The sequence below is a fragment of the Streptomyces sp. NPDC029151 genome, from assembly GCF_055564315.1.
Map to the genome: position 1 here is coordinate 449515 of NZ_JBVHWQ010000001.1, position 56385 is coordinate 505899.

General features: G+C 72.3%; 48 protein-coding genes and 1 pseudogene (2 of these 49 cut by a window edge). 21 read left to right on the forward strand and 28 right to left on the reverse strand.

Translation table 11 applies throughout. The features are described from left to right. Positions 1-379, reverse strand: partial view of a phosphatase domain-containing protein gene (locus ACZ4VF_RS01805; RefSeq protein WP_467923744.1) — the 5' portion only. Its footprint begins 113 nt before the window's first position; only the first 379 of its 492 coding nucleotides appear in the window; it begins with the start codon at positions 377-379; its stop codon lies beyond the left edge, outside the window. A gap of 158 nt (positions 380-537) precedes the next feature. Here ACZ4VF_RS01805 and ACZ4VF_RS01810 point away from each other — a divergent pair, with 158 nt between their 5' ends. The 3 genes from ACZ4VF_RS01810 to ACZ4VF_RS01820 all read left to right on the forward strand — a co-directional run bounded on the left by ACZ4VF_RS01810 (position 538) and on the right by ACZ4VF_RS01820 (position 4169). Next, a complete protein-coding gene (locus ACZ4VF_RS01810) occupies positions 538-1539 on the forward strand; it encodes an LLM class flavin-dependent oxidoreductase (RefSeq protein ID WP_467922503.1) in 1002 nt (333 codons plus the stop codon). 75 nt (positions 1540-1614) lie between these two features. Continuing rightward, entirely contained in the window at positions 1615-1809 is a 195-nt protein-coding gene (locus ACZ4VF_RS01815) for an antitoxin (protein ID WP_467922504.1), read from the forward strand. 29 nt (positions 1810-1838) lie between these two features. Continuing rightward, positions 1839-4169 carry an ATP-binding cassette domain-containing protein gene (locus ACZ4VF_RS01820; protein WP_467922505.1) on the forward strand — a complete coding sequence of 777 codons (2331 nt, stop codon included), beginning with the start codon at positions 1839-1841 and terminating at the stop codon, positions 4167-4169. A gap of 42 nt (positions 4170-4211) precedes the next feature. Here the strand turns inward: ACZ4VF_RS01820 and ACZ4VF_RS01825 are convergent, their stop codons facing one another. From ACZ4VF_RS01825 to ACZ4VF_RS01860, 8 genes are all read right to left on the reverse strand, one after another. After that, positions 4212-4766 (reverse strand): hypothetical protein, encoded by a 555-nt coding sequence (locus ACZ4VF_RS01825; RefSeq protein WP_467922507.1) that lies wholly within the window; start codon positions 4764-4766, stop codon positions 4212-4214. Between the two features lie 29 nt (positions 4767-4795). After that, a complete protein-coding gene (locus ACZ4VF_RS01830; protein ID WP_467922508.1) occupies positions 4796-5356 on the reverse strand; it encodes a hypothetical protein in 561 nt (186 codons plus the stop codon). A gap of 99 nt (positions 5357-5455) precedes the next feature. Next, positions 5456-6292 (reverse strand): lysophospholipid acyltransferase family protein, encoded by an 837-nt coding sequence (locus ACZ4VF_RS01835; RefSeq protein ID WP_467922509.1) that lies wholly within the window; start codon positions 6290-6292, stop codon positions 5456-5458. Further along, positions 6292-7062 carry a GNAT family N-acetyltransferase gene (locus ACZ4VF_RS01840; protein ID WP_467922510.1) on the reverse strand — a complete coding sequence of 257 codons (771 nt, stop codon included), beginning with the start codon at positions 7060-7062 and terminating at the stop codon, positions 6292-6294. The genes ACZ4VF_RS01835 and ACZ4VF_RS01840 overlap by 1 nt, the downstream gene beginning before the upstream one ends. A 177-nt stretch (positions 7063-7239) precedes the next feature. Next, entirely contained in the window at positions 7240-8268 is a 1029-nt protein-coding gene (locus ACZ4VF_RS01845) for a hypothetical protein (protein WP_467922511.1), read from the reverse strand. A 102-nt stretch (positions 8269-8370) separates the two neighbouring features. Next, positions 8371-9120, reverse strand: a complete 750-nt coding sequence (locus ACZ4VF_RS01850; RefSeq protein WP_467922513.1) for a succinate dehydrogenase/fumarate reductase iron-sulfur subunit — start codon at positions 9118-9120, stop codon at positions 8371-8373. Next, positions 9117-11066 (reverse strand): fumarate reductase/succinate dehydrogenase flavoprotein subunit, encoded by a 1950-nt coding sequence (locus ACZ4VF_RS01855; protein ID WP_467922514.1) that lies wholly within the window; start codon positions 11064-11066, stop codon positions 9117-9119. The genes ACZ4VF_RS01850 and ACZ4VF_RS01855 overlap by 4 nt, the downstream gene beginning before the upstream one ends. A 1-nt stretch (position 11067) precedes the next feature. Then, positions 11068-11739 (reverse strand): succinate dehydrogenase, encoded by a 672-nt coding sequence (locus ACZ4VF_RS01860; protein WP_467923745.1) that lies wholly within the window; start codon positions 11737-11739, stop codon positions 11068-11070. A 119-nt stretch (positions 11740-11858) separates the two neighbouring features. Between ACZ4VF_RS01860 and ACZ4VF_RS01865 the strand changes: the two genes are divergently transcribed. Further along, positions 11859-12743, forward strand: coding sequence for a LysR family transcriptional regulator (locus ACZ4VF_RS01865; protein WP_467922516.1), 885 nt, complete (start codon positions 11859-11861; stop codon positions 12741-12743). Between the two features lie 984 nt (positions 12744-13727). Here ACZ4VF_RS01865 and ACZ4VF_RS01870 read toward each other — a convergent pair. Next, positions 13728-14618, reverse strand: coding sequence for an NAD(P)H-binding protein (locus tag ACZ4VF_RS01870; protein WP_467922517.1), 891 nt, complete (start codon positions 14616-14618; stop codon positions 13728-13730). 143 nt (positions 14619-14761) lie between these two features. On the opposite strand from ACZ4VF_RS01870, the gene ACZ4VF_RS01875 reads away from it, so the two are divergent. After that, a complete protein-coding gene (locus tag ACZ4VF_RS01875) occupies positions 14762-15673 on the forward strand; it encodes a LysR family transcriptional regulator (protein WP_467922520.1) in 912 nt (303 codons plus the stop codon). On the opposite strand, the gene ACZ4VF_RS01880 is transcribed toward ACZ4VF_RS01875, so the two are convergent. From ACZ4VF_RS01880 to ACZ4VF_RS01895, 4 genes are all read right to left on the reverse strand, one after another. Continuing rightward, positions 15610-17754, reverse strand: a complete 2145-nt coding sequence (locus ACZ4VF_RS01880; protein ID WP_467922521.1) for a putative bifunctional diguanylate cyclase/phosphodiesterase — start codon at positions 17752-17754, stop codon at positions 15610-15612. The two genes, ACZ4VF_RS01875 and ACZ4VF_RS01880, sit on opposite strands and share 64 nt — an antisense overlap. After that, positions 17751-18563 (reverse strand): SAM-dependent methyltransferase, encoded by an 813-nt coding sequence (locus tag ACZ4VF_RS01885; protein WP_467922522.1) that lies wholly within the window; start codon positions 18561-18563, stop codon positions 17751-17753. The genes ACZ4VF_RS01880 and ACZ4VF_RS01885 overlap by 4 nt, the downstream gene beginning before the upstream one ends. Before the next feature lie 271 nt (positions 18564-18834). Beyond that, a complete protein-coding gene (locus tag ACZ4VF_RS01890; RefSeq protein ID WP_467923746.1) occupies positions 18835-19800 on the reverse strand; it encodes an SCO0930 family lipoprotein in 966 nt (321 codons plus the stop codon). 405 nt (positions 19801-20205) lie between these two features. Further along, positions 20206-20463 (reverse strand): hypothetical protein, encoded by a 258-nt coding sequence (locus ACZ4VF_RS01895; protein ID WP_467922523.1) that lies wholly within the window; start codon positions 20461-20463, stop codon positions 20206-20208. Between ACZ4VF_RS01895 and ACZ4VF_RS01900 the strand changes: the two genes are divergently transcribed. Then, complete coding sequence (locus tag ACZ4VF_RS01900; RefSeq protein ID WP_467922524.1) at positions 20453-20644, forward strand: hypothetical protein; 192 nt, start codon at positions 20453-20455, stop codon at positions 20642-20644. The genes ACZ4VF_RS01895 and ACZ4VF_RS01900 overlap by 11 nt on opposite strands. A 33-nt stretch (positions 20645-20677) precedes the next feature. Next, on the forward strand, positions 20678-21442 hold the full coding sequence (locus ACZ4VF_RS01905; RefSeq protein ID WP_467922525.1) for a bestrophin-like domain: 765 nt from the start codon (positions 20678-20680) through the stop codon (positions 21440-21442). Positions 21443-21526: 84 nt separating this feature from the next. On the opposite strand, the gene ACZ4VF_RS01910 is transcribed toward ACZ4VF_RS01905, so the two are convergent. Then, positions 21527-22000 (reverse strand): MarR family winged helix-turn-helix transcriptional regulator, encoded by a 474-nt coding sequence (locus ACZ4VF_RS01910; protein WP_467922526.1) that lies wholly within the window; start codon positions 21998-22000, stop codon positions 21527-21529. 109 nt (positions 22001-22109) lie between these two features. On the opposite strand from ACZ4VF_RS01910, the gene ACZ4VF_RS01915 reads away from it, so the two are divergent. Next, positions 22110-23078: a quinone oxidoreductase family protein gene (locus ACZ4VF_RS01915; RefSeq protein ID WP_467922527.1), complete on the forward strand. Its 969-nt coding sequence runs from the start codon at positions 22110-22112 to the stop codon at positions 23076-23078. Between the two features lie 236 nt (positions 23079-23314). Further along, positions 23315-23694, forward strand: a pseudogene (locus ACZ4VF_RS01920) (transposase); the annotation flags it as partial. Between the two features lie 260 nt (positions 23695-23954). On the opposite strand, the gene ACZ4VF_RS01925 reads toward ACZ4VF_RS01920, so the two are convergent. Then, positions 23955-24866 carry a hypothetical protein gene (locus tag ACZ4VF_RS01925; RefSeq protein WP_467922528.1) on the reverse strand — a complete coding sequence of 304 codons (912 nt, stop codon included), beginning with the start codon at positions 24864-24866 and terminating at the stop codon, positions 23955-23957. 332 nt (positions 24867-25198) lie between these two features. Between ACZ4VF_RS01925 and ACZ4VF_RS01930 the strand changes: the two genes are divergently transcribed. After that, positions 25199-25870, forward strand: coding sequence for a class F sortase (locus ACZ4VF_RS01930; RefSeq protein WP_467922529.1), 672 nt, complete (start codon positions 25199-25201; stop codon positions 25868-25870). Between the two features lie 25 nt (positions 25871-25895). On the opposite strand, the gene ACZ4VF_RS01935 is transcribed toward ACZ4VF_RS01930, so the two are convergent. Next, positions 25896-26729, reverse strand: coding sequence for a polysaccharide deacetylase family protein (locus ACZ4VF_RS01935; protein ID WP_467922530.1), 834 nt, complete (start codon positions 26727-26729; stop codon positions 25896-25898). Between the two features lie 348 nt (positions 26730-27077). Here ACZ4VF_RS01935 and ACZ4VF_RS01940 point away from each other — a divergent pair, with 348 nt between their 5' ends. Both ACZ4VF_RS01940 and ACZ4VF_RS01945 read left to right on the forward strand, forming a co-directional pair. After that, positions 27078-27557 (forward strand): universal stress protein, encoded by a 480-nt coding sequence (locus ACZ4VF_RS01940; protein ID WP_467922532.1) that lies wholly within the window; start codon positions 27078-27080, stop codon positions 27555-27557. A gap of 139 nt (positions 27558-27696) precedes the next feature. After that, positions 27697-29121, forward strand: coding sequence for an amino acid permease (locus ACZ4VF_RS01945; protein WP_467922533.1), 1425 nt, complete (start codon positions 27697-27699; stop codon positions 29119-29121). 12 nt (positions 29122-29133) lie between these two features. Here ACZ4VF_RS01945 and ACZ4VF_RS01950 read toward each other — a convergent pair whose 3' ends face one another. Then, a complete protein-coding gene (locus ACZ4VF_RS01950) occupies positions 29134-30282 on the reverse strand; it encodes a CapA family protein (RefSeq protein WP_467922534.1) in 1149 nt (382 codons plus the stop codon). A 216-nt stretch (positions 30283-30498) separates the two neighbouring features. Here ACZ4VF_RS01950 and ACZ4VF_RS01955 point away from each other — a divergent pair, with 216 nt between their 5' ends. The 4 genes from ACZ4VF_RS01955 to ACZ4VF_RS01970 all read left to right on the forward strand — a co-directional run bounded on the left by ACZ4VF_RS01955 (position 30499) and on the right by ACZ4VF_RS01970 (position 33229). Beyond that, positions 30499-31047: a sigma-70 family RNA polymerase sigma factor gene (locus tag ACZ4VF_RS01955; RefSeq protein WP_467922535.1), complete on the forward strand. Its 549-nt coding sequence runs from the start codon at positions 30499-30501 to the stop codon at positions 31045-31047. Positions 31048-31187: 140 nt separating this feature from the next. Continuing rightward, a complete protein-coding gene (locus ACZ4VF_RS01960) occupies positions 31188-31697 on the forward strand; it encodes a hypothetical protein (RefSeq protein WP_467922536.1) in 510 nt (169 codons plus the stop codon). A 222-nt stretch (positions 31698-31919) separates the two neighbouring features. Next, positions 31920-32573, forward strand: coding sequence for a zf-HC2 domain-containing protein (locus ACZ4VF_RS01965; protein ID WP_467922537.1), 654 nt, complete (start codon positions 31920-31922; stop codon positions 32571-32573). Positions 32574-32650: 77 nt separating this feature from the next. Then, positions 32651-33229 (forward strand): hypothetical protein, encoded by a 579-nt coding sequence (locus ACZ4VF_RS01970; RefSeq protein ID WP_467922538.1) that lies wholly within the window; start codon positions 32651-32653, stop codon positions 33227-33229. Positions 33230-33237: 8 nt separating this feature from the next. Here the strand turns inward: ACZ4VF_RS01970 and ACZ4VF_RS01975 are convergent, their stop codons facing one another. The 3 genes from ACZ4VF_RS01975 to ACZ4VF_RS01985 are packed head-to-tail and all read right to left on the reverse strand — an operon-like array spanning position 33238 to position 37537. Continuing rightward, positions 33238-34101: an Fpg/Nei family DNA glycosylase gene (locus ACZ4VF_RS01975; RefSeq protein ID WP_467922539.1), complete on the reverse strand. Its 864-nt coding sequence runs from the start codon at positions 34099-34101 to the stop codon at positions 33238-33240. 57 nt (positions 34102-34158) lie between these two features. Beyond that, complete coding sequence (locus tag ACZ4VF_RS01980; protein WP_467922540.1) at positions 34159-36228, reverse strand: SpoIIE family protein phosphatase; 2070 nt, start codon at positions 36226-36228, stop codon at positions 34159-34161. A gap of 28 nt (positions 36229-36256) precedes the next feature. After that, positions 36257-37537 carry a DUF6777 domain-containing protein gene (locus ACZ4VF_RS01985; protein ID WP_467922541.1) on the reverse strand — a complete coding sequence of 427 codons (1281 nt, stop codon included), beginning with the start codon at positions 37535-37537 and terminating at the stop codon, positions 36257-36259. 126 nt (positions 37538-37663) lie between these two features. Between ACZ4VF_RS01985 and ACZ4VF_RS01990 the strand changes: the two genes are divergently transcribed. Continuing rightward, positions 37664-39085: a lipase maturation factor family protein gene (locus ACZ4VF_RS01990; RefSeq protein ID WP_467922542.1), complete on the forward strand. Its 1422-nt coding sequence runs from the start codon at positions 37664-37666 to the stop codon at positions 39083-39085. Positions 39086-39684: 599 nt separating this feature from the next. Here ACZ4VF_RS01990 and ACZ4VF_RS01995 read toward each other — a convergent pair. The 4 genes from ACZ4VF_RS01995 to ACZ4VF_RS02010 all read right to left on the reverse strand — a co-directional run bounded on the left by ACZ4VF_RS01995 (position 39685) and on the right by ACZ4VF_RS02010 (position 48004). After that, positions 39685-42705, reverse strand: coding sequence for an alpha-mannosidase (locus tag ACZ4VF_RS01995; protein ID WP_467922543.1), 3021 nt, complete (start codon positions 42703-42705; stop codon positions 39685-39687). Between the two features lie 1372 nt (positions 42706-44077). Further along, the gene (locus tag ACZ4VF_RS02000; RefSeq protein WP_467922544.1) at positions 44078-45310 is read right to left on the reverse strand and encodes an MFS transporter; all 1233 of its coding nucleotides are present in this window, start codon (positions 45308-45310) and stop codon (positions 44078-44080) included. A 13-nt stretch (positions 45311-45323) separates the two neighbouring features. Beyond that, on the reverse strand, positions 45324-46340 hold the full coding sequence (locus tag ACZ4VF_RS02005) for a pyridoxal phosphate-dependent aminotransferase (RefSeq protein WP_467922545.1): 1017 nt from the start codon (positions 46338-46340) through the stop codon (positions 45324-45326). A 140-nt stretch (positions 46341-46480) separates the two neighbouring features. Beyond that, positions 46481-48004, reverse strand: a complete 1524-nt coding sequence (locus ACZ4VF_RS02010) for a pyridoxal phosphate-dependent decarboxylase family protein (protein ID WP_467922546.1) — start codon at positions 48002-48004, stop codon at positions 46481-46483. Between the two features lie 457 nt (positions 48005-48461). On the opposite strand from ACZ4VF_RS02010, the gene ACZ4VF_RS02015 reads away from it, so the two are divergent. Beyond that, a complete protein-coding gene (locus ACZ4VF_RS02015; RefSeq protein WP_467922547.1) occupies positions 48462-49931 on the forward strand; it encodes a M1 family metallopeptidase in 1470 nt (489 codons plus the stop codon). Positions 49932-49993: 62 nt separating this feature from the next. Here ACZ4VF_RS02015 and ACZ4VF_RS02020 read toward each other — a convergent pair whose 3' ends face one another. Next, a complete protein-coding gene (locus ACZ4VF_RS02020; protein ID WP_467922548.1) occupies positions 49994-51931 on the reverse strand; it encodes a trypsin-like serine peptidase in 1938 nt (645 codons plus the stop codon). Positions 51932-52035: 104 nt separating this feature from the next. Between ACZ4VF_RS02020 and ACZ4VF_RS02025 the strand changes: the two genes are divergently transcribed. Further along, positions 52036-52602, forward strand: a complete 567-nt coding sequence (locus tag ACZ4VF_RS02025; RefSeq protein WP_467922549.1) for a hypothetical protein — start codon at positions 52036-52038, stop codon at positions 52600-52602. A gap of 377 nt (positions 52603-52979) precedes the next feature. Then, positions 52980-54326 carry an amidase gene (locus ACZ4VF_RS02030; protein ID WP_467922550.1) on the forward strand — a complete coding sequence of 449 codons (1347 nt, stop codon included), beginning with the start codon at positions 52980-52982 and terminating at the stop codon, positions 54324-54326. Between the two features lie 496 nt (positions 54327-54822). On the opposite strand, the gene ACZ4VF_RS02035 is transcribed toward ACZ4VF_RS02030, so the two are convergent. Continuing rightward, positions 54823-54996 (reverse strand): hypothetical protein, encoded by a 174-nt coding sequence (locus tag ACZ4VF_RS02035; RefSeq protein WP_467922552.1) that lies wholly within the window; start codon positions 54994-54996, stop codon positions 54823-54825. A 453-nt stretch (positions 54997-55449) separates the two neighbouring features. On the opposite strand from ACZ4VF_RS02035, the gene ACZ4VF_RS02040 reads away from it, so the two are divergent. Further along, positions 55450-55845 (forward strand): hypothetical protein, encoded by a 396-nt coding sequence (locus ACZ4VF_RS02040; protein WP_467922553.1) that lies wholly within the window; start codon positions 55450-55452, stop codon positions 55843-55845. 79 nt (positions 55846-55924) lie between these two features. On the opposite strand, the gene ACZ4VF_RS02045 is transcribed toward ACZ4VF_RS02040, so the two are convergent. Then, positions 55925-56385: the end of an SDR family NAD(P)-dependent oxidoreductase gene (locus tag ACZ4VF_RS02045; protein ID WP_467922554.1), read on the reverse strand. It continues 1057 nt past the right edge of the window; the window shows 461 of its 1518 coding nt (coding positions 1058-1518); the start codon falls outside the window, past its right edge; its stop codon occupies positions 55925-55927.

Genomic DNA, 56385 nt, shown 5'->3' on the forward strand with positions numbered 1-56385 from the left:
CGTCGTCCACCAGCACCCGGACCTCCCGGTCCCGGGCGAGCCGGCGCAGGATCTCCAGCTTGGTGAACCGGGCCGGCCTGCGGTCGGCGTTGCTCCGCATGAACAGGCGCCCCTCGGGCAGGCCATGGGCCGCGAGCCAGTCCAGCGTGTCGCGGCGGCACCGCTCGGGACGGCCGGTGAGGTAGAGGACCTCGCACGCGCCGGCGCTCTCCACGGCCAGCGCCACGCCCTCGTCGATCGGCGGGTCCTGGGGCGCGGCGGCGAAGAACGCGCCCCAGTCCCGCGGCCGGCTCTCCAGGAAGTGCTGGCGGTGGGCGGTGTCGGCCAGCGTGTTGTCGAGGTCGAACACGGCGAGCGGGCGCCTGCTGCTGTCTGTCACACCGGCCACCCTAGCCAGCCCGGAGGCCCCGGCCACCTGGGCGCCGGCGGCGACGCGGAGCACGACGGAGCCGGCGTTCATTACGGAAATCTCGTGCCCGGCACCCGGGAGCCGGATCCGCGCGGGAATCCCCGGCCCGTCAGGGTGTTGAACCCTGCGTGAGCAGCTCAGTGATCAGCCGCACCCGGTTCTCCGTCCTCGACCGCTCCCGCACCCGTGAGGGCCGTCCGCCCGCCGAGGCGCTGCGAGACACCGTCGCGCTGGCCCGGGAGGCGGAGGCGCTGGGCTACCACCGGTTCTGGGTCTCCGAGCACCACGGGGTGCCGGGGGTGGCCGGCTCCGCGCCGACCGTGCTCGCCGCCGCGGTCGCCGCGGCCACCCGCACCATCCGGGTCGGCACCGGCGGGGTCATGCTGCCCAACCACCGGTCACTGGTCGTCGCCGAGCAGTTCGGGGTGCTGGAGGCGCTGTTCCCGGGGCGCGTCGACATGGGGCTCGGCCGTTCCGTCGGTTTCACGGACGGGGTGCGCCGGGCGCTCGGCCGGGACAAGGGGGACGCGGAGGACTTCGCGGCGCAGCTCGGGGAGCTGCTGGACTGGTTCACGGGCGGCTCGCCGTCCGGGGTGCACGCGCGCCCCGCGGAGGGGCTGACCGTGCCGCCGTTCGTGCTGGCCATGGGCGAGGGCGCGGAGATCGCGGCCCGCGCGGGCCTGCCCATGGTCATCGGTGATCTGCGCGGCCGCGAGAAGATGCTGCGCGGGATCGACCGGTACCGCTCCCTGTTCCGCCCCTCCCCCTGGGCGGCCGAGCCGTACGTGGTCGTCTCCGGCACGGTCGCCGTCGCCGGCACCACGGAGGAGGCGCGCCGGCTGCTGGTCCCGGAGGCGTGGTCGATGGCGTACTCCCGCACGCACGGCACCTTCCCGCCGCTCGCCCCCGCCGAGGAGGTCGAGGCCCGCACGATGACCGCGAGGGAACGGGGCTTCTACGAGTCCGGTCTCGCCGGGCACATCGCCGGCACCGCCGAAGAGGTCGCCCACGAGCTGGAGACGGTGCTGAAGGAGACGGGCGCGCAGGAGGTACTCGTCACCACCAGCACCTACGACCGCACGGCGCTGCGGGATTCCTACCGCCGGCTCGCCGCGCTCTTCGGCGGGTGAGCGGTTCGGGATGCGGTCCCGGCCCGGGGCGGTGACCCTGGGATGGCAAGCCAGGAAGCGACGAGGAGGGCTGCCATGTCCTTCATGGACAAGATCAAGGACATGCTCAAGGGCCACGAGAGCACGGCCGACAAGGGCATCGACAAGGGCGGGGACTACCTCGACCAGCGCACCGGGAACAAGTACCGGTCGCAGGTCGACACCGGGCAGGACCGGCTCAGGGACGAGTTCGGCACCCGGCAGGACCGGAACGACCCTCCGCGGTCGTAGCGCACGGGGGCGGCTAGAGTATCCCCCCGATGCACAGCCCCCACGACCCGTACGTCCGCGTCCGCGGCGCCCGTGAGCACAACCTCAAGGGTGTCGACGTGGACATCCCCCGTGACGTACTGGCGGTGTTCACCGGCGTCTCCGGCTCGGGCAAGTCCTCCCTGGCGTTCGGCACGGTCTACGCCGAGGCCCAGCGACGGTACTTCGAGTCGGTGGCGCCGTACGCGCGCCGGCTGATCCACCAGGTCGGGGCCCCCAGGGTCGGTGAGATCACCGGCCTGCCGCCCGCGGTCTCCCTGCAGCAGCGGCGCGCGGCCCCCACCTCGCGTTCCTCGGTGGGCACGGTCACCAACCTCTCCAACTCGCTGCGCATGCTGTTCTCGCGCGCCGGCACCTACCCGCCCGGTGCCGAGCGGCTCGATTCGGACGCGTTCTCGCCGAACACGGCCGCCGGCGCCTGCCCCGGGTGCCACGGTCTCGGCCGGGTGCACGACACCACCGAGGAGCTGCTGGTCCCGGATCCCTCGCTGTCCGTCCGCGAGGGCGCCGTCGCGGCCTGGCCGGGCGCCTGGCAGGGCAAGAACCTGCGGGACATCCTGGACACGCTCGGGTACGACGTGGACCGGCCCTGGCGGGACCTGCCCGCCGAGCAGCGCGAGTGGATCCTGTTCACCGACGAGCAGCCGGTCGTCACCGTGCACCCGGTCCGGGACGCCGACCGCATCCAACGGCCGTACCAGGGCACTTACACGAGCGCCCGGCGGTACGTCCTCAAGACCTTCTCCGACACGAGGTCGGCGACCCTCAGGGCGAAGGCGGAACGCTTCCTGACCAGCGCGCCCTGCCCGGCCTGCGGGGGCAGCCGGCTGCGGCCCGAGGCACTCGCGGTGACCTTCGGGGGCCGGACGATCGCCGAGCTGGCCGCGCTGCCGCTGACCGACCTCGCGGGGCTGCTCGACGGCGGCGGCGAGACGGCCAGGGTGCTCACGGCCGACCTGAGGTCCCGGATCGCGCCGGTGGTCGAGCTGGGCCTCGGTTACCTCAGCCTGGACCGGGCCGCCCCCACCCTCTCGGCGGGCGAGCTGCAACGGCTGCGGCTCGCCACCCAGTTGCGCTCCGGTCTCTTCGGTGTCGTCTACGTGCTGGACGAACCGTCCGCCGGACTGCACCCGGCGGACACCGAGGCGCTGCTGACCGTGCTGGAGCGGCTCAAGGCGGCCGGGAACTCGGTGTTCGTGGTGGAACACCACCTGGAGGTGGTGCGCGCCGCGGACTGGGTGGTCGACGTGGGACCCGGGGCGGGCGAACACGGCGGACGGGTGCTGTACAGCGGGCCGCCGGCCGAGCTGGCCTCGGTGGAGGAGTCGGCGACGGCCGTGTTCCTCTTCGACGAGTCGCCCGGGCCGGCCCGCGAGGTCCGCGAGCCGCGCGGCTGGCTGACGGTGGGGCCGGCGACCCGGCACAACCTGCGCGGGGTGACGGCGGGCTTCCCCGTCGGCGCGTTCACGGCGGTCACCGGTGTCTCCGGCTCCGGGAAGTCCACGCTCGTCGGCGAGCTGACCGAGGAGGTGCCGGGTGTCGAGCGGCTGGTCCGGGTCGACCAGAAGCCCATCGGGCGCACCCCCCGATCCAACCTGGCCACCTACACGGGCCTGTTCGACGTCGTACGGAAGGTGTTCGCCGGCACCGAGGAGGCGCGGGCGCGGGGGTACGGGGTGGGCCGGTTCTCCTTCAACGTGGCCGGCGGGCGCTGTGAGACCTGCCAGGGCGAGGGGTTCGTCAGCGTGGAGCTGCTGTTCCTGCCCAGCACCTACGCGCCGTGCCCCGACTGCGGCGGCGCCCGCTACAACCCCCGTACGCTCCAGGTGGAGTACCGGGGACGGAGCATCGCCGACGTGCTGGACCTGACCGTGGAGGCCGCCGCGGAGTTCTTCGCGGACACCCCGGCCGCCGCCCGCAGCCTCGGCACCCTGCTCGACGTGGGCCTCGGTTATCTGCGGCTCGGCCAGCCGGCGACCGAGCTGTCCGGCGGGGAGGCGCAGCGGATCAAGCTGGCGAGCGAACTCCAGCGCGGGCGCCAGGGCCACACCGTGTACCTGCTGGACGAACCGACGACCGGACTGCACCCGGCCGATGTCGAGGTGCTGATGGACCGGCTGCACGGGCTGGTCGACGCCGGGCACACGGTCGTGGTGGTGGAGCACGACATGACGGTGGTCGCGGGCGCCGACTGGGTGATCGACCTGGGCCCGGGCGGAGGTGACCGGGGCGGCCGGATCGTGGCGGCCGGCCCGCCGGCCCGGGTGGCCCGGGCCGAGGGCAGCGCCACGGCGCCCTACCTGGCGCGGGTCATGCCCTGAGCCGGGCGGGGCGCCGTGGGCGAGGCGCGGTCGAGGCGCGGCTCAGGTGCTGAGCAGGCGGTTGAAGAAGGACCGGTAGCGCCGCAGCGCTCCCCGGAGTTCCTCGGTGTCCACCTTCTCGCCCTCGCCCCACTGGCTCTCCAGGTCCCTCTTGTGCTGGGCGAAGGTGGAGGCCAGGGTCTGCATGACGTCCGCGACCAGGGCGTCGGCGTCGTGCACGGCCTCGCGCGGGTCGTCCACGAACCGGTTCTGGATCGCCTGCCAGCGGTCGCGGAAGGCCCGCTCGTCGTCGTCCGTCAGCAACTGCGGAGCCTCGTCGTCCGAGGCGCCCGGAGCACCCGTGGCCGCCGGGGCCTGCGCGGTCCCCGACGTGTCGGCCGAGGTTTCGGCCAGGGGCTCGGCCGGGGCCTCGGCCCCGGCTCCGCCGGCGACGGACGTGTCGCTCGCGCTCTGGGTCTCGGTGCTCTCACCGGGATACACCGGGGCCCCCGGAGAGGTCTCCTCCGGCTCGGCGTCCGCACCCGTGGCCGTCGGCTGGGCGAGGTCCTCGGTCGACAGATCGCCGGTGGCGCGGCCCGCGTCGTCGTTCGTGTGCATGGTTCCTCCGTGCGGAGTGGTGATCGCGGTCAGGGCCGGGCGGGCTGCGCCCGGCCGCCGCCGTCGGAGAGCAACTCGTCGAACAGGGCGCGGTAGTGCACCATGGCGCCCCGCAGCTGTTCGGTCGTCGCCTGCTTGCGGGTGGAGAGGGCCTCCACCTCGTGCGCGGCCCGGTAGTGCTCCAGCGTGGAGCTGTGCTCCACCGAGAGGTCCCTCATCTGCTGCTCGTACCCCTCGGTCGGATACCCGCGCTCGTGCATCAGGGAGGTCACCAGCCGGTCCGCGTCGTGCACCGCGTCCTCCGGCCGGTCGACGAACTCCTCCTGGACACTGGTCCACTCCCGCGTGTAGCGGTCCCGTGAGACGGGGGGCAGCGCCTTGATGTCCAGCGAGTCGTGCCGCTTCTCGCGCTCCCGCAGCTCACGCTCGGCGGCGAACCGGCTGTCGGACCCCTCGACCGTCCGTTGGTACTCCGGGCCGAAGCGCTCCTGGAGGTGACGGCGACGCATCAGCAGTGAGACCGCCACAGCGGCCAGGGCGATCACCACCACGATCGGAATGATGATCGCCAGAAGCGTTCCCGTAGACATGGGCACACGCTCCTCAGGGAGTAGTGATGTGCACTCACCGAATTCCCTTTTGCGGCATTTCTACGCATTCAAGATCTGCGTGCACGCGAGAAGTGGTGGTTACGCGTACGGCACCGGGGCCCGTGGGGCGGTGACCAGGGCGGCGTGGGTCCAGGCGGGCTGGGGGGGGGCGGCCGGCTGGGCCACGCCGGCGAGGGACCGGCGGTCGGCGTGGGTGCCCGGCCGGATCAGCGGGTGGACCTCCACCTCGGCGACCAGACCCCGGGTCCGGGCCACCCGCCACAGGGACGCCAGCAGGGTGTCCTCACCGACGAAGGCCGCCGCGGTGCCGGACCCGCCGCCCAGCCGCCGGTAGCGCAGGCCGACGGGCTGGACGGGCACGCCCGCGTCCAGCGCGGCCTGGAACACGGCCCGGCGGAAGCGGCCGTGGGCGCGCCCGCACCAGGTGCTGCCCTCGGGAAAGGCGGTCACGGCCGCGCCCGCGCCGAGGGCGCCGGCGATCTCGGCGACCGTGCCGGGCAGGGCGCGCAGCCGGTCCCGCTCGATGAACAGGGCCCCGCCGCGCGCCGCGAGCGCGCCCGCCACGGGCCACCGCCGGACCTCGGTCTTGGCGAGCATCCGGGCCGGGCGTACGGCGGCGAGCAGCGGGACGTCCAGCCACGAGACGTGGTTGGCGACCAGCAGCAGCCCGCCGCCCTGCGGGGCGGCTCCGGTGATGCGGACCCGGACCCCGACGGCCCGCACGATCATCCGGCACCAGCGCCTGACCCACTCCGCGGGGATCGTCCCGCCGAGCGGGGACAGCGCGACCCCGGCCAGCAGCAGGACCGCGACCGCGGCCAGCCGCAGCACGGCACGGGGTACGGCGGCGACGGCCCGGACCGGCTCCACGCAGGCGCCCGGGGTGCAGGGCGCGGTGGGCAGCCAGACGCTCATCAGGCCGGGACGAGGGAGAGGAAGTGCCGCAGGTAGCGCGGGTCGACCCGGCGCATCGACAGCAGGACGTACAGGTCGGCGACCCCGAAGTGGGGGTCGTGCGCGGGCTCTCCGCACACCCAGGCGCCCAGCCGGAGGTAGCCGCGCAGCAGCGCCGGGAGGTCGGTGCGGCCGGCCGGGACCTGGGTGTTCGGGACCCAGGGCAGCAGCGGGCGGACCCGGAGCTCCTCGGGCGCCAGGTGCCTGTCGCGCACCCGCTCCCAGGTGCCGGTGGCGAGGGCGCCGCCGTCGGCGAGCGGCACGGAGCAGCAGCCCGCCAGCCACTCGTGGCCCCGGTCGGTCATGTAGCGGGCTATCCCGGCCCAGACGAGGCCGATGACGGCGCCGTCGCGGTGGTCGGGGTGGACGCAGGAGCGGCCGACCTCGACCAGGCCGGGCCGGATCCCGTTGAGGGCGGCGAGGTCGAACTCGCCCTCGGAGTAGAGCCGGCCGGCGACCGCGGCCCGCTCCGGGGGCAGCAGCCGGTAAGTGCCGACGACCTGCCCGGTCACCTCCTCGCGGACGAGGAGGTGATCGCAGTAGGCGTCGAAGGCGTCGACGTCGTGCCCCGGCTCGGCGGTGGCCAGCAGGGCCCCCATCTCCCCGGCGAAGACGTCGTGCCGCAGCCGCTGCGCGGCACGCACGTCGGCCTCGTCACGGGCGAGGGTGACGGTGTAGCGGGTGGGCGCCGCGGGCTGCGGGGGGCGGTCGAGGGTGGTCACGCCGGTCATGGCTCTCTCCTGGGCACGGGCCGGGTCGGCGACGGGGGCGGCGGGCCGGGTGCGTACGGCCTGCCGCTCCTGTTCTTCCGACGCCGGTTGGCGTGCGCGTGACGGATGCCGGGAGAGCGGATGTGGGGGTGGTGAACGCCGGGATCAGCCGTCCTCGGCCACGGGTGAACGCCGGGGTCAGCCGTCCTTGGCCACGCATCCGGCGAGCAGCCGTCCGGCCTCCTCCGCGTCGAGCACCCGCTCCAGGACGAGGTCACCCGTCATGTGCGGGAAGAACCGGCCGGCGGGCCAGCTCCGCTCGTACGGCGGCGGGTCCAGGACGAGCAGTCGTACGCCGTCCACGACGGGGATGTCGGAGGGGGTGCCCTCGTTCCACACCCAGTCGCCGGACGGGGTGACGAGGTTGAAGGACCCGGTGGTGTCCACCTGACCGGGCCGGTCCCGGCAGACGGCGGCCTCCTCGGCGGAGGGGGCGCGTCCGGGCAGGTGGCCGCCGCCGATCAGGACGTCGGCGAGCAGGGTGTGCAGCTGGAAGATGTCGCCGATACCGCTCATGCGCAGCGCGTAACCGGTGCCGGTGGGGCGGTGCAGCACGACCAGCGGTTCGTCGTCCAGGACGAGCAGGGCGTAGGCCAGGCACTTGAAGTCGTGACCGGAGGCCTCCTCCACCGAGCGCAGCGTCCGGAACAGGCGGGCGCGGGTGCCGGCGTCGAGGGCGGTGCGGACGGCGGCGTGGTTGAGCATGGCGACGGAGGCCATCTCCCAGTGGTGGAGAGTGAGCCAGGCGATGGCCTGGTCCTGGCCGACCCGGTCGAGGAGGTCCTCGGGCGGCTCCTCGGCCTGCGGGTCGGGGAAGTCGCCGCCGCCGGTGGCCGCCCAGCGGTCGCAGAACTCCCGGGCGCCGTCGAGGGCTCCGTCGAGGCCGGCGAGGACCCGGGGTGCGCAGGCGGTGGGGTCGGCGCCGCGTTCGACGCACGCGCCGACGAGCACGGCGACGGTGGCGCGGGGTGCGGCCGGCATCTCGTCCAGAATCGCTGCGAGGCGTGGCCCGGCCTCCCGGAACTCCTGGTCATCCGCCTCGCCGAAGTACCGGTGCAGTTCCTGGAAGTGCTGCAGCGAACGGTCGGCGTCCTGCGCGCGTACGGCGGCCTCGAAACCGGCCACCGCGTCGAGGAACCGCCCCCTCCCCCTCGTTTCGAAGATCATGCGGGGAGCCTACAAGGGCCCGGAACACCAGACGGGGCCGGGGAGCACCTCCCGGCCCCGCCCGCCCGCCTCCGTCCGGCGAACGTCCTCGGGTGGTGACGGCTACCGCTTGCCCGCCTTCCGGGCGGCCCGCAGCCACTCCTTGTTCATGCTCGTGATCGACATCAGCGGAATGCCCTTGGGGCAGGCGGTGGCGCACTCACCGGCCAGCGTGCACCCGCCGAAGCCCTCCGCGTCCATCTGCGCCACCATGTCCAGCACCCGCGTCTCCCGCTCGGGCGCCCCCTGGGGCAGCACGTTGAGGTGGTTGACCTTGGCGGAGGTGAACAGCATCGCCGCGCCGTTCGGGCACGCGGCCACACACGCCCCGCACCCGATGCACTCGGCGTGTTCGAACGCGAAGTCGGCGTCGGCCTTCGGCACCGGGGTGGCGTGGGCCTCCGGCGCGGACCCGGTCGGCGCGGTGATGTAACCGCCGGCCTGCATGATCCGGTCGAAGGCCGACCGGTCCACCACCAGATCCTTGATCACCGGGAACGCGGACGCCCGCCACGGCTCGATGTCGATCGTGTCGCCGTCCCGGAAGGACCGCATGTGCAGCTGGCAGGTGGTGGTGCGTTCCGGTCCGTGCGCGTCGCCGTTGATGACGAGGCTGCACGCGCCGCAGATGCCCTCGCGGCAGTCGTGGTCGAAGGCGACCGGCTCCTCCCCGGCGAGGATGAGCCGTTCGTTGAGGACGTCCAGCATCTCCAGGAAGGACATGTCGGGCGAGATGTCGTCCACCTCGTAGGTGGACATCGCTCCTTCGGCGTCGGCGTTCTTCTGCCGCCAGACGCGCAGGGTGAGCTTCATGCGTAGCTCCGCTGGGTGGGGTGGACGTACTCGAAGACCAGGTCTTCCCTGTGCAGGACGGGCGCCTCGCCGGTACCGGTGAACTCCCAGGCGGCGGCGTAGGAGAACGCGTCGTCCTTGCGGGCGGCCTCGCCGTCCGGGGTCTGGGACTCCTCGCGGAAGTGGCCGCCGCAGGACTCGGTGCGGTGGAGCGCGTCGAGGCACATCAGCTCGGCGAGTTCCAGGTAGTCGACGATGCGGTTGGCCTTCTCCAGCGACTGGTTGAACTCCTCGCCGGTGCCGGGCACCCTGATGCGGCGCCAGAACTCCTCGCGGATCTGCGGGATGCGCTCCAGGGCTTTGCGCAGCCCGGTGTCGGAGCGGGCCATGCCGCAGAACTCCCACATCAGCTCGCCGAGTTCGCGGTGGAAGGAGTCCGGGGTGCGGTCGCCGTCGACGGCCAGCAGCAGGTTGATCCGGTCCTCGGTCTCGGCCAGCACCTCCTGGACGACGGGGTGTTCGTCGGTGACCGGTTCCTGGTGGGGGGTGCGGGCCAGGTAGTCGTTGATGGTGGCCGGCAGCACGAAGTAGCCGTCGGCGAGGCCCTGCATCAGCGCGGAGGCACCCAGCCGGTTGGCGCCGTGGTCGGAGAAGTTGGCCTCGCCGATGGCGAACAGGCCGGGGACGGTGGTCTGGAGGTCGTAGTCGACCCACAGGCCGCCCATCGTATAGTGCACGGCCGGGTAGATCCGCATCGGCACCTCGTACGGATCCTCGTCGGTGATCCGCTGGTACATGTCGAACAGGTTGCCGTACTTGCCCTCGACGGCCTTGCGGCCCATCCGCTCGACGGCGTCGGCGAAGTCCAGGTAGACGCCCTGGCCGCCGGGGCCCACTCCCCTGCCCTCGTCGCAGACGTTCTTCGCGGCGCGGGAGGCGATGTCGCGGGGCACGAGGTTGCCGAAGGACGGGTAGATGCGCTCCAGGTAGTAGTCGCGCTCGTCCTCGGGGATCTCGTTCGGCGGGCGGGTGTCGCCCTGGGCCTTCGGCACCCAGATCCGGCCGTCGTTGCGCAGCGACTCGCTCATCAGCGTCAGCTTGGACTGGTGGTCGCCGGTGCGCGGGATGCAGGTCGGGTGGATCTGGGTGAAGCAGGGGTTGGCGAAGTAGGCGCCGCGCCGGTGCGCCCGCCAGATCGCCGTCGCGTTGGAGTTCATGGCGTTGGTCGACAGATAGAAGACGTTGCCGTAGCCGCCGGAGGCGAGGACGACGGCGTCCGCGAAGTACGTGTCGATCTTCCCGGTGACCAGGTCCCGGGCGACGATCCCGCGGGCCCGCCCGTCGACGACGATCAGGTCCAGCATCTCGGTGCGCGGGTGCATCTCCACGTTGCCCGCGGCGATCTGCCTGCCGAGGGCCTGGTAGGCGCCGAGGAGCAGTTGCTGGCCGGTCTGGCCGCGGGCGTAGAAGGTGCGGGAGACCTGGACGCCGCCGAAGGAGCGGGTGTCGAGCAGGCCGCCGTACTCGCGGGCGAACGGCACGCCCTGGGCCACGCACTGGTCGATGATCTCGACCGAGATCTGGGCGAGCCGGTGCACGTTGGACTCGCGGGCCCGGAAGTCGCCGCCCTTGACGGTGTCGTAGAACAGGCGGTGGACCGAGTCGCCGTCGTTGCGGTAGTTCTTCGCCGCGTTGATGCCGCCCTGCGCGGCGATGGAGTGGGCCCGGCGCGGGGAGTCCTGGTAGCAGAACTGGACGACGTGGTAGCCCTGTTCGGCGAGGGTGGCACCCGCGGAGCCGCCGGCGAGGCCGGTGCCCACGACGATGACCGTGTGCTTGCGGCGGTTGGCCGGGTTGACCAGCTTGGCCTCGAAGCGGCGCCTGTCCCAGCGTTCGTGGATCGGTCCGTCGGGGGCCTTGGTGTCGGTGACCGGCGTTCCGGTCGTGTAGTCGGCGTAGGTCGTCATGTCAGCTCACCACTCCGGTCATGACGCCCACGGGTACGGCGACGAAGCCGGCCGTGAGCAGCAGCGCGAGGACGTTCGCGAGGGTCTTCAGGGCGCGGTCGCGGGTGCGGCTGCCGACGCCGAGGGTCTGGGCGGCGCTCCAGAAGCCGTGCCGGACGTGCAGGCCGAGCGCCAGCATCGCCACGATGTAGACGACGTTGCCGTACCAGGTGGAGAAGGTGTCCACGACGTTCTGGTACGGGTGGCCCTCCTGGAAGCCGCCGGAGTGCGCGGTGCCGGTGGTCAGGTCGAGCACGTGCCAGACGACGAACAGGCCGAGGATGACACCGCCCCAGCGCATGGTGCGGGTCGCATAACCGGCCCCGGGCTTCTTGTGCACGTACTTGCTGGGCCGTGCCCTGATGTCGCGGCGGCTGAGCTGGTACGCGGAGGTGGCGTGGGCGACCACGGCGACGACGAGGACGATCCGCACGAGCCAGAGCGTCCACCCGTAGTGCATGAAGGGTTCGCCGACCGTGCGCAGCCAGTGGGCGTAGTGGTCGAACTCCCCCGCGCCGAAGAAGATCTTCAGGTTCCCGATGACGTGGGCGACCAGGTACAGCAGCATGATCAAACCGCTGACGGCCATCACGGTCTTCTTGCCGACGGAGGAGTCCCACATCGTGCGCGCCATGGACGGCCGTCGGTCCGTCCGCGTTGCCAGAGCCATGGAAATGACGCTAGGGCCGAACAGGCCAATCGGTCCAAGACATGGTGCAGCTGGATTCCATAGGCGGAAGCTATCGTGGCTCCATGCAGTTCCAGCAGCTCCAGTACTTCGTGGCCGTTGCGGAGGCCCGGCACTTCACCCGGGCCGCCGAGCTGGTCCATGTCGCCCAGCCGTCGCTGTCCCAGCAGATCAAGGCGCTGGAGCGGGAGCTCGGCGCGGACCTCTTCCTTCGCGCCCGGGGCAACATCACGCTCACGGACGCCGGGGAGGCGCTGCTGCCGCTGGCCCGGCGCATCCTGGCCGACGCGGACACCGCACGGCAGGAGGTGCAGGAGCTGGTCCAGCTGCGGCGGGGGCGGGTCCGGCTGGGGGCGACGCCGAGCCTGTGCACGGGATTGCTGCCGGATGTGCTGCGCGCCTTCCACGACCGGTATCCGGGGGTCCGGCTGCTGATCGAGGAGGGGGGCTCCCACGACCTGGTGCGGGAGCTGGCACGCGGCGCGCTCGACCTCGCGCTCGTCGTGCTGCCGCTGCCGTCTCCGGCGCCCGCGCTGACGACGGTGGAGCTGCTGCGGGAGGACCTCGTGGTGGTGTCCTCACCGGAGGCTCCGGCCCCCGGCCGGGGCGGGCGGGCGGTGGAGATCCCCGACCTCGCGGGGGAACGGATGGTGATGTTCCGGCACGGCTACGACCTGCGGGAGCTGACCGTCGCGGCGTGCCGCTCCGCGGGGTTCGAGCCGGACTTCGCCGTCGAGGGCGGCGAGATGGACGCGGTACTGGGATTCGTCCGGGCGGGGCTCGGCGTGGCCGTCGTACCGCGGATGGTCGCCGCCCGGGCGGGCCGCGGACTACGCGTCACCGCCCTGGCCCGCCCCGGCCTGCACCGCACCATCGCCCTCGCCCACCGCAGCGACGTGGCTCCGCCCCGGGCCGCCCGGGAACTGCAGCGGATGCTGCTGGAACGGTAGGCGCCACGGACGAAGCCGCGGACGGCACCGGCGGAGCCATGGACGGCGCCAGCGGAGTCACAGGCGATCCCGGCGGAACGGCAGACGGCACCGCCAGAGCCACGGAGGATACCGGCCGAGCCATGTCGGGCGCTGGCGGAGTCACGGGCGATCCCGGCGGAACGGCAGACGGCACCGCCAGAGCCGCAGACGGTACCGGCCGAGCCGCAGGTGGCGCCGACGGAGTCACAGGCGACCCAGGCGGTACGGCGGTCGGCACCGGCGGAGCCGTGGACGGTACCGCCAGAGCCACGGACGCTACCGGCAGACCCCCAGGCAACCCCGGCGGAACAGCAGACGGCACCGCCAGAACCGTGGACGGTACCGGCGGAACCGCCTGCGGCACCGGCAGGCCCCAGGCGATCCCGGCGGAACAGCGGGCGCCACCGCCAGAGCCGCGAACGGTACCGGTCGAGCCGCAGACGGCGCCGACGAAGTCACAGGCGACCCCGGCGGAACCGCGGGGCGCCACCGGCGGAGCCACGGACGCTACCGGCAGACCCCCAGGCAACCCCGGCCGAACAGCAGACGGCACCGCCAGAGCCGCGGACGGAACCGGCGGAACCGCCTGCGGCACCGGCAGGCCCCAGGCGATCCCGGCGGAACAGCGGGCGCCACCGCCAGAGCCGCGAACGGCACCGGTCGAGCCGCAGACGGCGCCGACGAAGTCACAGGCGACCCCGGGGGAACCGCGGGGCGACCCCAGCGGAGCCGTGGACGGCACCGCCAGAGCCACGGACGCTCCCGGCAGACCCCCAGGCCACCCCGGCCGAACAGCAGACGGCACCGCCAGAACCGTGGACGGTACCGGCGGAACCGCCTGCGGCACCGGCAGACCCCAGGCGACCCCGGCGGAACAGCGGGCGGCACCGCCAGAGCCACGGACGCTACCGGCAGACCCGCAGACGGTGCCGGCGGAGCCGGCGGAGCCGGCGGTGGTGCCGGTCAGGTGAGGACGGCCGGCTTGAGCACCTCCTCGCACCAGCGGCGGAAGGGCGTGGGCGCGGTCTCGGGGGTGGAGGGGGCCGTGCTGCCGTAGAAACCCTGCTCGGCCGTCGCGGACGCGAGGTCGGTCACGCCGCGCGCCCAGTCCTCGCTCGCGCCGTGCCGCAGCAGCGTCGCCTTGTACTCCGCCTCGCCGAGCCGCCGGAACCGGACCGGACGGTCCAGCACCTCGGACACCACGCGCGCCATGTCCTCGGGTGTCAGGGCGTCGGGACCGACCGTCGGGACGTCCTCCTGGCCGGTCCAGGTGCCGTCGAGCAGCAGCCGTGCCGCCACGGCGCCGATGTCACGGGTGGTGCAGGTGCGCAGTACCCGGTCGCCGTACGTCGCCATGGTGATCACACCGCTGTCGCGGATCGCCGCAACCTGGTGGAGCAGGTTCTCCATGAGGTACGGCGGGCACAGCGCGCGGTGGTGGACGCCGGTGGCCCGGATCTCCTCGTCCATGGCCAGCGACGCCGAGATCTGCCCGGCGTTCCGGGCGACGCCGCGGCCCAGGGTGGACACACCGACGACCCGCTCGACGCCCTCGGTGCGGATCGCGTCGATCAGGGGCCGGCCGAAGGCGCGGAAGTGCCCCTCGAGGCTGGGGGCGGTGGGCGCCGGCGGCACCAGCCAGAAGACGCGGTCGACGCCCGCGCACGCCTTGGCGGTGACGTCGGGGTCGGCGTGCGAGCCGCTGAAGGTCTCGACGCGGGCGCGTACGCGCGGGGACAGGCGGGCGGGGTCCCGGACGATCACGCGGATCTCCCCCGCCGCGTCCCCGGCGTCGAGGAGGGAGTCGAGGACCCGGCTGCCGATCTGGCCGGTCGGGGTGGTGACGAGGATCATGGAAGGCTCCTGGCACATGGGGAATCGGGCGTGGTCGAGCCTGCCGTCCGGCCTCCCGCAACTGAAGGACCGCTTCGCTCCGGGTTGTTACCCTGAGGGTAATACCGGCCCTTTAGGGCAGCTGCCGAAAGGAGGGCGAAGCCGTGGAGTCCCGCCCGCTGCGCTACTTCGTCGCCGTCGCCGAGGAACTCAACTTCGCCCGCGCGGCCGAACGCCTCGGCATCTCCGCCCCGCCCCTGTCCCGGGCGATCCGCCGGCTGGAGACCGATCTCGGGGTCACCCTCTTCGAACGGACCACGCACAGCGTCGCGTTGACCCCGGCGGGCGAGGTGCTCCTCGCGGAGGGGCGGTTCGCGCTGGACGCCCTGGAGGCGGCCGGCCGGCGGGCCCGGCGCACGGCGGGCCCTGACCGGACGCTGGTCCTGGCGGTCAAGGCCGACGGCGACGCGGGCCTGCTGGAGCCGGTCCTGGAGCGCTACGCCACCGACCCCGCCGCCGTACCGGTGACGGTCCGGCTGTGCGACTGGCTGGAGCAGCCGCCAATGCTGCGCCGCGGCGAGGCCGACGCCGCGCTGGTCCACGAACCCTTCGACCGCACCGGCCTGGACAGCGAGACCCTGGTCGCCGAGCCGCGGGTCGCGGTGCTCGGCGCGGCGCACCCGCTCGCCGCCCGCGACCGGGTCCTGCTCGCCGATCTGGGGCTGCGCCCCGGGGACCTGCACCGGTTCCTGGAGGAGACGCGTCGCGAGAGCCGCGATCTCGCCCAGGTGCTCACCCGTGTCGCCCTGGGCGAACTGGTCACCGTGCTGCCGGCGTCCGTCGCCGACCGCTATCCGCGTCCGGGCGTCGTCTACCGGCCCGTCCCGGACGCGCCGCCCTCGCTGCTGGCGATCGCCTGGCCGCAGCAGTCCCGCTCCACCGCCACCGCGGCACTCGTCCGGGCGGCCGCCGCCGTGGCCGCGACCGCCAGGGAGGGACACGACGGCGCGGCTCAGCCCGTGGCGTCCACCAGGGCCAGGTCGTGGAGCCTCTCCGGCGGGCCCGGACGGGCGTAGTACCAGCCCTGGGCCGTGTCGCAGCCCAGTATCCGCAGTTGCTCGGCCTGGGCGCCGGTCTCCACGCCCTCGACGGTGACCGCGAGATCGAGGCTGTGGGCCAGCGTGACGATGCCCTCCACGATCTTGAGGTCGACGGGGTCGGCCGGGAACTGCTGCATGCCCTGGGTGAAGGAGCGGTCGAGCTTGAGGACGCTCACCGGCAGGCGGCGCAGGTTGGCGAGGTTGGAGTAGCCGGTGCCGAAGTCGTCCAGGGCGATGTCGACGCCCATCTCGGCCAGCCGGCGCAGGGGTTTGAGTAGGTCGTCGTCGGCGCCGATGAGCGCGGACTCGGTGACCTCCAGGCAGAGGGCGTCCGGGGTGACACCCGAGCGTTCGAGGATGTCGACCGTGTCCTGCACCAGGCCGGGGTGGCTGAGCTGGCACGGGGACAGGTTGACGTTGATGCGCAGCGGACCGGCGGCGGTCTCCTCGCCGTGGCGCTCGCGCCAGGCGCGGGCCTGGCGGATCGACTCCTCCAGGACCCAGCGGCCGAGCGGCACGATCAGTCCGGTGTGCTCGGCGAGCGGGATGAAGCGGTCGGGTCCGAGGACGCCGTGCTGCGGGTGGAGCCAGCGCACCAGGGCCTCGGCACCGCGTACGCTGCCGTCGCCGAGGTGGACCAGGGGCTGGTACTCGATGAAGAACTCGCCGCGTTCCAGGGCCGTCGGCAGGGCCGTGGTCAGGCCGTGGCGGGTGATCGCGCGGGCGTCGGCCTCGGGGTCGGCGAGTTCGGAGCGGTTGCCGCCGGCCGACTTGGCCCGGTACATGGTGATGTCGGCGCTGCGCAGCACCTCCGCCGCGGTGCGCTCGCCGGCCGGGCCCTCCACGATGCCGAGGCTGCCGCGCACCATGAGGTCACGGCCGTCGATGCTGATCGGGGTGACCAGCGCGTTCATGATGCGTTCGGCGAGTTCGTCCACCTTGCGTTCGGTGCCGGGGCCGGTGGTCAGGGCCACGAACTCGTCACCGCCGAGCCGGGCGACCATCTCGCCGGGCGCGGTCGCGCAGGACTGGAGCCGGTCGGCGACCTCCACCAGCAGCCGGTCGCCGGCGGCGTGGCCGAGGCTGTCGTTGACCGTCTTGAAGCCGTCCAGGTCGAGGTAGCACAGGCCGAAGCGCTGGCCCTCGCCCGCGTTCAGGGCCTTCTCCAGCCGCTCGAAGAACAGGGAACGGTTGGGCAGGCCGGTGAGGGCGTCGTGCGTGGCCTCGTAGCGCAGCCGGAGGTTGAGCAGGCGGCGCTCGGTGGTGTCCTCCATCAGCGCGAGCTGGTACTGCGGGGTGCCGTCGGCGTCCCGCAGCAGGGAGACCGTCAGGTTGGTCCACAGGACCGTGCCGTCGGTGCGGTTGAAGGCCTTCTCCACGTGGTAGTGCTCACGCTCGCCGCGCACGAGTTCGTCGTAGAGCCGCCAGGTCTGCGGGGCGTCCTCGGGGTGCACCCAGTCCTGGACGCGCCGGCCGCGCAGGGACTGCTCGGAGAGGCCGAACATGCGCAGCAGCGCCTCGTTGACCTGGAGGATGTTGCCGTCGAGGTCAGCGATGCCGATTCCTATCGCGGCGCCTTCGAAGACCGCGCGGAAGCGGGCCTCGCTCGCGTGCAGCGCTTGGGCCACCACGCCCTGGGCCCGCAACGCGGCCTGGGCGATGGCCTGCTGCTCGGCGAGGGTGCGCTCGCGCAGCGCCTGGGCGTAGCCGGCGGCCATCGCGTGCTGCAAGCGCGAGGAGCGCATGCGCAGTTCGTCCTGCGGGCCGTCCTCGCCGCAGTACAGGACGAGGTAGGCGTCCACGCAGTCCAGGGTGCGGGCGAGGGCCTCGGGGTCGGTGCAGTGCGCCCCGACCAGGGCGGCGCCCACGGCCTTCGCCGCGTCCGCGTCGAAACTGCGGGCGCGCAGCAGCTCGCTCAACCGATCGGCGAGGGGCCGGAGTTGCTCCTCGAACTCGGCGCGGGTCAGCGACGTGGAGGTCACCGGGAAGAGGGCCCGGCTCCAGATCGTCGTCAGCCGGCGCAGTCTGTCCTCCGGCCCGTCCGGTTCCGCGCTCACGCCGTACGCCCCACGCCGGCGAATCCGGAGAAGGCATACGGATCCTCGTCCTCCGGTGCCGATTCCGGCCGCCAGCGCGGCATCGGCACCAGTCCGGGTTCCACCATGTCGTACCCCTCGAAGAACCGCGCGATCTCGTCGCGCGAGCGCATGATCAGCGGGTTGCGAATGTCCTTGTACACGTCCACCGCGCCCTCGGCCCGCTCGGCGGGCAGCGGGATTCCCTCGTACGAGGCATGGGTGAGGATCAGCAGGCTGCCGGGCGCGAGCGCCTTGCGCAGCTCGGCCACCGCACCGTACGGGTCGTCCGCGTCTTCCACGAAGTGCAGTATGGCAACGAGGAGCAGGGCCACTGGCCGATTCAGGTCGATCAGCCGCTCCAGCCGGGGGCTCGCGAGGATCTCGTGCGGCTTGCGGAGGTCGGCCGCGACCACGTCGGCGTCGTCGTTGCCCGCCAGTACGGCCTGGCTGTGGGCCACCGCCACCGGGTCGTGGTCGACGTAGACGACACGGGCGCCCGGTACGGCCTTCTGCGCCACCTCGTGGACGTTGCCGAAGGTCGGGATGCCGGAGCCGATGTCGAGGAACTGGGTGATGCCCTCGTCGGCCGCGAAGCGCACGGCCCGGCGCATGAACGCCCGGTTGGCCTGCATGATCTTCGGCAGGCCCGGCATGAACTCCATCGCCTTGCGGGCCGCTTCCCGGTCGACCTCGAAGTTGTGCGAACCGCCCAGGTAGTAGTCGTAGATCCGCGAGACGCTGGGCACCGAGATGTCGATGCTCCGTGGGGCCCAGGCGGGACGCTCCATGTGACTCTCCAAGGCGTGGACAGGTGTAGGCGATCCGGTGTTCGAGCTGAGGCTACTGATCGCCCGCCAACGGAGCGACCTGAACCGGAAATTGACCGTCCGTTCCCGGTCACTGCCTGCGGCAAGTGCCCGTATCACCCCGCTGTGTGACGGCCGGGCGGCCGGGCGCGCCCAGCGCACACGACGATCCGCCCCCTCCGTGCGGTGCGGAGGGGGCGGATCTTCGGCCGCGCGTCGGGCGGGGGCGGGGCGATCGACCTGGGGAGGTGATCTACTTGCCCGGCGCGCCGACCGGCTTTCCGTCGGGCGAGACGGCGTACCAGGTGCCGCCCACGCCCTGACCGTTGGTGTCGCCGGGGGCCTTGTCCCCGGAGAAGGTGTAGATCGGCCAGCAGTTGACCGTCATCTGCTTGACGCCGTCGGGACGGGAGAAGGACATCAGGCCCTTCTTCTTCACGCCCTCGGTGTCGTCGGCGTTGACCGGTCCGACGGCCGGCCACTTCTCCAGGCAGGCCCCGGTGCAGTGGGAGACGGGCTTCGGCCAGGCCTGGTCCTTCAGGAAGCGGTAGACCGTCATGCCGTTCTTGTCGACGATGACGTCACCCAGCTTGGGGTCCTTGCGGACGGACAGACCGGGCAGGTCGGACAGCTTGGCCTTCTTCCCGGAGGGGGCGAGGGCGAACCACTTGCCGCCCACACCCTGGCCGTTGACGTCCCCGGCGTTGACGTCCTTGGCGTAGCGGTAGGCGGGCCAGCCGCCGATGGTGAGCTGCTTGGAGCCGTCGGCCCGTGTGACCTCGCCGAGCAGCGCCTTGTCGATGCCGGCGCCGGCGGTGGCGTCGTCGGCGGGGACCGGCGGCCAGGTGGTGGCGCAGTCGCCGGCGCAGTTGGACTTGGGCGGGTTGGCGGTGTCCTTGTCGAACCGGTAGAGGGTGAGGCCGGAGCCGTCGGTCAGCACGTTCCCCAGTTCGGGGTTGCTTGCCACGGAGAGCTTGCCCGCGGGGGTGGCCGGCGCCGCGGAGGCGGAGGCCTGGTTGCCGTCGGCGCCGTACCCGTTGCCCGCGCCGGTCTGGGTGCCGCTGCCCGGGTTGCCGTAGTCGCCGGCCGCGGCCGTGGCCCCGACGTTCTGGGCCGCCGAGGCGGGAGTGGTGGTGTTGTCCTGACCGCACGCCGTCGTCAGCGCCAGCACCGAAGCGGCTGTGGCCACCAGTGAGGCGGTCCGCCAGGAGGTCTTCATCGTCAAACTCCCCATTATCGCCTGGATATTGCAGCGCCCTGCTGCGCCGCCGCACGGCCATGGGTACGCAGCGGGGGGGCCGGCGCGTTCAACGGCGTCCGGAATTTCTTTCCGGACCCCGTGACGGGGCGCGGCGCGCCGGCGCGGCCTCGTCCGCTCGTCAAACCTCCGACCGCGCCTTCTCCCTCGTTCGGAGCAATCTCGGCGCACTACGGCGCACGGCGGCCGTCCACGCCTCATGATCTGCGTCGTGCATGGACCCGAAGTGACCCGATGCGCGCCCGCCACGAGGGCCGTGGCCCTGTTGACGCTGACCTGGGCCCTGGTGGGCTGTCCGGCCGGCACCGCGTCGGCCGACGCCTGCGCGTTCGCCTCGACGGGACCGGACGGCACGGTGGCGGTGGCCTACGCCGGCGGCCACCACTGGCCCGACCCGCCCTGCCCGAAGCCGCCGCCCCCGCCGCCGTGTCCGCCCACACCGACGCCCACACCGACGCCGACCCCGACCCCGACACCGCCTCCGAAGCCGACGCCCACACCCAGGCCGACGCCGAAGCCGACCCCCACGCCCCGCCCGAAGCCCACACCCACGCCGAGGCCGCCCGCCCGGCCCGCTCCGCCGCCCCCCGCGCCCCGGCCGACGCCCACGCCGGTGGCGCCCAAGCCCACACCCAAGCCGAAGCCCAAACCCACCCCGCGGCCCGCCGCGGCCCCGGTGGGCTACCCGGCGTACCACCCCCACACCATCAGCCACCCGCAGCGCGGCCGCACCAAGCCCGTCACCTACGTCCTGCTCATCACCGTCCCCGCGATCGTCGCCGTCGCGGCGCTGCGCCCGCGCTGACGCGCCGGCCCGCTCACCCCTTGGAGGCACCTGTTGTCGGATTGGCTTGTTCTCGTCCTCGCGATGCTGGGGGCCTGTGCCGTGGTGGTGGTCATCACGCTGCTACGGCACCGGACGGCCGCCGAGGACGAGGATCCGAGCGAGACCCCGGACGTCATCGAGTACATGACGATGTGGATCGGCGTCATCTACGCCATCGTGCTGGGCCTGGCCATCGCGGGCGTGTGGGAGGCCCGCAACGCCGCCCAGGACTACGTGCAGACCGAGGCCCAGGCGCTGCACGAGATCTCGGAGCGGGTCCGGGTCTACCCGCCGGACGTCCGGGACGGCATCCGCGCGGACGTGAACGCCTACGTCGCGTACGTCGTCCACTCCGAGTGGCGGACGATGGCGCACGAGGAGCGCGTCACGGACCGCGGCACCGAACTGCTGCGGCAGGTCCGGGCGGACGTCACCGACTACCGTCCGAAGAACGACTTCGAGGCACAGGCCTACCAGCCGCTGCTGGACCAGCTCGCCACCGCCGACCAGGCTCGCAACGCGCGGGCCGACTCCACCGGGGCCACCATGCCGCCGGTGGTGTGGTGGGGGCTGCTCACCGGGGCGCTGATCACCATCGGCATGGTGTTCGCGCTCCAGATCCGGCGCACCGGACGCGAACTGGTCCTGGCCGGGCTGTTCTCCGCGACCATCGCCTTCATGCTGTTCCTCATCTGGGACTTCGACGCGCCCTACAGCCGGGGCATCGCGGTGACCGCGGAACCCTTCCTGAGCCTGTTCCCGGGCGCGGGAGGCTAGACCGTCCCTTTCGGATCTTGCCGCCCCGAGGCACCGGGCCCAGCGGTCGGGGGATCGGCGCCTCGGCGCAAGGCGCGGCGGCGCCTACCGGCGGCGGGGGGTCTGCTGGGCCAGCACGCTGGTGGCGCGCTCCAGCAGGGCGCAGAGGGCGGCGTGCTCCTCGGGCTCGAAGGCATCGGTGAGGGCGCGTTCGAGGACGGTGACCTCATGGTAGGCGCGGTCCAGCACGGCGCGGCCCCGCTCGGTCAGGGACGTGAGGAGGACCTTGGCGTGGGCCGGTGACGCCGTACGGGCGACGAGGTCCTTCCTTTGGAGGCCGGTCAGGACGGTGGCCATGGTCTGCTGGGTGACGCCGCAGGCCCGTGCGAGCTGCGCGCCGGACAGGTCCGGTTCCGCCGAGAGCGCCAGCAGCACGGTGTACTGCGTCATGGTCAGACCGTGGCCGCGCAGGACGGCCTCGTGGTGGCCCATCAGAGCCTGTTCGGCGCGCCGGATGCGGCTGCACAGGTAGTCCTCTGCCGGGATGCCGGCTTCGTGGTTCGCCGCCGCGTCGGCCATCGACCCCTCCCTTTTGAATCAGCTTTCTTAGTTGACTCAGGATGCTGAGACACATACGGTCGCCACATCCCCGCCTGTATCAGCATACTGATTCACTTGGAGCAGAGTCATGAAGGCTGTCGTCCTGGACACCGACGACCGGTTCCGCCCTACCGAGGTCGACCGGCCCGTTCCCGGGCCCGGCGAGGTCGCCGTCGCCGTCCGCCACGCCGGGATCCAGTGGGGCGACGTGCTCGTGCGCCGCGGCCACTTCCCCGTGCCCCGGCCCTTCGTCGCCGGGTTCGAGGCCGCGGGTCGGGTCGTCGGCGTCGGCCCGGGTGTCGACGGGGCGATGCTGGGACGGCCGGTCACCGCGCTGACCGGTGGGGGCGCCTTCGCCGAGGTGGTGATCGCGCCGGCCGCGCTCACCTTCCATGCCGAAGGGCTCGACCCGCGCACCGCCGCCGCGTTCGGCTGGGCGACGCCGACCGCGTACGACCTGATCCACACGGTCACGCGGGTGCGGCCGGGTGAGCGCGTCCTGATCCACGCGGCGGCCGGCGGCGTCGGCACCATGGCCGCGCAGTTCGCCCGGGCCGCCGGAGCCGGCCGGATCGTCGGAGTGGTCGGCGACACCGAACGGGCCGCCTACGCGGCCCGGTTCGGCTACGACCGGCTGATCACGCGGGCGGAGTTCACTGACGGGGACGGCTTCGGCGAGGAAGAGGCGTTCGACGTCGTCCTCGACCCGGTCGGCGGCCCCACCCGCCTGGCGAGTGCGCAACGGCTGGCGCGGCACGGCAGGCTAGCGATGTACGGCGCCCTGTCCGGGGCGGCGCCCGTGGCTCTCGACACCGACCAGCTGCTGATGAACGGCCGGTCCGCCCTGTCCTACAACAGCGACCTGCTCAGCCGGACCCACCCGGAACGGCTCGCCGACAGCGCCCGGCACGCCCTGCGAGCCGTGACCGAGGGCCGCATCCGGCCGGACGTCACCGCCGAGTACGAGATGGCCGACCTGGACGCGGCTCTGGACCGGCTCGCCGAAGGAAGGACGCACGGCAAGAGCATCCTGCGCGTCGCGCCGCACCTGGCCTAGGCGTGTCCTTCAGATCATCGGATCGTTGGGTGATGTGTGTCGTTGACTGACGCCCAGTGGGCCCGTATCGAGCCGTTGTTGCCGGACCGGACCGGACGCCGCAGCGGGGTGGACGGTGACGCGATCACCGGCAGGTGATCGACGCGACTGCGTTCAATACCGCACCGGCACGCCGTGGATGGACCTGCCCGAATACCTCGGGTCGGGCCCCGGCCGACGAGCCGGCCGACCATGCCCTCGGCCGGTCCCGCGGCGGACTGACCACCGAGGTTCATCTCGCCGCCGACGGCCGTTGCCGCCCGCTGGCCTTCGTCATCACGCCTGGGCAAGCCGGTGACGCACCCGCATTCGAGCGATCATGGCCCGCCTACGGGTGCCCGGCCGATCGGCCGTCCCCGAGTCACCCCGGATGTGATGCTGACCGACAAGGCCTGTTCCTCCCGGGCGATCCGGCGGCATCTACGGCGGTGTGGGATCCGGGCGGTGATCCCGGACCCCGCCGACCAGGCCGCCAACCGCAATGCGCCTCGGCCGCCGCCGCGGCCGCCCGCCGGCCTTCGACCGTGAGGCCTACAAGCAGCGGAACACCGTTGAGCGGTGCATCAACAAGCTCAAGCAGCGGCCGTACCGCCGGGGCGCCGGCCCGGTGGGGCGGGGCCAGGGCCGGACGCCCTCCTCCGCCTTGCAGCCGCACGCAGCAGACCCCGCCCAGGCTGGCCGACAGGCAGCGTCGCCCGGAGCCGGCCTGATCCGAAGGAGAGGGTCACGACAGGCCTTCGCCCCCGTCTCCGTGCGGAGTCGGGGCGAAGGCCTGTCGCTGTGCGAGGGCTCGGGCGCGGGGGCGGCTCCGGTGGCCCCGGCGGCCTGCCGGGGCGCTCAGGCGCGCTTCTCGTTCCGGCGACGCAGCCAGAAGGCCCCACCGCCGACCAGGGCCGCGGTCACCAGGCCACCGCCGATGGCCACGTCGGCCGGCGTGGCTCCGGTGGTCCTGCTTCCGCCGATGCCGCCGTTGACACCGCCGAGCACGGTGAAGGCGTCCCGGCGGGTCAGGGTACGGCCGTCGCAGCGCACGGTGACGTCGTACCGGCCGCGGCGGGCGTCGCGGTCGACGATGGCGACACCCCGCGCGGTGTCGTCACGGAACGGCTCCAGCCGGATGGTGCCGAACGCGTCGGAACTCGCCGTACCGGACGTGCAGCCGTTGACGATGATGGTGAGGCGGCCTCCGGCGGGCAGGACGTCGGGCGTGACGAAGATGTCGCGGGAGTTCACACCGTCACCGTGGCCCTCGCCCTCACCACCGCGTCCGTTCTCGCGGCCGAAGTCGCCGCCCCGGTCGCCGCCTTCACCCCCGCGGCCGTTCCCCTCGCCCCGGCCGTTCCCCTCGCCGCGGCCGTTCCCTTCGCCGCGGCCGTTCCCCTCGCCCCGGCCGTTGCCGTTGCCTCCGCGGCCGTTGCCGTTGCCGTTCCCGAAGCCCTCGCCCCCGCGGCCGTTCCCGTTGCCGTTGCCGTTGAAGTTCCCGTTGCCGTTGAAGTTCCCGTTGCCGTTGCCATTGCCATTGCCATTGCCGTTGAAGTGGCCGTTCCCGTTGACATTGCCGTTCCCCGGGAAGACGCCGTTCCCGCTGAAGGTGCCGATGTTGCCGGTGCCGGGGACGATGACGGTGGTGTTGTCGGTGCCGCTCGGTCCGCCCCCGTTGCCCATGCCGTCCGCGACGGCCACCGGGGCGGCGAGCCCGAGCACGGCGACTGTGGTGCACGCCGCCGCCAGGGCACGTTGGTTGCGCATGTGATCCTCCGCGGGAGGTCACCGGGGCCCGTCCCCGGTGGATCGGCGAGGAACACCTCCCAGGCAAGACCCTCGGACGCGCGGAACACGCCCGCATGTCGAGAATGGTCCGTCCCGGTGATCCGACACGCCGACGGACAACCACACAATCTGATATTGCCGCAGGTCACGGACCGTCAGAAAATTCCTGGGAACGGCAACTCGGATGGCTCACCGGACGGGCGGCCCGCCACCCGTTCGCCGATCATCCCGTCGCCCCCGGCCCGCACGGGATTTAGCGTTTTCCCATGCGCGACGGACGTGGGGACGACCGCGTCGAGAGGGGATGGCGAATGTCTGCGTCCAAGCTGTCCGAGCTTGCCGAGGAGGAAGCGCGGCGGAGGAAACGCGCCCCGTGGGGCGTCATAGCGCTTGCCCTCCTGTCCGGCCTGGCGCTCATCAGGAACGGTTCCGGGGAGTTCGACGTCGGCCCGCCGCAGCCCGCCTCCGCGGCGGCCCCGGACACCCGCGCCACCCCGGGCTCCCTCGCGCCCGCGCCCGCCGCGCTGCCCTTCTCCCCCGTGCAGCGGGTGCGGATCCCGGCGATCCGGGTGGACGCGCCCGTGGTGCAGGTCGGCCTGGACGCGGACGGCTGGGTGGCCGCACCGCCGCCGGACAACCCCAACCTGGCCGGCTGGTTCACCGGCGCCGTCTCCCCGGGGGAGAAGGGCACCGCGGTCGTCGTCGGGCATGTCGACAACAAACAGGGCCCCGCCGTGTTCTACGGCCTCGGTGCGCTGCAGAAGGGCAACCAGGTCGAAGTCCTGCGTCAGGACGGGCGGACCGCGGTGTTCGAGATCTACGGCGTCGAGGTCTTCGCGAAGAACAACTTCCCCGGCGACCGCGTGTACGGCTCGAAAGGCACCCCGGAACTCCGGGTCATCACCTGCGGCGGCGGATTCTCGAAGCAGAACGGCTACGAAGGGAACGTCGTCGTCTTCGCCCGTCTGGCCGCGGTGGTCTGAACCGCCGCGGCCGGGACGCTGACCGTCACACGCGCCGGCGCGGCACGCTGATGCGGTATCCGGAGTCGATCAGGTAGGGCAGCCATTCCCGGATGGCGTGCACGGTCTGCGAGCGGTCGCCCCCGGCGTCGTGGGAGAGCACCACGACCCCGGGGGCGGCCCCCTCCTCGATCCGGTCCACGATGGTGTCGGTGCCCGGCTCCATCCAGTCGGTGGTGTCCACGGTCCACGCCATGGGCTCCATCCCCATGTCGGCCCCCAGTTGGAAGGCGGCGCGGTTCCAGGCGCCGTAGGGGGCGCGGAACCACTGCGGGCGCTCGCCGTACGCGTCCTCGATGGCGTCGCTGGTGCTCTCCATCTCGTCGCGGATCTCCCCCCGGTCGAGTTCGGTCAGCAGCGGGTGCGTCCAGGTGTGGTTGCCGACGACATGCCCCTCGTCGGCCATCCGGGCCAGCAGTTCCTTGTTCTCGACCACGCACTCGCCGCAGACGAAGAACATCGCCCGTACGCCGTAGCGGGCGAGGGTGTCCAGGATGTGCGGGGTGTACTCCGGGTGGGGGCCGTCGTCGAAGGTCAGCACCATGCGCCGGCCGCGCCCGGAGATCTGCAGGATGGGCTCCTCGCGCACCTTCAGCTTGCGGGGCGCGGCGCGCGGCGGGCCGTACCCGGTGAGCGGTTGGAGCCGGAAGGCGGAGGGCGCCAGCGCCTGGCGGGCCTGCGGGCCGGCGACGGGCGCCGCCGCGGTCCGGGCGGTCTCCTCGGTGCCGGCCAGGACGACTCCGGCGGTGCCCGCGGCTCCCAGGGCGGCCCCGCCGGCGAGGAGCATCCGGCGGCGCGTGAACAACTGATCCTTCTGCATGCCCCATCAGTCGCCCCGCCGGGCTCCGGCGCGTCCCAACGACACCGGTGGCGCTGCGGGAATGCACCCGGACAGCGGAGTGGACGCGGGTCCGGGCGAGGAGACGGGGCCGGCTCAGGGTTCCGGCCCCGTGCTCGCTCGGGCCCGGCCCCGTCCCCTCCGGCGAGGCCGGACACCGGCACGGACGGCGGGCCCGTCGTGCCGGCGGGCCGCCGTCCGGTCTCCGGGTGCCCTCTCGGCGTCCATGAACTCCACGAACTCCACATGTCCCGCGGTTCCGGTCACGGTGCATCAGGTGGGCGGGCCCGGACAGCCGGGGGAACCGCCGGTTCCGATAGCCTCACGGCCGTGACGGAACAGCACGAGCAGCACGAGCAGCACTCCCACCGGTTCGAACGGGGCAGGGACGGACCGAAGGTCATCCTGGTCGGCGTGGACGGCTCCGACTCCTCGATGCGCGCCGCCGCGTACGCGAGCGGGCTGGCCCGGCGCCAGCACGCGCTGCTGGCGGTCGTGTACGTGCAGCCGGTGCTCGCGGCGGGGGCGGCCCTCGGGGCGCCGGTGGCGGAGACCACCGACGAGATCGCCGAGGACCTGGTCGCGCAGATCCGGGAGGCGGCCGAGCGGCTCAGGGGGATCTTCGAGGTGCGCTGGGAGTTCCACACCTTCCGCGGGGACCCCTACAGCGGGCTGGTGCAGGCGGCGGACGAGCTGAAGGCGGACGCGGTGGTGGTGGGCGCCTCGGAGCAGGCCGGGCACCGGATCATCGGCTCGGTGGCGGTACGCCTGGTGAAGGCGGGACGCTGGCCGGTGACGGTCGTGCCGTAGGGCGCCACAGCGGCGGCGGGACGGCCGGCAGCGGGCACCGGACCCCGGGGCCGGCCGTGCGTGGCGTCTTCCCTGGGCGGCGGCCCTGAGACATCATGATCGGCCGTCAGCCGTTGCCGTGGGCGAAGAGGTGAGACGCATGGCCAGGATCCGCGCGGGTGAGGGAATTCTCCGCCGCAAACCCATCGAGCACATCGAGGAGACCGAGGTCGGCGAGGGCACCCGGCTGGACAGGTCGCTGGGGCTCTGGCAGCTCACCGCCATCGGCGTGGGCGGCATCATCGGCGCGGGCATCTTCACGCTGGCCGGCACGGTGGCGAACGGGACGGCCGGGCCCGCGGTGCTGGTGTCCTTCCTGGTCGCCGGTCTCGCGAGCGCCTGCGCGGCGCTGTCGTACGCCGAGTTCGCCGGGATGATCCCGAAGGCGGGGTCCGCCTACACGTACGGGTACGCGGTGCTCGGCGAGTTCGCGGGCTGGTTCATCGGCTGGGACCTGCTCCTGGAGTACACGGCGATCGTGGCCGTGGTGGCCATCGGCATCTCCGGCTACTTCAGCTTCCTCGTCGAGGAGCTGGGCGCCGGCCTGCCGCAGTGGATGCTGGGCGCGCCCGGGACCGGGCCCGGGCACCGGGTCGACCTGTTCGCGGCCGTGCTCTGCCTGCTGATCGCCTGGCTGCTGAACCTGGGCATCCGCAGCGCGGCCCGCTTCGAGACGTTCGTGGTCGGGCTGAAGGTGCTGGTGGTGCTGCTGGTGATCGGGGTGGGCGTGTTCCACATCAACACCGGGAACTACCACCCGTTCTTCCCCTACGGCATCAGCGGGGCGTTCACCGGCGCCGCGACGGTGTTCTTCGCGGTGTTCGGCTACGACGCGATGTCGACGGCGGCCGAGGAGTCGAGGGACGCCCAGCGGCACATGCCGAAGGCGATCGTCTACTCGCTGGTGATCTCCATGGTGCTGTACGTGGCGGCCTGTCTGGTGCTGACGGGCATGCAGAACTACCGGCACATCGACAAGGAGAGCGGCTTCTCGACGGCGTTCAAGTCGGTGGGGCTCGGCGCGCTGGCGGACGTGATCGCGGTCGGGGCGATCATCGGCATCCTCACGGTGATGTTCACGTTCATGCTGGGCGTGACCCGGGTGTGGTTCGCGATGTCCCGGGACGGGCTGCTGCCCCGGTGGTTCGCCAAGACGCACCCGACGCGGCACGTGCCGACCCGGGTGACCTGGATCGTCGGGGCGGCCTCGGCCGTCATCGCCGGGTTCGTCCCGATCGGTGAGGCGGCGCAGCTGACCAACATCGGCATCCTGCTGGCGTTCGTGGTGGTGTGCGCGGCGGTGATCGTGCTGCGTTACCGGCGGCCGGAGCTGCCGCGCACCTTCCGGACGCCGGGGATGCCGGTCGTGCCCGCCCTGGGTGTCCTGTTCTCGATCTGGCTGATCACGTTCCTGCAGTGGCAGACCTGGGTTCGGTTCGCGGTGTGGTTCGCGATCGGCTGCGTGATCTACTTCGGCTACTCCTACCGGCGCTCGGTGCTGGCCGACCGGCAGCCCGCCGAGTGACCGGTACGCCGGTCACTCCCCCATGACCAGGCCGTCCTGGGCGGCGCCGCGGCTGAGCACCACCTGGCGGATCCGGTCGCGCCGGGCCTGCAGTTCGGCGCCCCGGTCGATGGCCTGGTTGAGGTTGACGACCCGGCCGGCGTCGAGGTCGTACAGCTGCGGGACGAACTCGGCCTTCGTGACCCGCCAGGCCTCGCCGGGCCGGGCGGGCGGGGCGAAGGTGAAGCGGCCGAGGGTGGACTCGTTGCCCCGCGGGTCCTGGGCGCCCTCGCCGTTGTACATCTCGCCGGCGATCTGGTCGCCCATCCCGTAGATCACCCAGGTCCCGTTGACCTTCTCGTACGCCTGCGGGACGTGGGCGTGGGTGCCGAGGATCAGGTCGATGTCCCGGTGGCCGTCGGAGGCGGAGGCGGTGAGCCGCCGGGCGAGGGAGAGCTGGAGCCGGTCGGGTTCGTCCTGCCACTCGGTGCCCCAGTGCACCGAGAGCACGACCACGTCGGCGCCGGCCTTCCGGGCGGCACGGGCGTCGGCGATCATCCGGTCGGCGTCGATGAGGTCGACGGCCCAGGGCTGCCCGGGCGGCATCGGGTTGCCGTTGGTGCCGAAGGTGTACGACAGGTGGGCGACCCTGGCCGAGCCGGCCCGCAGCACCGTGGCCGTGCGGGCCTCCGCCTCGCTGCGGGCGGTACCGGCGTGCCGGAGGCCGGCCCGGTCCATGGCGTCGAGGGTGCGCCGGATGCCGGCGGCGCCGTCGTCGAGGGCGTGGTTGGAGGCGGTGGAGCAGCCGTCGTAGCCGGTGGCGGCGAGGCCGTCGGCGATCTGGGGCGGGGACTTGAAGACGGGGTAGCCGGCGTAGTCCCCGTCGGCCCCGTAGACGGTCTCCATGTGACACAGCGCCAGGTCGGCGCCGGAGACGACCGGTTGGACGCCGGCCAGCATGGGGCGGAAGTCGTGGCCTCCACCGTCGGCGTCGTAGGCGGCCCGTTCGATGACGGAGGTGTGCGGCAGCACGTCCCCTGAGGCGACGAGGGTGAAGCCGCGGGCCGCGGTGGGCCCGGATTCTCCTTGGGCGCCGGTATCCCGGTGCTGGTTCTGGCAGGCCGCCCCGGCCGCGAGGACGGCGGTCAGGGCCAGGGCCACCTGCTGTCTGCGTCCGATCATCAACTCACCCCAGGATTGTCGTATATACAGACGAAGCCGTGACGGGCATATGGGTATGAAGCTGATGAACCGGATAAACAGACCGGTGGGGTCATTAGCCCGTCCGGTGCCCTTCGGGTCCCGCCCGGCCGACCGTTCGCCGACGCGATCGACCGTCCGTCGCAGGGCCGGGACCGCCCTCTGTCCACCGGCCGCGCCCTGCGCTGCGATACGGCCATGACGGCCGGAACCACACTCACCCACCGGGCGACGACCGCCGAGCACGAGCTGGCCGCGCTCCAGCGCGAGCACGGCGGATTCCTGTTCGCCCTGCTGTACAGGCTCTGCGACGGAGACCGGCAGCGCGCCGAGGACCTCGTACAGGAGACCCTGGTGCGCGCCTGGCAGCATCCCGAGGCGCTGCACGCCGACGACTTCGACTCCGTACGGCCCTGGCTGCTCACCGTCGCCCGGCGGCTCGCCATCGACGCCCGGCGGGCCCGGCAGGCACGGCCGCCCGAGACCGGCGACGAGGTTCCCGAGAACGCCCGGGTGATCGCCGACCACGCCGAACGGGCCGCGGCGATGCTCGACGTCCGGGAGGCTGTGAAGACACTCACGCCGGAACACCGTGACGTCCTGGTGCTCGTGTACTTCCTCGGGGCCAGTGTGGCGGAAGCGGCGCAGACCCTGGGCATTCCACCCGGTACCGTGAAGTCCCGCGCGTACTACGCGCTGCGCGCCCTGCGCCGGGTCCTCCCGGGCTACGCGGCCGACCTGCGGTGAAACCGGAGCCCTGGCAAAGCCTTCGCAAAGCGCCTTGCTGCGGCCCGCGTTCGGCAATGGGCTGTCCTCATGCGCTCCGGTCGGGGGCCGGGCCCGGTGTTCGGGCGACGCGCAGGTACCGGAGGAAGGGCAGGAAGGGCATGCTGCACAGAGGTCACGACGGCACGGGCGGCACCGACGGCGACGAGCTGGCCGTCCCGATGGCCTGGCTGTACGCCGAGTACATCGCCGACGAGCTGCTGCGCACCGGCGATCTGATGCCGCCGACGTCCTTCGAGTTCCGGGCCGGCCGGGAGGCGCTGGCGCTGACCGTCTTCCTGTCCGACACCGACGGGGAGCTGTCCGGCATCCGGGTGATCTCCCAGCTGGAGAACTGGCTGTCCCTGACCGCCTACGACCAGCCGTGGCGGGACTGGGTGAGCGAGCGGATGGCCGAGCTGACGGACCGGGCGGCCCGCTCCGGCACCCCCGGCCCCGACCTGGCGCTGGCGGAGGACGCCTGGCGGTGGCTGGAGGAGACCGAGCTGCTCGCCCCGGACCTGGACGCGGTGCCCGGCGGCGGGCTCGGGGAGGACGACGGGCCGAAGGTCTGGACCCCGGCGTGGCGGCTCGGCCTGCCCCTCGGCCACCTCGCGATCCACCTCTTCTGAACGATCCGGGCCCCGGCCGGCCGGCCACCCGGCCCCGCGCTTCGGGACGTCCCCGGCCCACGACTTTCTGAACGTCCCGGAATTCACACCAATCCGCGGGCCGGGCCGCTCCGAATCTCCTGTCCGCGATTCTGCGCGCGGCTTGAGTGATTCGGCGGTCGGCTGCGTACGGGTGGGAGCAAGGAGTAACCCTTCCCCCACCCTTCGGCACGAGGATTCGGCATGAGGTCCCTGGAAAGGCATCGCGACGTCGGCGCGTACGCGCTCGGCGTGCTGGACGAGGCGGAGGCCTTCCGCTTCGAGGACCACATCATGGAGTGCCCTCAGTGCGCGGCACACGTGACCGAGTTCGGGCCCACGACACGGCAGTTGATGCTGTACCGCCGGGCCACGCCGCGTTTCGTGCACCCCATGGCACAGCCCGGTTCCCGGCTGCTGGACCGGCTGCTCGGCGACCTGGCGCAGCGGCGGCGCGCGCGGCGCCGCCGGCTGCTGTACGGCCTGGCCGCCTCGGTGGCGCTGGCCGTGGCCGGTCCCGGGATCGTGGCCTTCGCCGGCCACGGGGAGCAGGCCGCCCGGGTCACGGCGGCGACCGATCCGCGGACGGGGGTGTGGGCACGGGTCACCTCCGCGGACCAGGACTGGGGCAGTGATCTGCGGCTGGAGGTCAAGGACGGCTCCGGGGCGCACACCTGCCGGCTCGTCGCGGTCGGCCGCGACGGCACGGAACAGGTCGTCGCGGGCTGGACCAACCCCGGCGAGGGCTCCAGGCCCACCACCACGATGGGCGCCGCGTCGATGCACCCGGACCAGATCGCCCGCTACGAGGTGCGCACGGCGGAGGGAAAGCTGCTGGTCACGGTAGGGGCACGGTAACCGCACCAGGACTTGACCGAAGATTCACCTTAGGTGAGCCTTACCTGAGTTTTCCGTGAGTCTTCCAGGAGCAGTCCGTGTCCGTACCTTCCGAGCCCTCCATGTCCCCCCAAGCGCCCACCGCTCCGCGGCCAGGCCTGTACGACACCTGGTGGACCGTCGGCGCGGCCGGGGTGGGCGTCTGTCTGAGCCTGACGGCCTGTGCCTGGGTCTCCGCGCACCTGCGGGTGGACGCCACCCTGCACACCGCGGCGCTCTTCGTCCACCTCGCCTCCCTGGTGCTCGGCTTCGGTGCCGTCCTGGCCGCCGACTACCACGCACTGCTCTGGCTGACCGGCCGCTGCTCCCTCGCAGACGCCCTGGACGGCACCCACCGGCTGCACGTGCCCATCTGGACAGGACTCGCCGGGCTGGTGGCCAGCGGAGCCCTCCTCCACCCCGACCTCGGCGCCCCCCTCACGCGGACCAAGCTCGCCCTGGTCCTCGGTCTCACCCTGAACGGCCTGCAGGCCGGACGGCTCGCCCGGCGCATGCGGGCGCAGGGGAACGGGCCCGTGGCCCCGCGTCTGCTGGTTCGGGGCGCCTGCACGGCGCTGGTCTCCCAGGTGTGCTGGTGGGGAGCCGTCCTCATCGGGTTCCGCAACAGCCAGCGCTGAGCCCGGGCTCACTTCAGCAGACGGGACAGCCTGCGGTCGGCCAGGGGCTTGCCGCCCGTCTGGCAGGTCGGGCAGTACTGGAGCGAGGAGTCGCTGAAGGAGACCTCCCGGACGGTGTCGCCGCACACCGGGCAGGGCTCCCCGGTACGGCCGTGGACGCGCAGGCCGGTCTTCTTCTCCGCCTTCAGCCGGCCGGCCGCCACTCCCCTGGACCGCTCGACCGCCTCGGTCAGCGTGTCGCGCAGCGCCGTGTACAGCCGGTGGGTCTCCTCCGGGGTCAGGGAGGCGGCGAGTTTGAACGGGGACATCCTCGCGGCGTGCAGGATCTCGTCGCTGTAGGCGTTGCCGACGCCCGCGATCAGCGACTGGTCGCGCAGGGCGCCCTTCAGCTGCCGCCGTTCCTCCCGGAGCAGGGCGGCGAAGCGGTCCTCGTCGAAGTCGGCGGCGAGCGGGTCGGGGCCGAGGCGGGCGATGCCCGGGACCTCGTGCGGGTCCCGGACCACGTACACCGCGAGGCGTTTCTGGGTGCCGGCCTCGGTCAGGTCGAAGCCCTCGCCGGTCTCCAGCGCCACGCGCAGCGCCAGCGGGCCCTTGCCCGGCTTGGGCGGGCCGTCCGGCAGCCGGTCCCTCCACTGGAGCCAGCCCGCGCGGGCCAGGTGGGTCACCAGGTGCAGGCCGGTGTCCGTCGCGACGTCCAGGAACTTGCCGTGCCGGCGCACGGCCGTGACCCCGGCGCCCTCCACGGCGGTAACCGGGGGGTCGTAGGTCTTCAGGACGCTGACGGCGACCGGCAGCACCCGCACCAGCCGCCTTCCGACCAGGTGCTCGGCGAGGAAGTCCGTCAGCGCTTCTACCTCGGGCAGTTCCGGCATACGTCCAGAGTGCCATCCGGCACCGACAACGCCCCGCGGCGCCGCCCGGGCCGGTGACTACGGCACCCGGAACTCGCACCACACCGCTTTGCCGCCGCCGCGGGCCTCCACGCCCCAGACGTCGGCGAGCCGGTCCACCAGGAGCAGCCCGCGGCCGGAGACGCCGTCCTCCCCGGCCTCCCGGCGGCGCGGCAGCGCACTGGAGGAGTCCTCGACCTCGATGCGCAGCCGGCGGTCGCTTCCGACCAGGGACCGCAGGGTGACGATCGCGGAGCCCTCGGTGTGCAGGAGCGCGTTGGTGATCAGTTCGTCGGCGGCCAGCTCGATCTCGTCGGCGCGGTCACGGGCGCCCCAGGCGCGGACCGCGGCGCGGATCATGTGCCGGGCCTGGGTGAGCGCTTCGGGATCGCCGGGCGCGACGTGCTGCCGGAGCCGGCCGGCGGCGCGCGCGGTCCCGGGGGCGCTGCGGCGCAGCAGGAGCAGGGCCACGTCGTCGTCGCCGCCCTGCTCCTCGGACCGCTGGATCAGCAGGTCGGCGAGCTCGCACACCTCGTCCGGGCCGTCCGCGATGAGCGCGGCGAGGCCGCTCATGCCGTCGTCGAGATCGGTCCCGGGCCGTTCGACGAGGCCGTCGGTGCACAGCAGCAGGGTGTGCCCGGGGTCGAGTTCCAGGGTGGCGACCGGGTACTCCAGCCGGCCGAACTCGGCGGACAGGCCGAGCGGCAGCCCGCCCTCGACGGGGACCCGGACGCAGCTGCCGTCGCCGTGCCGGACCAGCGGGTCGATGTGCCCGGCGCGGACCATCTGGACGACCCCCGTGGACAGGTCGGCCTCGGCGTACAGGCAGGTGGCGAACCGGTCGGTGTCGAGTTCGTGCAGGAAGACCGAGGCGCGGGCCATCACGGTGGCCGGGGTGTGGCCCTCGGCGGCGTAGGCGCGCAGCACGATCCGCAGCTGGCCCATGACGGCCGCCGCGTGCGTGTCGTGGCCCTGGACGTCCCCGATGACCGCGCCGACCCGGCCGCCGGGCAGCGGGATCAGGTCGTACCAGTCGCCGCCGATGTCCCGGCCGAGGGCCGCCGAGCGGTAGCGGACCGCGACGTCGGCGCCGCGGACCCGGGGGATGGTGCGGGGCAGCATGGCCTGCTGGAGGCCCTGGGCGAGGTCTTTCTCCTGCTCGTAGAGCCTGGCCCGCATGAGGCTCTGCGCGATGCTGCTGCCGAGCGCGACCAGGACGGCGCGCTCCTCGGCGGAGAAGCCGCGCCGGTCGTCGTAGAGCAGGCCCATGGCGCCGATCGGGCGGGCCTGGGCGATCAGGGGCAGATAGGCGGCCGAGGTGATGTGCAGGTCGGTGATGTGCGGCCAGAGGATCGGGTAGTCCCTGGCGAACTCCTCCGGGGACTCGATGAACCGCGGGGTGAGCGTGCGGACGACCTCGCTCATCGGGTACGGCTCGTCGGTCCGGGTGATGCGGGTGCCGGGGACGGAGGCGCCCGCGGGTCCCTCGGCCACCAGCCGGATCCGGCCCGCCTCCACCAGACCCATCACCAGGCTGGCCGCGCCCAGGTGGCGGACGCCGTGGGTGTCCTTGAGGACGTCGATCACGTCCTGGACGCTGCGGGCGTGGGCGAGGGCGGCGGAGATCACCTGGACGACGCCGGTCTGCTGCCGGAAGGCCTGGTCCTGGGCGGCCCGCAGGCTGCGGGCAGAGCTGTCGGCGAGTTCCTCGGTGGCGTCGCGGACGATGCCGACGACCCGGCGCGGGCGGCCGGTGTCGTCGCGCCGGATGTAGCCCTGGGTGTGCGTCCAGCGCATGGTGCCGTCGCGGCAGCGGATGCGGAAATAGGCGCCGTAGTTCTCGCTGCCGTCCTTGATCGCCCGGGCGATCACGGCGTCCAGCCGGGAGGCCTCCGGCGGCGGTACCCGGACGGCCAGGGTCTCGGGGCGCCCGTCGTATTCCTCGGGCCGTAGGTCGAACACCTCGAACGCCTGGGCGTCCATGTGGAAGAGACCGGCGTCCAGGTCCCAGTCGAAGCTGCCCATGCGGTTGAGCGCGAGGATCGGGTCCGGGTGTGCGGGCCAGTCCTCCGGGAGGGACAGGGCGGCGCTCGCTCCCTGGTGGGCCATGGGCCCCAGATTGCCAGGATCCGGCGGATTATTCGACCTGATCGGCGGACGGGTCCGCGGGGGCCGCCCCGGAGGCTCTTCCGGCGGCCGTCCCGGCGGCTGTCCCGGGGGCGGCGAGCACGGTGCCGGCCGGGCCCGTGGCGGCCGCGGCGGTGCCGGTCGGACCGGGGGTGGTGACGGAGCCGGCGGGCGGCGGGTCGGCCGTGAGAGGGCCGGTGCCGTCGGAGAAGTCCGGGAGGCCGGGCGGGCCGAACTCGTCGGTGGGGCTCAGGGACGGGCCGGGAGGGAGGTCGAGCGCGGGGTCGACGGTGGGGTCGAGGGGCGGCGGCTGCGGGGTGGTCGTGGCGGCGCCGTCCGCGAGACCGGGCGCGCGGTCCGTGGGAGCGGCCGGGCGGCCCGGTGCGGTCGGGGACGGAGGAGCGCCGGTCCGGCCCGGGGAGACGGGCGGTGGGCTCTCCCCCGGGCGGGCGGCGGTCGGGCCGGTGGTGGCCGGGGCGGTCGTGGCCGGACGGGTGGGGGCAGGGGTGGCGGTGGCCCAGGCCGGCGGGGGCACCACCCGGTCCCGGCGCACGTCGGGGCCGATCCGGCGCTCGATCCAGGTGCGCCGGGCGGTGTCGACCAGGGTGATGCTGGTGACGGGCCGGGGCGCCGGGGTCACCACGACCACCTGGTTCGGCCGGTAGCCGGCCCACGGGGTGCCACGGGCGCCCGCCCCGCCCCGGGTCGGCGCGGGCGGCTCCAGCGGGTTGCCGCAGGCGCAGCGGACCCGGGGCAGACCCCGGTCGTCCACCAGGACGGCGGTCCCGGCCTGCAGCACGGCCTGGTAGCGGGCCGCCCGGCCGTCGCGGTAGGCGTGGCTGGTGACGCGGGTGTCGGCGCCGAGCACGACCGGGGTCAGGCCGCGCAGATAGCCGGGGAGCGCCGAGCGGGGGATGCCGGCCGCCTGGGCGAAGGCCTCGGCCCTGGCCGCGTCGGCCGCAAGGTACCGCGCGTGCCGCTCGGCGTCGCAGCCGGCGACGCGGGGGGTGCCCCGGTACAGGCCGGGCGTCGCGCCGGACAGGCTGCGGGTCGCACGCAGGGGCGCCTCGACGTCACCGGGCTGGACCCGGGCCGTGCTCCGCGGGGATCCGGTACCGGAGGCACCGGTGTCCGTGGGTTCGGTGAAGGGTTCGGGCCCTCGCTCGCCGGCGGCCTGCAGCCAGACCAGCTCCCCCGTCCTGGTCTGCTTGACGCCGGAGCCGGCGCAGCCCGCGGCCAGCGCCATGATGAGCGCGCAGGCCGTGGGGATGGATCGGGTGGGTATCCGCACCGCACACTCCGCATCACTGTGGGTGATTACGCCCTATTGTTGGCATTGCCCAGCTTTGCCTGGCAACTCGGGGAAGTCGTGAGGACAGCTGCGCCGGTGTAACCCGCACAGGAGGCACGCACAGCCGTGGACTGGTTCACCGCACCCGACTACTGGCTGAGCCGGCTGGTTCTGCAGCGGGCTCTGGCGGCCGTGTACCTGGTCGCGTTCCTGACGGCGGCCCTGCAGTTCCGGGCCCTGCTGGGCGAGCGCGGGATGCTGCCGATCCCCCGCTTCACCGCCCGGGTGCGCTTCCGGCGCGCGCCGAGCCTGTTCCACCTGCACTACTCCGACCGCTTCTTCGCGGGCTGCGCCTGGGCCGGCTGCGCGGTGTCGGCGGCCCTGCTGGCCGGGGCGGACTCCGCGCTGCCGCTGTGGGCGGGCGTCCTGCTGTGGCTGCTGCCGTGGGCGCTGTACCTGTCGATCGTCAACGTGGGCCAGACGTGGTACGCGTTCGGCTGGGAGTCGCTGCTGCTGGAGACGGGTTTCCTCGCCGCGTTCCTCGGCAACGACGAGGTGGCGCCACCGGTCGTCGTGTTGTTCCTGCTGCGCTGGATCCTGTTCCGGGTGGAATTCGGGGCCGGGCTGATCAAGCTGCGGGGCGACGAGTGCTGGCGCAAGCTGACCTGCCTCGACCACCACCACGAGACGCAGCCGATGCCGGGCCCGCTGAGCTGGTTCTTCCACCATCTGCCGAGGCCGCTGCACCGGGTGGAGGTGGCCGCCAACCACGTCACCCAGCTGGCCGTGCCGGTCCTGCTGTTCACCCCGCAGCCGATCGCCTCGGCCGCCGCCGCCCTGATGATCGTCACCCAGCTGTGGCTGGTGCTCTCCGGCAACTTCTCCTGGCTGAACTGGATCACCATCGTGCTGGCCCTGTCCGCGCTCCGGCTGCCGGTGACCGCGCCGCCGGTGCGGGCGGCCCCCCTGTGGTACGAGGTGCTGGTGCTCGCGGTCGCCGCGCTGCTGCTCTTCCTCAGTCACCGCCCGGTGACGAACATGGTCTCCCGCCGCCAGGTGATGAACCGCTCCTTCGACCCGCTGCACCTGGTGAACACCTACGGCGCGTTCGGCAGCGTCAGCCGGGTGCGTTACGAGGTGGTGGTCGAGGGCACGCTGGACGACACCCCGCGCGCGGACTCGGACTGGCGGGAGTACGCGTTCAAGGGCAAGCCCGGCGATCCCCGGCGCTGGCCGCGCCAGTTCGCCCCCTACCACCTGCGCCTGGACTGGCTGATGTGGTTCGCCGCGCTCTCGCCCGGCTACGCGGGGGAATGGTTCGGGGCCCTGGTGGAACGCCTGCTGGAGAACGACCGGGACACGCTCAGGCTGCTGCGCCGCTCTCCGTTCCCGCCGGACACCCCGCCCCGCTACGTGCGGGCCCGGCTGTTCCGGTACCGGTACACGAGCTGGCGGGAGCTGCGGGAGACGGGGGCGTGCTGGGAGCGGACCTTCGTACGGGAGTACCTGCCGCCGACGCGGCTGGCGGGGGCGGCCCAGAGGTCGTAGACGCGGGCCCCGGTGGTCTCGGACAGCGCGGTGCCCTGGACGCCGGTACCGGCGTTGTTCACGAGGATGCCGAGCCCGCCCGGCGCCTCGGCGGCCTCGGTCACGGCCGCACGCACCGAGGCGTGGCCGGTGGCGTCGGCGCGAGGAGCGGTGCGTCCACGCGGGCCGGCTCCAGGCCGAGGACGGCGACCCGGGCACCGCGCTCGGCGAGGAGTCAGGCGGTGGCCCGGCCGGTGCCGGACGCGCCACCGGTGACAGGGCGCGCAGGCCCGTGAACTCGCTCATGCGGCCTGCCCGTTGCCGGTGTCGGGGCCGGCGGCCCGGTAGGTGCCGCCGGGATAGGTGCGGCGCGCCACGGATTCCGGGCGCGGGGCGGCGGAGAAGCCGGACGCGGTGAGTGCCGCGCGGAGGCCGTCGCGGAGGCCGACCCGGGTGGCGGAGTGTGCGTGGAGGCGGTCGACGTGCTCGACGACCCGGTCCTCCGCCGTCCACCGCGCCCTCGCCGCCCGCGCCCCGCAAACGGCGCGGGCGGCGGCAGCGGCCCATGTGGCCGAGGTGGAGCGGTGGCCGCGGGCCCGGCTGGGCGGTCGGCGCCGGTCTCAGCCCCTCCGCAACCGCAGCGTCATCAGCTCGAACGGCCGCAGCCGTACGCCGATGCCCTCCCCCTCCACCCGTGGCGCCGGGGCCTGGGGCACGGGGCGTTCCAGCAGGTCGGTCACGGTGACGCCGGCGACCGGGAAGGTGGCCGTCAGCGTGGCCCGGGCCCGCCCGCCGTGGGCCTCGTGGAAGCGGACGACCACGTCCCCGCTGCCGTCGTCGGCGAGTTTCACGGCCGTGATCACGACGGCGTCATGGTCGACGGCGACCAGCGGGGCGACCTCCCGGGCGCCGGTCGTGTGCCGTTCCGGCAGGTTGATCCACCAGCCTTCGCGGACCGCGTCGGCGAGGGCCGCGCCGGGGAGCAGGGCGTGCCGGAACCGGTGGACGCCCTGGTCGGTCTCGGGGTCGGGGAAGCGCGGGGCGCGCAGCAGGGAGACCCGGACCGTCGTGGTCGTACCGTGGTCGCCGTCGGCGCGGACCGTGCGGGTGACGTCGTGGCCGTAGGTGGAGTCGTTGACGACCGCGACGCCCCAGCCGGGTTCCTCCAGGTGGACGAAGCGGTGGTTGCAGGCCTCGAACTTGGCCGCCTCCCACGAGGTGTTAGTGTGGGTGGGGCGGTGGACGTGCCCGAACTGGGTTTCGGACGCGTACCGTTCGGCGTGCAGGTCGAGCGGGAAGGCGAGTTTCAGGAACTTCTCCGTCTCGTGCCAGTCGACCTCGGTGTCGACGAGCAGCCGCCGCTCGCCGGGCGGCAGGGACAGCAGCTGGGTGACCCGGGAGGAACCGAAGACCCGGACGACCCGCACCGAGGCGCCGTCCTCTCCGGCCGTGACCGACTCCGTGCCGGTGAGGTCGGTGACGGTGTTGCGGTAGAAGGAGTCCACGTCCCAGGCGTCCCACATGTTCGGGAGGTCCGGGTGCAGCTGGAGGAGGTTCGCGGCCCGGCCGGGGGCGATCGTCTCGCGGTCGGCGGCGGGATCGTAGGCGGAGACGACCAGGCCCCGGGCGTCGACGGTGATCCGCAGCAGGCCGTTGTCCAGCGTGAAACCGCCGTCCTCGCGGGTGGCGAGCCTGGTGGCACCGGCACCGGCCGGGGTGGCGGCGCCGCCGGCCGGGACGCCGTGGCGGGCGTGCGGGGCCGCGTTGAAGACCAGTGGGGTCGTGCCCGCGCCGGCGAGCGCCCGCTGCGCGGCCTCGGTGATCGCGGTCAGTTCGGCGGCCACCCGCTCGTACGTCGCCCGCGCCTCCCGGTGCACCCAGGCGATGGAGGATCCGGGCAGGATGTCGTGGAACTGGTGGAGCAGCACCGTCTTCCAGATGCGGTCCAACTCCTCGTACGGGTAGGGGAACCCGGTGCGTACGGCGGCGGTGGCCGCCCACAGCTCGGCCTCGCGCAGCAGGTGTTCGCTGCGCCGGTTGCCCTGCTTGGTCCTCGCCTGGCTGGTGAGGGTGGCGCGGTGCAGTTCGAGGTACAGCTCGCCCACCCAGACGGGCGGGTCGGGGTACTCGGCTTCGGCCTTCTCGAAGAACGCGCGCGGTGGTTCCCAGGTGACGGTGGGCGAGCCCTCCAGGTCGCGCAGCCGGGCCGCCTTGGCGACCATCTCGCGGGTGGTGCCGCCGCCCCCGTCGCCCCAGCCGGTGGGCGCGAGGGAGTGCCGGGCCCGGCCCTTGTCCTTGAAGTTGCGGGCCGCGTGCGCGAGTTCGCCGGCCCTCATCGAGCAGTTGTAGGTGTCGACGGGCGGGAAGTGGGTGAGGATCCGGGTGCCGTCGATGCCTTCCCAGTGGAAGGTGTGGTGCGGGAACGTGTTCGTCTGCGACCAGGAGATCTTCTGCGTCAGCAGCCACTTGGAGCCGGCCGCCTTGATGATCTGCGGCAGCCCCGCGGCGAAGCCGAAGGTGTCCGGCAGCCAGGCCTCCTCGTTCTCGACGCCGAACTCGTCCAGGAAGAACCGCTTTCCGTGCACGAACTGCCGGGCCATCGCCTCCGAGCCGGGCATGTTGGTGTCCGACTCCACCCACATCCCGCCGGCCGGCACGAACCGCCCTTCCGCGACGGCCTTCTTCACCCGGGCCCACACCTCGGGCCGGTGGTCCTTCACCCACGCCCACTGCTGCGCCTGGGACATGGCGAACACGAACTCCGGTTCGTCCTCGATGAGCGCGGTCATGTTGGACGTCGTCCGGGCCACCTTGCGCACGGTCTCGCGCAGCGGCCACAGCCACGCCGAGTCGATGTGCGCGTGCCCGACCGCGCTGATCCGGTGCGCGGACGGCGCGGCGGGCGCGGACAGCACGCCGGTCAGCCGCTGCCGGGCCCGGTCGGCCGTGCCGTTCACGTCCTGGAGGTCGACGGCGTCCAGGGCGCGTTCGACCGCGCGCAGGATGTCGTGCCGGCGTGCGGAGTCCACGGGCAGCTCGGCCATCAGCTCGCCCAGCACCTCCAGGTCCAGCACCAGCTGCCACACGGTGTCGTCGAAGACGGCGAGGTCCATGCGGGTGAGCGTGTACTGCGGCTCCCGGCCGGCGGTGTCCTTGTCGCCGAGCGGGGTGGGGCGGAAGGGGTGGTAGCCCAGGATGACCGGGTTGGAGGCGGCCTCGATGTGCAGCCGCACCTCCTCGCCGCCCGCGACGGGCGCGCCGATGCGCACCCACTGGTTGCGCGGGTTGAGGCCCTTCACCGGGGTGCCGTCGGGCCGGTAGACCAGGCCTTCGCACTGGAAACCGGGCATGTTCTCGTCGAAGCCCAGATCCAGCAGCGCCTCGACGGTCCGCCCGGCCCACGCCTCGGGCACGGTCCCGGTCACCCGGAACCAGCTGGTGCCCCACGGAGCACCCCACCGGGCGCCCACCTCGATCGGCTCGGGCTCGGCGGCGAGCCCCTCCGCGACGGGGACGGGCTCGCCGGGCGCATGCCACACCGCTGCCCGGAGCGGCACGGACTCGGGGTACACGGCAGGGCGGATCCGTTCGTCGAGGACGCGCCTGAGACGGGCTTCCATCAGAGTGCGGTCGTCATGCATGCGGGGTGCTCCCTGCGGGTCCGGGTGTTTACCAGGGGTGGATGACGGTGGCGGGGGACGACGCGTTGTGAAGCTCCCCCACGGCGCGCACTTCGAACCGTGTCGCGCTCTCGTCCTGTTCGGGCCGAAGGCCGGTGACGTGGGTGGGCGCGCCGGCCGGTGGCGCCGAGGAAGCGGCGGGGGCGTCTTGGAGGAGGCGGTGGAGGGTGAAGTGGCGGACGGGGCGGGGAGCGGCGGTCCAGACGAGGCGGAGGTCGCCGCCGCCGGCGGTGACCCGGGCGCCGGGGAGGGCGGCAGGCACGGGCGGGTGCGGCGGGCGCGGGCGCGGGCGCGGGCACCGGAGAGGGTAGCGGGCGGGGGGCGGGCGCGGGCGGGGGGCCGTCGGGGCGGGCGGTGAGGCCGCCCCGACGGCCGGCCGGCGGGCCGGGCCCTGGGCCGCCGTGAGCCGGATGCCCGGGGTGTACGGAGGGCGCCGGACAGCCCTGTGAGCGGGGCGGCCACCGTCTTCCGGTCGTTGACCGACCGCACCGGAGCGCCACGGTTGACCGAGTTCACAGCGAGATACGCGTACGGCGGTGTCGTCCCCGGCGTACGCGGCTCGGCCGTCGCCATCGCCGGTTCGACGTCCACCTCCCCGGCGCCGCCCCGGAACGGCAGGTCGACAACCTTGTTCACACCGATGGCGCCACACCGGCCGGTGAGGTGCGTCCGCCCGGCGGGCCGGGCCCGGCGGCGAACCGGTCGGCCTCGTTGCCGACGGTCATGCCGAACCGGCAGCGGACATGCGGTCCTCTTGCAGTTGGGGGCTGGACTTCGTACGCGCCGGCCTCGACGCGGTCGCCGCCCCCCTGATCCGCCCTCCACCCTCGCCCGCGCCCTCGCCGCCCCCGCGGCGGAAGCACCGCTGGAGGCGGGTGAGGAGGACGGGCGGTGTCACGGCGATCACCGTTCCGGCGCGGGTCTACCGGACGGGATCACGCCAGAGCGAACTCATGCGTGACGCCCGTTGCCTTTGCGTTTCCACTCGCAGAGCAAGACCGACTCGATGTGGCGCCATACTTGTCCCGGGGAATGGGGGTGACCCAGTTGCCGTATACCGTGTACTTCGCCCCGTCGCTGCTGAAGCATTCGACGACTGCCCGGTACTTGTGCGAAGTAGGGCTGTTGGTGTACCCGCATTTGACATTCCCTACGGTACTGCCGTTCGACTTCCATTCCTTGCACGTAGGGACCGAAGCCGCTTCAGCCGATTGCGTTGCGATCATTCCGGACATCAAGGCGACTCCGGTGAAACCGGCGACAGCGGCCATCCTGACGACGCGCATCTTTCCTCCTGGGTTTGTGAACGGTTTCAAGGGTGGGCGGAGCGCACTCAGCCCGCGGGCAGGGACTTCTCGCCGGTCGTCATGTCGTCCTCCGTCACGAGTGGCCTGCGAAGACGCCCACTGCCGAGGACGGCAGTCGCGACGGCCAGTACGCTCGCGGCGCAGGGCACCGCGTACCCTGCCCGGGCGTCCGAGGCGTCCACGATCCAGCCCGAGACGGCGGAGCCGAGCGCGAGGCCCAGGGAGAGCCCGGTGCCGGTCCACGTCATGCCTTCGGTGAACTTGTCGCGCGGAACGTGCTGTTCGAGCAGAGCCATGGTGGTCACCATGGTCGGTGCGACGCACAGTCCGGCGACGAAGAGGAGAGCCGCCAACACATAGAGGTTGTCGGCCAGCAGCAGCGGAAACACGGTGATCGCCATCGCACACAGCCCTGCGAACCAGTTGACGAAGGGCGTGCCTTTGAGGTGGACCAGCCCGAAGACGACGCCGGCACAGCAGGAGCCGAACGCGTACGCGGCAAGCGCGTAACTCGCCGCGCCCATGTGGCCCTGTTCCTCGGCGAAGGCCACCGTGACGACGTCGAGGGAGCCGAAGATCCCGCCGATGGCCACGTACGCCACGACCAGGACCCGCAGGCCACCGGAGCCGATCGCCGTACCTCCCCGGCGACCGGTTGCGGGATGCACGCGCGGCTCGGTCGCGTGCTGGGCCGTCAGCCAGAAGACTCCGCCGAGGAGGAATCCCGCGGCCAGCAGGACCCCCGCCTGCGGGATCCACACGATGGACAACCCGATGGAGAGCATGGGACCGACGATGTAGCAGACCTCGTCGACGACGGCTTCCCACGAGTAGGCGGTGTGCAGCTCGCGTGGTGACTCCCGGTGGATCTCGGCCCAACGTGCCTTGACCATCGAGCCGACACCGGGCGCGCAGCCGATCCCGGCCGCACACGGAAAGAGGACCCATTCCGGAGCTCCCTGGTCGAGACAGACGAGGAACGCGGCCGCGGCGGAGGCGGCCACGAGGGCGGTGGGGCGCAGGACCCTGGCCTGGCCGAGCCGGTCCACCAGCCGCGACGTCTGGGGGCCGATGACGGCGGCGGACAGTGCGAAGGTCGCTGAGAGGGCACCAGCGGTGGCGTACCGGCCGGTGAGCTGGGAGACCACGGTGATGATGCCGACGCCCATCATGGTCAGCGTCAGACGCCCGAAGAAGCCGGCGGCGGTGAACGACGCCGTGCCGGGCGCGGCGAATATGTTCCGGTACGGGTTGGGCAACTCGGGCTCCGATTCAGAGGTGGGCGTCTGCCGCCGCCATCGCGGAGCTCAGAGCCGACGTGAGGAGCGGTACGTCGCGCGTGCGCGGAACGCTGATCCGGGCCCACCCGGAGAGGCCGAGTCCGGCCATGTCCCGGATGTGGATCCTGTGCCTGTCGGCGAGGCGTTCCACGATGGCCGGGGCGTCGTCACCGAGGTGCGCCAGGACGAAGTTGGTCTGCGACGGCAGGCTGTGGACTCCCATCGTCGCGAGTCTCGAGCTCAGCACCTGGCGGGCGACGGCGCAGTCGTTCACGACGTTCCTCAGATGGTCCTGGTCGGCGAGCGCCGCTGCGGCAGCGGCCAGGGCCACCCGGTTGGTGTTGTAGGGCAGGGCCGTGCGGATCGCTGTCATGGCGTCGATCAGATGCTCGTCGCCGAGCGCGTAACCGCAGCGGAGACCGGCCAGACCGTAGGCCTTGGAGAAGGTCCGCAGTACCACGAGCCCCGTGCCGTGGAGGTGCGGCAGACCGCTGCCGAACCGCGTCGCGTCGGCGAACTCCGCGTACGCCTCGTCGAGGACGAGCAGGGCCCCCGCGTCGTGGCAGGCCTCCACCAGGACCTTCACCTGCTCGGAGCCGAGGGCCGTACCCGTCGGATTGTGCGGGTTGCACACGATGACGCAGGAGGCGGCGGCCGCGGCCTCGCACACACCCTCCACATCGATCCCACCCGAGGTGGCCAGCGGCACGGTGGTCACCGCATGGCCGCTGATCTCGAGTGCAGCGGCATATCCGGCGAAGGTGTTGGCGGTGAGCACAGTGGGCTTGTCACCGCCGGACGTCGCGAGTGCGACGAGCATGATGATCTCGTCCACGCCGTTGCCGACGACGACTTTCCGCTCGGGTACCCCGTAGTGGGCGGCGAGCAGCCCGCGCAACGGTTCGCCGTCGGAGTGGGGGTACCAGTGGGTGTGCTCGATCTCGGCGTGCGCGGCGGCCAGGGCGTTCGGTGATGCGCCCCACGCGTTCTCGGACAGGGCGAGCCGCATGACGTCGCGAGGATCGTGGGCGACCGGGCTGGCCCGGAAAGGTGCCAGCGTGGCGAAGCTGCGTACTGCCTGTAAACCTTTGGACATCATCGTGCTTTCTCGACAGTGGGTCGTACGAGGGTCGTCATGGGGTGATCGGCCTAGAGGGATCCCTCGTCGAATGCGGCTCCCAGCCTCACGATGTAGTCCAGGACCGCGGTCATGTGGTGCTCCTCTATATGCGGATTGACGGCCATGAAACGCATCGGGTAGAGAGTCGCTCCGTACTTGAGGATGCCGTCGTCGTCAGGCAGCCCGAAATGGTGCAGATGCCATCTGCCGTCGGCCAGCATGCGCTCGTGGATACGAAGGTTGGCTTCGTTGATCCGCTCGATGTCGGGAGCAGCCACGTCGACATCTGCTGGTACGTACATGAACGTCACAGCCGTCATGTCCACCTTGTGCAGGCGAATCAACCGTTCATGCGAATCGACCAGCTCGGCGAAGCGCAACGCCTTCTCGACGCGGCTCTCCGCCAGTTCGGCGAGTCCCGACCGGCCGCGCGTTCGCATCATCATCCACAGCTTGAGCGACAGCCACGCCTTCGTCCCGATGAACGGCGTGACCTGACCGAAGTCGAAGTCGTCCCCCATGATCAGGCCGGAGTGACTGGAGATCGCCTTGAGACTGGCCGGGTCGCGGACCAGAAGGGCCCCGAGGCTGTGCGGGATGGCCATCACCTTGTGCGGATCCACCGTCACGCTGTCGTAGTCCTCGATGCCCGCCAGCTTGCCGCGCAGTCTGTCGCTGAAGGAGCACATCAGTCCCCAGCAGGCGTCAGCGTGCAGCCATATCCGCTCGTCTGCCGTGCGCACCACGTCGCGCACACCCCGCAGGTCGTCCACGGTCTGAGTACGGCTGTCGCCGGCGTACGCGACCACCGACATGATGCGGCCCTCGTGCTCTCGCAGCGCCCGCTCCAGCGCCCCGAGGTCGTAACGGAAGCCGTCCGTGTCCACCTCGATGACCTGGTAACCGAGGCCGATCCATTTCAGCGCGCTCTTCACGCTGTAGTGGCCGATGTCCCGCGGGACCACGATCGAGAACCGCTCGGGGTCGTGGACTCCCGTCTCCATGGTGCCCGGCACCTTGTGTTCCCGGGCGAGCATCATGGCGAGGGAATTGCTCATCGTCCCGCCGTGCGTGATGATTCCCCCGACATCGAAGACGGTCGTGAGGTCCTCGACCCGCGGGTTGGTGAAGCCGATCAGCTCCCGCAGCCACCGCAGGGCAGTGATCTCGACGAAGGTGGCGCTCGGCGAGTCGAAACTCTGGTTGATCAGGTTCTGCTGCGTCAGAAGGGCCAGGACGCCACCGGCGAGCGCGCCCACGTCGTCACCCGTGTCCCCGAAGCCCAGGAACTGAGGGCTCGCCTCGTTCTTGCACAGGGGCAGCATGGATTCGGCGAACTCGGCCAGGGCGTCCTCCACCGTGCCGGGATGGGCGGGTAAGGCGGAGATCAGCCGGTCCCGGGCCTGCACCGACGGAATGCGCTCGAGGAACACGTCCGGCTGGAGTTTGAAGTCGATCCCCAGCCGGAGCGCCTTGGTCAGTAGCTCGACCGTCTCGTCACGGTTTTCCGCGGTCAGCGAGCGTGTGTGGTCGGTCGTGGTGACAGGCTGCATCGCAACTCCTGATGATGGTTGATGTTTCTCGCGGGGCCGGCGATGTCCGCAAGGCGGCGCGGCGCTGCTTCAGGCGCGCCCGAACCCCGCTGCCACGAGGCACTCGCGTCATGCGTCGATCCGCGCCGAACGGTTTTCCCTCCATCGAAACGGAGGGGTGACCCGCGGTGGCGGAGCGGGCTCCGCCGATGCCGAGCGATCTGTGTCCGAGCGACGTGGCGAGTCGGCTCTTCCCCCGCCCGTGCCGAGGCCTCTGCTCTCGGCGTGCCGGCTTGTGTCTTCCCCTGGAGCCGAAGGCCGGTGGTCAGCGCGGCCTGCCCTCACCTTGATCATGGATCACGAGCACCTCCATGTCAGCGGCGAACCGCGTAAAGAAATTTTTGCCAATCTTGAGGCAACCAAGGGACGATGCTGACTTTCTGACGTGTCGCGTCCTGCGATCGCTAGGAGACACGAGATGAGACCGCATACCGCCAGGAGCAGCCCGCCTCGGACGCCGGCCTCGGGGAGGCTGCCCCGCTGGGCTTCGGCCACTGCAGCGCTGCTGGCCGTGCTGACGTCCTGTACCGGCTCCGCACCAACGGACGACGTCCCCGGGGCGGGGAAGCCCGGCGCGGCCGGCGTCGGGGACCGGCTGTTCCCGTCACTCGGCAACGGCGGCTACGACGTGCTGCACTACGGACTGACGTTGGACTACGCACCGGAGACCAACCGCCTGAAAGGTACGGCGGTCATCACAGCGCGCTCCACACAGGACCTGAGCCGCTTCAACCTGGACCTGTCAGGGTTGCGGGTACGCGGCGTCACGGTTCAGGGATCCAGGGCACAGGTCGCGCGCTCGGGCGACGAGTTGTCCGTCACACCGGCGAGGACGGTGAGAAACCACGAGGTCTTCAGGGCGGTCATCACGTACGACGGCGTCCCGCGCACGCTCAAGGGCGCTGATGGAGGGCTGGAAGGCTGGATGGAGACTGATGACGGCTCGACGGCCCTGGGCCAGCCGTCCGGCTCCATGACCTGGTTTCCGGGGAACCATCACCCGTCGGACAAGGCCACCTACGACATCACGGTCACGGTGCCCAAGGACGAGGACGGCGACCCCTATGACGTCATCAGCAACGGCAAGCTGGTCGAGGAGGAGGACGACGGCGGGACGGTGACCCGGCACTGGCGCACCGAGGAGCCCATGGCCAGCTACCTCGCCCACGTCTCCGTCGGCTACTTCGAGGTCCACAAGGGCTGGACGGACGGTGACGTGCCCGTCTACCTGGCCATCGACCCCGACGAGGCCGAGGACTCCGCTGACGTCGCGCGCCTGGTACCCGAGATCGTCGACTGGGCAGGCAAGCGCTTCGGCACCTACCCCCTCTCCTCGACCGGTGCCATCGTCGACCATCTGCCCGGTCTGGACTACGCCCTGGAGACGCAGACCAAACCCTACTTCGGCCAGGCGCCCGAGGAGGCGCTGCTCGTACATGAGCTGGCGCACCAATGGTTCGGCGACTCCGTCACGCCACGCATGTGGAAGGACATGTGGCTCAGCGAGGGGCTGGCCACCTACGCGGAGTGGCTCTGGGAGGAGGAGCGGGGTGGGCGGAGCGCCACGAAGATCTTCCAGGATTTCTACGACGGCACGGACGACGAGAGCGACGGCATCTGGGCCTTTCCGCCGGCGGATCCGCCCAGTGCGGGGCACGTCTCCGACCCGCCTGTCTACGGGCGCGGCGCCATGGCCGTGCACAAGCTGCGCGAGGCGGTCGGCGACCGGACCTTCTTCGACATCCTTCGTACGTGGACCCGGCAGCACCGGCACGGCAACGCTGACACCGGGCAGTTCATCGCCCTGTGCGAGCGCAAGTCGGCCAAGGACCTGACCGCCCTCTTCGACACCTGGCTTTTCGACGACGGGAAGCCCTCGCGGATGTGACGGGCTTCGGCCCGACGGGGGAAGGGCTCTCCCGGGGGAGAGCCCTTCTGCGGCCGGCCGTCTCACGCAGGCGGGTACACCAGCGTGATCTCGCGGTTCAGGCCGGTCTCGTCGGCGTCCGGATACATGGAGACCTCACCATCGGACCACCGCACCAGGAAATCGTCCGGGTGGCGGTTCTCCGTGTAGTCTCCGGCGCCCAGGATGGTGGCGTGCGTCCAGAGCCGGTTGGGCTTCTTGACCTGGATCTCGCCGTGGAAGCCGTTCTGGTCGAGATCCTTGTACAGGGTCAGTTCGCCGTCCGTCCAGCGCACCATGAGGTCGTGCTGGTCATTACCGGTGAAGTCGCCCGACGCGATGGTCGAGGCGTGTTCCCAGGTGCCGTTGGGCGCGGCCAGCTTCTTCTCGCCGTGGAACCCGTCCCGGTTGACGTCGGTGTACAGGGTGACCTCGCCGTCGCTCCAGCGAACCAGGAGATCGTCGGCCCACTTGTTGCTCGTCGTGTAACGGCCGCCGGTGATGGAAGTGGCGTGCTTCCACAGGTCGTTGGGTTTCTGCAGCTGGACCTCGCCGTGGAATCCCTTTTCGTCGACGTCGGGATAGAGCGTCAGTTCACCGTCCGTCCACCGGACGATGAGGTCATCGCGGTCGGCCCCTGTGAAGTCGCCCGCAGCCATGGTCGCGGCGTGTTTCCAGGTGTCGTTGGGGGCGGAGAGACGAATTTCCTTGTCGAAGTTGTCGGCTTCCTCACCGGCACCGCGATACAAGGTCAGCTCACCGTCGGACCAGCGCACGATCAGGTCGGAGTAGTCCCAGGTTCCCGGGTTGCTGTCGGTGAAATAACCACCGGCCATGACCTCGGCGTGCTGCCAGGTCTCCGCCTTGCCCAGGACACCGCGGCCCGCCGGCTGACGGTTCGCGACCGCGTCGTCGTACAGCGCTTTGGCATCGCCGTCGAGATAGGAGCTGTAGGAGATGTCGTCCTTGTCGCCGCCGGTCTTCCAACCGCCGATCACGCCGATGATGCCCCAGCCGCTGCCGCGTTTGACGAGGAATGGGCCACCGGAGGCACCACCCGAGTACTTGTCGCACGCGATACGCAGGAAGCTGCCCGGAATCTTGGGGTCGGTACTGTTGTAACGGACGGTCTTGTCCGTGCAGTCCAGCGGGCGCTTCTGGTTGGCCGGGTATCCGATGAGACGGACAGGATCGTGGTCGTAGCCCGCGTTGATCATCAACTCGGCGCCGCCGACGACGTCTTCGACGTTCTTGCCGCCGCGCGGTTCGAGCTGCAGGAAGTTGAAGTCCAGGTCGGCCGCGGCATCCGGGCCCTTGGCCAGGTAGCGCTTGTCGACGTAGATGCGTCCGGGCTTGACGGTGAAGGAACCGTGCGGCTTCTTCCCGTCGTCGTACTGCGGGACGAATGCGAGGTTCTTGCGCGCGTCCTGGTCGTCGAAGCAGTGACCGGCGCTCATGACGATGTTCTTGCCGGGGCTCTTGACGACTGTGCCACCACAGAAACGGCCGGTCTCCGTGCCGTCGTTCCAGAAGAAGGTGCCGACGACGGGCAATCCCTCGAACGGCCGGCTGGCGGCACGGTTCATTCTGGTCGGCGTGGGGAAGTGCTTGGCTTCCTGTTCCTCGACGGGCTTCGCGGCCCGCATGCGCTCCGGGGTCCAGTAGGCGTCGGCGTCAGCCGGCGTGAACCCGCGGGCGTCGTCGTCCCCGCCTGCCGGCACAGGGGTCGGCGGAATGGACGGCTGCTCCCCCGGGCCCGCGGTCGCTGAAGCGGAAGACGGCTGCGATGACACGGAAGCCGAGGGACGGGAGGGCGTTTCGGGGGCGGCGGTCGGCGAAACGGAAGCATGCTCCACCGGAGTACTCGGGAGGCTGTTTCCCGAGGGAGTCGGATCACCCTGGTCGGCGATCGCCGGAAATCCCGGCAGCAGAATGAGTGCCGCGGCCCCCGCCGCAGTACCCAGCGCTCTGCGTAACTGCATGGTTTTTTCCCCCACATGGCATCAGACGCATGTCACGCCGCCTGGCGTGGCTGCGTCAAGGTCAGTCATGATCGTAAGACCATTTCCGACAGGAGAATGCAGGTATGATCAACTTCACAGGGTCGTCCACCCGCGGCTGCCTCGCCGCCGTCACCGTGCCGTTAGTGCTGTTCGGGCTGTCCGGAGCGGCCCATGCCGATCAACTTCCCTTTCCCGAACAGGGCTATGGCTCCGCCGGCGGTCCCGCAGCGCCCGGCGGTGTCGTGAGCCTGACGGTCAAGGAACGCCCGGGCAATCCGCACCCGACATCCGTAACGGTTTCCAGCCCTGCGCTGACCGATGACACGGCCCTCGGCGATACGAAACGAGCCTGGGTGGGCGCCGGCCGAATCAAGAAATCCGTGAAACCGGGCACGTATCCGGTGACGTTCACGCTGCGGCACGAGAACGCCGACTGCGTGGCGGAAAAAGACCGCTCCTACGTGTGTGACTACCCCGCTGTCGTTGTGCGTTCCGAGGTGACGGTATCGGGCGCGGAGAAGACCACGGCATCCGACGAAGGGCCGGGATTCGACGGCGGACTGGCCATCGGTATCGCGGCGGGCGCCGTGGCGACACTGGCGGTGGGCGGAGTGGTGCTGCGCCTTCGCCGCGGCCGAACCGTCTCGTGAGCGTGTGCGCCGCACTCCTGAGAGAAGCCGCCCCGGACGTCATCCCCACGGACCGCTCCGGCGCGGAGGGCGCGGCGGTGACCCACCGGGCCATGAACTCCCCCGCGTCCCTGCCACGTTGTTCCAGGACAACGTCGCGGCGCGGGCGGCACCCGGACTGCCCCCGCCCCGTCAGCCGTCGCACCGGGGCCCCCACCGCCCGTGCCGGGGCGTGGTCGAGGGGGACCGGAGTTCACGGGCGGCCGTGCGGCCGAGCTCGGCGCCGTCGCACCGGCCGTCGGTCCCGGCCCGCTTGAAGCGGCCTCTCGACGTACTCCGTCCCCACCGTGCAGAGTTCTCCTACCCGTCGTCGTACCGATGAGTAACGAGGAGCGCCCGTGAGCAGCTGGGTCGGCCGGAGTGCCGTCGAGATCGCCGCCGCCGTCCGCGAGAAGCGGGTCACGCCCCGGGAGGTGGTGGCCGGGCACCTCGCGCGGATCGAACGGCTCGACGGCCGGATCGGTGCCTTCCGGAAGGTCCGGGCCGAGGCGGCGCTGGCCGAGGCCGACGCGCTGGCCACACGTGCGGATCTGGCCGAACTTCCGCTGGCAGGCGTCCCGTTGGCGGTCAAGGACAACCTGGCGGTGCACGGTGAGGCGCACCGCAACGGCTCCGCCGCGACCCCGGACGCCCCGGCCGCCGAGGACCATGTGACCGTGGCCCGGCTGCGGGCGGCCGGCGCGGTGGTCGTCGGGCTGACGAACGTGCCCGAACTGTGCGTCTTCGGTACCACCGAGGGCCCGTACGGCACCGCCCGCAATCCGTGGGACCTCTCGCGCACGGCGGGCGGCTCCTCCGGCGGCAGCGCGGCGGCCGTCGCCGCGGGCCTGGTACCGCTCGCGCTCGGCAACGACGGCATGGGCTCGCTGCGCATCCCGGCCGCCAACTGCGGGCTCGTCACCCTGAAGCCGGGGCACGGAGTGGTACCCGCGGGGATCGGTAACGGCGACTGGTTCGGCATGTCGGAGAACGGCCCGCTGGCCACGACGGTCGGGGACCTGCGGCTGATGCTGGCGGTCCTCGCGGGCACGGAGTTCGAACGCCCGCAGGAGCGCACCCCCCGGAAGATCGCCGCGGCGGTGCGCAGCCCGCTCGCCGGGGTGAGCGTGAGCCGTCCGTATACGACCGCGGTCCGGCAGGCGGCCGGCGTGCTGGCCCGGGCCGGGCACCAGGTGCGGCGGGCCGAGCCGCCGTACCCCCTCTCCCTCGGCGTGACCGCGCTCCGGCACTGGACGGCGGGTACGGCGGTGGACGCCGCCGGCCTGGACCCGGCGCGGCTGGCCCGCCGGACCCGGGTGCACGCGGCGGTGGGCCGCAGGTTCGTCGGTCCGGTGCGTACCGGCGACGCCCGTGAGCGACTGCGGGTCCGGCTGACACCGTTCTTCACCGAGCACGACGTACTGCTCACCCCGGCGCTGGCCCGCCGCTCCCCGCAGGCCGGCCCGTGGCACGAACGCGGCTGGCTGCGCAACGTCCTCGCCAACACCGCGTATTCGCCCTTCACCCCGGCCTGGAACCTGACCGGCTGGCCCGCGATGTCCGTCCCGGCCGGCACCCTGCCCTCGGGCGCCCCCTGCGCCGTACAGCTCGTGGGACGGCCCGGCACGGAGTCCGTACTGCTGGAGCTGGCGGAGGAACTGGAGCGGCTGAGCCCGTGGCGGCGGACGGCTCCTGGGACGGAGTGAGGGTGAGGCCGGGGGGCCGGCCGGGGACGCCGGCGGGACGGCCGTGGGGGGCGGCCGGGAAAGGGCTCCGGACGGCGGCCGGGAAGGCCACGGGGCGCGGGCCGGGACGGCCGTGCGGGGCGGCCGGGAAAGGGCTCCGGTCGGCGGCCGGGAAGGCCACGGGGCGCGGGCCGGGACGGCCGTGCGGGGCGGCCAGGAAAGGCCTCCCGTCGGCGGCCCGGAATGCCACGGGGCGCGGGCCGGGACGGCCGTGCGGGGCGGCCGGGGAGGGGCTCCGGTCGGCGGCCGGGAAGGCCGCGGGGCGCGGGCCGGGACGGCCGTGCGGGGCGGCCGGGAAAGGGCTCCGGTCGGCGGCCGGGAAGGCCACGGGGCGCGGGCCGGTACGGCCGTGCGGGGCGGCCGGGGAGAGCCGGGGGAAGGAGGGGAGCCCGGCAGGGGCGTGAGACGAGGCCTTCACGCCCGTGCGGGCGGCGATCGCGGAGGGTCCGGACCGGAGTCAGTCCACGCTCGGCAGGATGTGCGGCTCGGCGAGATCGTCCTCGTAGCCCGCGAGGCGGATCGGGGCGGACCGGGCCCACACGTCGAGGCTGCCGAGTTCTCCGGGCCGTCGGCCCGCACGCTCCGGGGGCTCCTCGGGGCGCTGTTCGCGATTCGTCTTCTCCGGTGTCACCGCGCACTCCTTATGTGTCGGGCTCACCCTCGGGGCGTACCGGACAGCATGTGCTCCGGTGCTCGACGCCCGCTCGGGTCTGGTTGGAAGGCCAGTTCGGACGCGGTGGCGCCGGCACCTCTGTCAGAGCAGGCCGTTGTCGACCGGCTCACCCCAGGACGGACGATGGGTGTGGGTGGGACCCGTTGGTGCTGTCCGTCCACTCCAGGTTAACCAAATGAGCGGGCATCCGCTCGATAGGGAATGCAAACAACGGGTAACCGATGCACTTCCGGCGGCTCCTCAATACCCCCTAATATGGGGCCTTTTGAAACAAGATGCTCACTCGGGCGACGCGCGGAATCACCCGCCTGGCCTACAGGTGCGAACGCCTCTTCAAGTGCCGTTGTCCGAGCCGCAAGCTCGCCATGGTCTGCTGGCGCCGCAACGGCTGTCTCGCGGAAGGACTGACGCATGGAGCTGCGCAGCGTCGAGGAGCTGATGGGCCTGCTGCACGCCGGCCGGCACCGGCACGCGCTGCGGACCGCCGCGCTGCTGCGCCGCGGGCGCCCCGCCGACAAGGAGCTTCAGGTGGCGGGACTGGTCCGGGGGATCGGGCCGGTGCTCTGCCAGGGGAGCGAGGCGGAGCGGGCGCGGGCCGCGGCCGAGGCGGTACGCGCCCTGCTCGGGGAGCGGGTGTTCCGGCTGGTGCGCGGGGACGCGGATCCCGGTGACGACGACGCGCTGCGGCTGCGCCAGGCCGAGGAGGAGAGCCGCACGGCCGGTGTCGACGCGGGTGTGCTGGAGGACTGGCGCACGGTGCTGGAGCTGGTGGCGGCCCGTCACGCGCCGCTCGGCGCGGCCGACTGAGGCCCGCCGCCGCCTCGCCTCTCGAACCCTTGCCTCTCGAACCCTTGTCTCTAGGGCGCCGCGTCACCCGTGCGGGGGCTCACCACTTGCCGGGCGCGTAGTCCTTCAGGAAGACGCCGTACACGTCCTCGCCCGCCTCGCCGCGCACGATCGGGTCGTAGACGCGGGCGGCGCCGTCGACCAGGTCGAGCGGTGCGTGGAAGCCGGCCTCGGCGAGGCGCAGCTTGTCGTAGTGGGGGCGCTCGTCGGTGATCCAGCCGGTGTCGACCGAGGTCATGAGGATGCCGTCGGCCTGGAACATCTCCTCGGCGCTGGTCCGCGTCACCATGTTCATCGCGGCCTTGGCGGCGTTGGTGTTGGGGTGGCCCGCGCCCTTGTAGCCGCGACCGAAGACGCCTTCCATGGCGGAGACGTTGACGACGTAGGCCCGTCCGCTCTCCGCCTTCCTCGCGGCGTCGGCCATGGCCGGGCGGAGCTTGCTGATCAGGATGAACGGCGAGGTGTAGTTGCACAGCTGGGTTTCGAGCAGCTCCACCGGGG

What these genes read in the sequence shown, in the direction of transcription:
- ACZ4VF_RS01815 (WP_467922504.1), top strand. Translation starts at nt 1,615, where the DNA reads ATGTCCTTCATGGACAAGATCAAGGACATGCTCAAGGGCCACGAGAGC.
- ACZ4VF_RS01820 (WP_467922505.1), top strand. Translation starts at nt 1,839, where the DNA reads ATGCACAGCCCCCACGACCCGTACGTCCGCGTCCGCGGCGCCCGTGAG.
- ACZ4VF_RS01825 (WP_467922507.1), bottom strand. Translation starts at nt 4,766, where the DNA reads ATGCACACGAACGACGACGCGGGCCGCGCCACCGGCGATCTGTCGACC.
- ACZ4VF_RS01830 (WP_467922508.1), bottom strand. Translation starts at nt 5,356, where the DNA reads ATGTCTACGGGAACGCTTCTGGCGATCATCATTCCGATCGTGGTGGTG.
- ACZ4VF_RS01835 (WP_467922509.1), bottom strand. Translation starts at nt 6,292, where the DNA reads ATGAGCGTCTGGCTGCCCACCGCGCCCTGCACCCCGGGCGCCTGCGTG.
- ACZ4VF_RS01840 (WP_467922510.1), bottom strand. Translation starts at nt 7,062, where the DNA reads ATGACCGGCGTGACCACCCTCGACCGCCCCCCGCAGCCCGCGGCGCCC.
- ACZ4VF_RS01845 (WP_467922511.1), bottom strand. Translation starts at nt 8,268, where the DNA reads ATGATCTTCGAAACGAGGGGGAGGGGGCGGTTCCTCGACGCGGTGGCC.
- ACZ4VF_RS01850 (WP_467922513.1), bottom strand. Translation starts at nt 9,120, where the DNA reads ATGAAGCTCACCCTGCGCGTCTGGCGGCAGAAGAACGCCGACGCCGAA.
- ACZ4VF_RS01855 (WP_467922514.1), bottom strand. Translation starts at nt 11,066, where the DNA reads ATGACGACCTACGCCGACTACACGACCGGAACGCCGGTCACCGACACC.
- ACZ4VF_RS01860 (WP_467923745.1), bottom strand. Translation starts at nt 11,739, where the DNA reads ATGGCGCGCACGATGTGGGACTCCTCCGTCGGCAAGAAGACCGTGATG.
- ACZ4VF_RS01865 (WP_467922516.1), top strand. Translation starts at nt 11,859, where the DNA reads ATGCAGTTCCAGCAGCTCCAGTACTTCGTGGCCGTTGCGGAGGCCCGG.
- ACZ4VF_RS01870 (WP_467922517.1), bottom strand. Translation starts at nt 14,618, where the DNA reads ATGATCCTCGTCACCACCCCGACCGGCCAGATCGGCAGCCGGGTCCTC.
- ACZ4VF_RS01885 (WP_467922522.1), bottom strand. Translation starts at nt 18,563, where the DNA reads ATGGAGCGTCCCGCCTGGGCCCCACGGAGCATCGACATCTCGGTGCCC.
- ACZ4VF_RS01890 (WP_467923746.1), bottom strand. Translation starts at nt 19,800, where the DNA reads ATGAAGACCTCCTGGCGGACCGCCTCACTGGTGGCCACAGCCGCTTCG.
- ACZ4VF_RS01910 (WP_467922526.1), bottom strand. Translation starts at nt 22,000, where the DNA reads ATGGCCGACGCGGCGGCGAACCACGAAGCCGGCATCCCGGCAGAGGAC.
- ACZ4VF_RS01915 (WP_467922527.1), top strand. Translation starts at nt 22,110, where the DNA reads ATGAAGGCTGTCGTCCTGGACACCGACGACCGGTTCCGCCCTACCGAG.
- ACZ4VF_RS01925 (WP_467922528.1), bottom strand. Translation starts at nt 24,866, where the DNA reads ATGCGCAACCAACGTGCCCTGGCGGCGGCGTGCACCACAGTCGCCGTG.
- ACZ4VF_RS01930 (WP_467922529.1), top strand. Translation starts at nt 25,199, where the DNA reads ATGTCTGCGTCCAAGCTGTCCGAGCTTGCCGAGGAGGAAGCGCGGCGG.
- ACZ4VF_RS01935 (WP_467922530.1), bottom strand. Translation starts at nt 26,729, where the DNA reads ATGCAGAAGGATCAGTTGTTCACGCGCCGCCGGATGCTCCTCGCCGGC.
- ACZ4VF_RS01945 (WP_467922533.1), top strand. Translation starts at nt 27,697, where the DNA reads ATGGCCAGGATCCGCGCGGGTGAGGGAATTCTCCGCCGCAAACCCATC.
- ACZ4VF_RS01950 (WP_467922534.1), bottom strand. Translation starts at nt 30,282, where the DNA reads ATGATCGGACGCAGACAGCAGGTGGCCCTGGCCCTGACCGCCGTCCTC.
- ACZ4VF_RS01955 (WP_467922535.1), top strand. Translation starts at nt 30,499, where the DNA reads ATGACGGCCGGAACCACACTCACCCACCGGGCGACGACCGCCGAGCAC.
- ACZ4VF_RS01960 (WP_467922536.1), top strand. Translation starts at nt 31,188, where the DNA reads ATGCTGCACAGAGGTCACGACGGCACGGGCGGCACCGACGGCGACGAG.
- ACZ4VF_RS01965 (WP_467922537.1), top strand. Translation starts at nt 31,920, where the DNA reads ATGAGGTCCCTGGAAAGGCATCGCGACGTCGGCGCGTACGCGCTCGGC.
- ACZ4VF_RS01975 (WP_467922539.1), bottom strand. Translation starts at nt 34,101, where the DNA reads ATGCCGGAACTGCCCGAGGTAGAAGCGCTGACGGACTTCCTCGCCGAG.
- ACZ4VF_RS01980 (WP_467922540.1), bottom strand. Translation starts at nt 36,228, where the DNA reads ATGGCCCACCAGGGAGCGAGCGCCGCCCTGTCCCTCCCGGAGGACTGG.
- ACZ4VF_RS01995 (WP_467922543.1), bottom strand. Translation starts at nt 42,705, where the DNA reads ATGCATGACGACCGCACTCTGATGGAAGCCCGTCTCAGGCGCGTCCTC.
- ACZ4VF_RS02005 (WP_467922545.1), bottom strand. Translation starts at nt 46,340, where the DNA reads ATGCGGCTCGCCCTGTCCGAGAACGCGTGGGGCGCATCACCGAACGCC.
- ACZ4VF_RS02010 (WP_467922546.1), bottom strand. Translation starts at nt 48,004, where the DNA reads ATGCAGCCTGTCACCACGACCGACCACACACGCTCGCTGACCGCGGAA.
- ACZ4VF_RS02015 (WP_467922547.1), top strand. Translation starts at nt 48,462, where the DNA reads ATGAGACCGCATACCGCCAGGAGCAGCCCGCCTCGGACGCCGGCCTCG.
- ACZ4VF_RS02020 (WP_467922548.1), bottom strand. Translation starts at nt 51,931, where the DNA reads ATGCAGTTACGCAGAGCGCTGGGTACTGCGGCGGGGGCCGCGGCACTC.
- ACZ4VF_RS02025 (WP_467922549.1), top strand. Translation starts at nt 52,036, where the DNA reads ATGATCAACTTCACAGGGTCGTCCACCCGCGGCTGCCTCGCCGCCGTC.
- ACZ4VF_RS02040 (WP_467922553.1), top strand. Translation starts at nt 55,450, where the DNA reads ATGGAGCTGCGCAGCGTCGAGGAGCTGATGGGCCTGCTGCACGCCGGC.